Origin of the sequence: Plantibacter sp. LMC-P-059a, from assembly GCF_030209505.1 — a bacterium.
GTDB lineage: Bacteria > Actinomycetota > Actinomycetes > Actinomycetales > Microbacteriaceae > Plantibacter.
In genome coordinates, this window is sequence record NZ_JARVRZ010000007.1 from 114,447 (window position 1) to 172,117 (window position 57,671).

A 57,671-nucleotide genomic window follows, 5' to 3' on the forward strand; every position below is an offset into this window, starting at 1 on the left:
CCTGAACGAGTTGTTCGCCGCCCGCCTACCGGTGGTCGCGTACAACGCCCCGTACGACTTCTCGCTCCTGCATTTCGAGGCGGAACGCCACGGGGTACCGTCGATCACCGAACCGAGCCCCGTCGTGGACCCGTTGATCCTCGATCGTCGCCTCGACACGTTCCGGCGCGGCAAGCGGACGCTCGAGGTCGTCGCCGCGCTTCACGGTGTCCCGCTCGAGGGAGCGCACGACGCCGGTGTCGACGCGGTCGCGGCCGGACGGGTCGCTCAGGCCATCGGTCGTCGGTACGCGGACGCGCTCCCGACGAGCGTGGACGAACTGCACGAGGCGCAGCGCGCCTGGTCCCTCGAACAGGCGGAGAGTTTCCAGTCGTACATGCGCCGCGTGCGCGATCCCGAGTTCGTCGCGGACGGCGCGTGGCCGATCCGCACCGGTCGCGACGTCGCGCCGTCCGAGGCCCCCGTCATCGTCCCAGCGGATCAGCTTCCCCTCGGTATCTGAGTCGCGCGGTCCCGTCGGACGACGAAACGCCCCGATCCGAAGATCGGGGCGTTTCGTGTACAGCGGAGCGGACTACTTGCCGAAGCCCTTGAAGCGCTGGTTGAACTTCTCGACGCGGCCGGCCGAGTCCATGATGCGCTGCTTGCCCGTGTAGAACGGGTGCGACTCGGACGAGATCTCCACGTCGATCACCGGGTAGGTGACGCCGTCGAGGTCGATCGTCTTGCCGGACGAGACCGTCGAGCGCGTGAGGAACGTCGCGCCGGAGGCGAGGTCGCGGAAGACGACGGCTTCGTACGTGGGGTGGATGTCAGATTTCATCAGCAGTCCTTGTTGAGTGGATGGTGTGGGTAGTACCCGCGCTCGGAACTCCAGGCACGAGGCAGAAAGCTCTTGGCTCCGCGAGCCAAAGGTCGACTTTACCAGACTCGGCGCGCGTCTGCTCGCCGAGGGCGATCGACGCGCCGAGGTGTGGTCGTCAGGCCGGGGCGACGGCCGAGCGGCCGGCGCGTGCGGAACGGGCGTGGAAGCGTCCGTCCTCCTCGGTCAGTTCGATCGGGAGGTCGAACGTCTCGCTGAGGTGTTCCGCCGTCAGGGTCTCGGCGATGGGTCCCGCCGCGACGATGCCGCCGTCCCGGACGAGCAGCACATGGGTGAAGCCGACCGGGATCTCCTCGACGTGGTGCGTCACCATGATGATCGCCGGGGAGTCGTCCGCGCTGGCGTAGCCGCCGAGCAGTTCGACGAGTTCCTCGCGGGTGCCGAGGTCGAGGCTCGCCGCCGGCTCGTCCAGGAGGAGCAACTCGGGGTCCGTCATGATCGCGCGGGCGATCTGGACGCGCTTCTGTTCGCCGTCGCTGAGCGTGCCGAAGCGACGGTCGGCGAGGTGGTCGAGCTTCCACTCGGCGAGCACCCGCGACGCACGCTTCACGTCGATGTCCTCGTACTGCTCGACCCAGCGTCCCGTGACCGAGTAGGCGGCCGTCAGGACCACGTCGAGGACGGTCTCCTCCGGCGGCACCCGCTTCGCGAGTGCTGAGGAGGCGAACCCGATCCGGGGACGCAACTCGAAGACATCGACACGACCGAGGGTCTCGTCGAGGACCGACACCGTGCCCTTGGAGGGGTGGATGAGCGTCGCGGCCAGCTGCAGGAGCGTCGTCTTCCCGGCGCCGTTCGGGCCGAGGACGATCCATCGCTGGTCGCCCGTCACCGTCCAGTCGACACCGTCGAGGATGGGGTTGAGATTGCGGACCACGGACACATCGGAGAACTGCAACACGCTCGGCATGGTCCTAGCCTATCCGGACCCGGTCCCCGCACGTCGCCCTCCAGGACGTACCCATGGAGGGCGTCAGACGAGGCTGCGGTACAGCTCCGCCGTCTGGGAGGCGATGCGCGACCAGCTGAAGTCGGACTCCGCACGGCGGCGACCCGCGGCGCCGTACGCCCTCGCCTGCGCCGGATCCTGGACGACCTCCGTGAGGGTGGCGGCGAGGTCGGCGACGAAGCGCTCGGGGTCGAGGGGGGTCCCGGTGCCGTCGGACGCCTGCGCGAGCGGGACGATCCGGCCCGTGACGCCGTCCTGGACGACCTCCGGGATGCCTCCGGTCCCGGTACCGACCACCGCGGCCCCGCAGGCCATGGCCTCGAGGTTCACGATGCCGAGCGGCTCGTAGATCGACGGGCACACGAAGGTGGTGGCGGCGGTGAGCACGGTGCAGAGCTCGTGGCGCGGGAGCAGTCGCTCGATCCAGACGACGCCGGTGCGCTCCTGCTGCAACTCCTCGACGAGCGCCTTGACCTCGGCGAGGATCTCCGGGGTGTCGGGAGCGCCGGCGCACAGGATGAGCTGGACGTCCGGCGGCAGCAGTCGGGCCGCGCGGAGCAGGTACGGCAGACCCTTCTGACGGGTGATCCGGCCGACGAAGACGACGGACGGACGGGACGGGTCGATCCCCAGGGAGCGCAGCAGGTCGTCGTCGACCCGGGGCTGCCAATCGGTGAGGTCGATGCCGTTGTAGATCACCTGGACCTTGGCCGGATCGAGGCTCGGGTAGGACCGCAGGATGTCCCGACGCATGCCGTCACTGACCGCGACGACGGCCGCGGCACCTTCGTAGGCGGACTGCTCGATCCAGCTCGACACGCGGTACCCGCCACCGAGCTGCTCTGCCTTCCACGGCCGCAGCGGCTCCAGGCTGTGCGCCGTGACGACGTGCGGGATGCCGTGCAGCAGGGAGGCGAGATGCCCGGCTCCGTTCGCGTACCAGGTGTGCGAGTGCACGAGGTCGGCCCCCGCGACGTCCTGGGCGATGAGGAGGTCCGTCCCGAGGGTGGTGAGCGCTCCGTTGGCGCCCTGGAGTTCGGCGGGTACACCGTAGGCGACCGTGTCGGCCTCATCGCGAGGGGCGCCGAAGCACCGGACCGTCACGTCGATGTCGCTGCGGAGGGATTTCACCAACTCCGCGACGTGGACACCTGCTCCGCCGTAGATCTCCGGCGGGTACTCCTTTGTCACAAGATCAACTCGCATGTCTAGACGCTAGTACAGGTCTCCTCCGGCATCTATTCTGAAGCCATGGCCGCCTCAAAGAAGATTTTCGGAATCGTCCTCGCTGGTGGGGAAGGGAAGCGGTTGATGCCGCTGACCGCGGACCGCGCGAAACCGGCCGTACCGTTCGGCGGGCAGTACCGTCTGATCGACTTCGCGTTGTCCAACCTCATCAACTCGGGACTCACCCAGATCGTCGTCCTCACCCAGTACAAGTCCCACAGCCTCGACCGCCACGTCTCGCAGACGTGGCGTCTCTCCGGGCTGCTCGACTCCTATGTCGCATCCGTGCCGGCGCAGCAGCGCCTCGGCAAGCGTTGGTTCAGCGGTTCCGCCGACGCGATCCTGCAGAGCCTCAACCTGATCCGCGACGAGAAGCCCGACATCGTCGTGGTCGTCGGCGCGGACCACGTGTACCGCATGGACTTCGCGCAGATGATCGAAGCGCACATCCAGTCCGGGAAAAAGGCCACCGTGGCCGCGATCCGTCAGCCGATCTCCCTCTCGGACCAGTTCGGTGTCATCGACGTGGACGCGGACGACCCCACGACGATCGCGCGCTTCCTCGAGAAGCCCCTCGACGCACCCGGCCTGCCGGACTCCCCCGGCGAAGTCCTCGCCTCCATGGGCAACTACGTGTTCGACGCGGACGCTCTCATGCAGGCGGTCATCGACGACGGCGAGGTGACGAGTTCGAACCACGACATGGGTGGCGACATCGTCCCGTACTTCGTCGACCGTGGAGAAGCCGGCGTGTACGACCTCCAGCGGAACGACGTGCCGGGGTCCACCGATCGCGACCGCTACTACTGGCGCGACGTCGGGACGATCGAGTCGTTCTACGAGGCGCACCAGGACCTCATCTCGACGCTCCCGATCTTCAACCTCTACAACCGCGACTGGCCGATCTTCAGTTCGCAGTTGAACTCGCCGCCGGCCAAGTTCGTGCGGGACGCGAAGGGCAACCTCGGCCAGACCATCGACTCGATCGTCTCGCTCGGGTCACTGCTGTCCGGCGCGCACATCGAGCGCAGTGTCCTCGGGCCCTGGGCGCTCGTGGAGTCGGGCGCCCACGTCTCGGACTCCGTCGTGTTCGACAAGGTCCACATCGAACCGGACGCCGTCGTCAAGCGGGCTATCCTGGACAAGGATGTGGTGGTCACCTCCGGCGCGAGCGTCGGCGTCGACCACGACCGGGACCGCGCTCGCGGATTCACCGTCACCGAGTCCGGTCTCACCGTGGTTGGCAAGGGAGTACGCGTCGTTCCATGAGTACCGAGCGTTCGGCAGTGGCGGATCCCGAGGCAGCACTCCCCCCACAGGCCGGACGAGGCGTCCGGTTCCTCGCGGTCCTGGACGCCGACTCGACGCTCATCGAGAACGAGGTGATCGAACTCCTCGCTGAGGAGGTCGGCAGTCTTCCCGAGGTCGCCGAGATCACGGAGCGGGCGATGCGAGGCGAGCTCGACTTCGCCGACAGCCTTCGGGCGCGGGTGGCGACGCTCGCCGGCCTGCCGGTGGACCGCATTCCGGTGATCGCCCGGCGGATCCGCACCACGCGCGGGCTCGAGCGGCTCATCGACGGGCTGCACGCCCACGGATCGACCATCGGCGTCGTCTCCGGCGGCTTCCACGAACTCCTCGATCCGCTCGCAGCGGCCCTCGGCCTCGACCATGTGCGGGCGAATCGGCTCGAGACGGCAGACGGTCGACTGACCGGCGGGCTCAGTGGGCCGATCATCGACGCAGCGGCCAAGGCGGATGCGTTGCAGGAGTGGGCCGCCCTCGACGACGTGCCGCTGGTTCGGACCATCGCGGTCGGCGACGGCGCCAACGATCTCGCCATGATGGAGGTCGCCGGCCTCTCGGTCGCCTTCAACGCGAAGCCGATCGTGCGTCGGCACGCGGACGTCGTCGCAGGAAGGGTCGACCTCGGCGACGTCCTGCCGCTCCTCGGCCTCGAGAGCGGGCCTCAGCGCCGCTGAGCCGACCCCGGCGCGAACGTGCACTCAGCGGGTCAGTGCCCCATGCCGAGGCCGCCGTCGACCGGGATGACCGCCCCGGAGATGTAGCCGGCGTCATCGCCGGCGATCCACGTGACGACCTTCGCGACCTCGTTCGCACTGGCGAACCGGGCGGCGGGGATGCTCTTCTTGTACTCGGACTGCGTCTCGGCCGGCAGCTCGGCGGTCATGTCCGTCTCGATGAACCCCGGCGCGACGACGTTCGCCGTGATCCCGCGTGCTCCGAGCTCGCGGGTGATCGAACGCGCCATGCCGATGAGGCCGCTCTTCGAGGCGGCGTAGTTGACCTGGCCGGCGGAACCGTAGAGGCCCACGACGCTCGAGATGAGCACGATGCGCCCGAACCGCGCCTTCAGCATGCCTTTCGACGCTCGCTTGACGACCCGGAACGAACCACCCAGGTTCGTGTCGACCACTCGGTCGAAGTCGTCCTCGGTCATCCGCATGAGCAGGGTGTCCTTGGTGATGCCCGCGTTGGCCACGAGCACCTCGACCGGACCGAGCTGGGCTTCGATCTCCGTGAACGCCGCGTCCACCGAGGCGGCGTCCGTGACGTCCGCGCGGACCGTCAGCGTGCCGGCGGGTCCCTCGCCCGACCGCGCGGTCACGGCCACCCGGTGACCCTGCGCGACGAACTCCTCGGCGATGGCGAAGCCGATCCCCCGGTTGCCTCCGGTGACGAGGACGGTGCGTGGTGCGGTCATGGTCGATTCCTCTCCTTCGGCGGGACGGACCGATTCGAGCGGCGGCCGTCGAGGTCCGTGGCGCTCCGGCCGCGGACCCGTACCAGCATATGGCGGTCTCCGGTTCCTCCCGGTCACTTCAGGGCATCGAGCGCCCGTCGAGAGCGTAGGCTGAGAGAGGCATGAAGCAGCAGAGCATCACCTCACTCCCACCGGCGCCCGAACAGGAGCGCCGGCAGCGGCTCATCAAGTACTCGATCACCATGGGTGTCCGGTTGCTTTGCCTCGCCGCGCTCCCGTTCGTGCAGGGCGGTTGGATGTTCGTGGTCGCAGCCGGCGCCATCTTCCTCCCCTACATCGCCGTGATCATCGCGAACGCCGGGTCGCTGCCCTCGCAGGGCGCCATCGAGCGCCCAAGCGGTGTCGTGGTGTCCCAGCGGCCGACCATCGTCGACGACTCCGTCCCTCCCCGCCCGGCCGACCAGGCATGATCGGGTTCGGAGCCGAGCCGGACGGGGTGATCTGTTCTCGTGCCGGGTGCCGTGCCGCGGCGGAATGGCGGATCGAGTGGCGGAATCCGAAGATCCACACCGGAGACCGCGTGAAGACCTGGACCGCCTGCGAGGAGCACGTGGACTTCCTGGAGGCCTTCCTCGAGGCCCGCTCCTTCCCGCTCGAGCGGATGCGTCTCGCCCCGGCGGTGGGGTCATGAGCGCCGGATGGCGGTTCGCCTTCAGCCGTCGTTGGCTCGGGTACCTCGGCGTCGCCATCGTCTTCGCGATCGTCTGCGTCCTCCTCTCCAACTGGCAGCTGGCGCGGGCGAGCGAGAAGGAGGAGGAGGTGCAGCGGATCGCGACCAACTGGGACGCGACCCCGATCCCCCTCGATGAGGCACTCCCATCGCTCGACTCCTTCAGTGTGGCCGACGAATGGCACCCGGTGTCGATGAGCGGCACCTACCTGACGGACGAACAGTTGCTCGTCCGCAACCGTCCCAGGAACAACCAGGCGGGGTTCGACGTCCTCACCCCGCTGCGCTTGGCGAACGGCGACGTCTTCATCGTCGATCGCGGCTGGGTCCCGGCGGGCGACACGCTGGACGCACCGGAGTCGGTCCCCGCTCCTCCATCCGGAGAGGTGTCGGTCGTCGTCCGGATCCGGCCGGGCGAGCCGACGCTCCCGGGCCGCGGCGCCGCCGACGGCCAGGTGGCGACGATCAACCTCCCGCAGATCGCCGAACTCCGCGGGGAGACGGTCTACACGGGCGCCTACGGGATGCTGCTCTCGGAGCGCCCGGCACCTGCGGAGGCTGCGCCTCTCGGCCCGATCAAACCCGAGCCGAACGAGGGCATGCACCTGTCGTATGCGCTGCAGTGGGTGGTGTTCGCGCTGATGGGCTTCCTGTTCCTCGCCTACGCGATCCGCCAGGAGTACCGCATCCTGAACTCCGACGACCCGAAGGAACAGCGGCGGGCGGCTGCACGCGCCGAGCGCCTCGCCAACAAGGCCCGGTCCGACGCCGACATCGAGGACGAGATCCTCGAGTCGCGTCACTGACCCACGCGTCCCGACGGATGCGCCGCAAGGCGGTGCCGGGCCCGTGAGGTACACGGGCCCAGCGCGTCAGGCCAGGCTGACGAGGTCCTGGTAGTCCTTGTTCCAGTGGTCCTCGACGCCGTCGGGGAGGATCAGGACCCGTTCCGGGTTCAGCGCCTCGACTGCGCCCTCGTCGTGGCTGACGAGCACGACCGCTCCCTCGTAGTGGGCGAGCGCGTCGAGGATCTCCAGCCGGCTGGCCGGGTCGAGGTTGTTCGTCGGTTCGTCGAGCAGGAGCATGTTCGCTCCTGAGACGACGATCATCGCGAGGGCGAGTCGCGTCTTCTCGCCACCGGAGAGCACCCCGGCGAGCTTGTTGGAGTCGTCGCCGGTGAACAGGAACGAACCGAGCACCTTGCGGGCTTCCATCTCGGTGATGTTCGGCGAGGAGGAGACCATGTTCTCCAGAACGCTGCGCTTGACGTCGATCGTCTCGTGCTCCTGGGCGTAGTAGCCGATCCGCAGTCCGTGACCGGGCTCGAGCTGACCGGTGTCGGGCTGGTCCACGCCGGCCAGGATCCGCAGCAGCGTGGTCTTGCCCGCACCGTTGAACCCGAGGATGACGACCTTCGACCCGCGGTCGATCGCGAGATCGACAGCCGTGAAGATCTCGAGTGATCCGTAGCTCTTCGACAGGTTGCTCGCCATGAGCGGCGTGCGGCCGCAGGGGGCCGGGGTCGGGAACCGCAGCTTCGCGACGCGATCCTGGGCGCGGACCTCCTCGAGGCCGGAGAGCATCCGCTCAGCGCGTGCGACCATCTGGTGCGCCGCGGCCGCCTTGCTGGCCTTCGCGCCGAACTTGGCCGCCTGGAGCTGGAGCGCGGTCGCCTTCTTCTCGACGTTGGTGCGCTCCTTCTTCCGGCGCTCCTCGTCGGCCTCGCGCTGCCGCTGGTAGTTCTTCCAGTTCATGTTGTAGATGTCGATGACCGTGCGGTTCGCATCGAGGTAGAAGACCCGGTTGACCGTCTCCCCCACGAGCTCGATGTCGTGCGAGATCACGATGAACCCGCCCTTGTACTGCTTGAGGAACTCCCGCAGCCAGACGACCGAGTCGGCGTCGAGGTGGTTGGTCGGCTCGTCGAGGATGAGCGTCTCGGCGTCGGAGAAGAGGATGCGCGCGAGCTCGATGCGGCGACGCTGGCCACCGGAGAGCGTCTTGAGCTGCTGGTCGAGGATTCGGTCGGGCAGGTTCAGGTTCGACGCGATCGACGCCGCTTCGGCCTCGGCGGCGTATCCTCCGAGAGCGTTGAACCGGTCCGTGAGGTTGCCGTACTTCTTCATGGCGGCCTCGGCGACCTTCGGGTCGTCGCTCGCCATGGCCATGCTCGACTCGTGCATGCCGAGCGCAAGCTGGCCGAGGCCGCGGGCGTCGAGGATGCGGGTGCGGGCGAGGTCCTCAGGGTTGCCGGAACGTGGATCCTGCGGGAGGTAGCCGATCTCCCCGCCACGATCGATCTTGCCGTTGGTCGGCAGGGTCTCCCCGGCCAGGGTCTTGGTCAGGGTGGTCTTCCCGGCGCCGTTGCGGCCGACGAGGCCGATCTTGTCGCCGGCGGACACACGGAAGTTCACGTGCTCCATGAGCACGCGTGCCCCCACGCGGATCTCGAGGTCGTGCACACTCAGCACAGGCATGGTCCATTTCTCCAGGTGCGTTTCGACAACGCGAGGGGTGGGGGTCAACTTCTCAGTATAAATCGTGAAATCGATGCTCGGCACCGCGGCTGTCGCGCGAGCGCGTGCGGGCGCCCGTTCGGACTCAGCGCAGTGCCGCGATCCGTCGGACGGCCTCGCTCAACAACTCCGGTGAGCAGGCGAGGTTCAACCGAGCGTGACCGGTGCCGGAGGGACCGAACGGCGCTCCTTCCTGCAGGGCGACCTTCGCCGCCCGCAGGATGTGACGGGCGGGCGGTTCCGACCAGCCGAGGGCGGAGCAGTCGAGCCAGGCCAGGTAGCCGGCGGCGGGCATGCGGTAACCGATCTCCGGGAGCTGGGCGCTCAGGAGGTCACCCAGCAGGCGTCGATTCCCATCGATGAGACCCAGAAGGCCGTCGAGCCACGGTTCCCCGGATTCGAACGCGGCGATCGAGGCCAGCACACCGAACTGTCCGGTCCGCCAGAAGACCTCGACGGGCATGCCGGCGATCACGCTCCGCGGACCGGCACCAGCCGTGACCATGACCGCGCACTTCAGTCCTGCCAGATTCCAGGCCTTGCTCGCCGACAGGACGGCGTATCCGTGCGCAGCGGCCTCCTCGGAGACGCTCAGGTAGGGGACGAACCGCTCGCCGGGTTGCGTGAGTGGCGCGTGGATCTCATCGCTCACCACCACGACCCCGTAGCGGGTGGCGAGTGAGGCGACGGCGCGGAGTTCCTCGACGGTGTGAGGCCGCCCGATCGGGTTGTGCGGATTGCAGAGCAGGAAGGCCTTCACGCCGTCGCGGAACGCGGTCTCCAGCGCGTCGAGATCGAGGCGGAGCCCGCCGGCCGGGTCGTCCGGACGACTCGAACCACGCAACGGTACGTCGGCGACGACCCCACCGGCCTCGGTGACGAGGTCGAAGAAGGGCGGGTAGACCGGGGACGTGACGACGACCCGTTCCCCGGGGGTGATGACGCGACGGAGGATCTCAACGATGCCCATGCTGACGTCGGCGGTCGTGAAGACGGATCCGGGGTCCACCTCCCACCCCCAGCGTCGAGACGCGAAGTCCGCGAACGCCTCGGGAAGTCGCGAGCGGCTCGCCACGTATCCGGCGTCCCCGCGATCGATCGCAGCGTGGAGCGCTGTGCGGATCACCGGCGCGAGCGGGACGTCCATCTCCGCGACGAACATCGGCAGGACGTCGTCCGGGTACTCGGACCACTTCTCGCTCGTCCGGGTGCGCAGCAGGTCGAGGGGGTCGGCGGAAACGGTCTCGGTCATGCCTCGACCCTATCCGCGGCCGGCGGGTCGGGCACAACCAGCGTGAACGACGACGACGGACGACTGGAACACAGCCGTCCGTCGTCGTGGAGGATCGATCAGATCGAGAAGCCGAGGGCTCGCATCATGTCGCGGCCGTCGTCCGTGATCCGCTCGGGACCCCACGGCGGCATCCAGACCCAGTTGATGCGGAACGCGTCGACGATCCCGTCGAGCGCTTGACCGGTCTGTTCCTCCAGCACGTCCGTGAGCGGACAGCCGGCGGAGGTCAGGGTCATGTGGATGATGAGGGCGTCGTTCTCGTCATCCCAACCGAGGTCGTAGATGAGACCGAGGTCGACCACGTTCACCCCGAGCTCGGGGTCCATGACGTCCTTGAGTGCTTCTTCGACCTCGTCGAATCGTTGCGGACTGAGCGTTGTTACCATGTCGTTATCTTAGACCGCCTTCGCGGACTCAGGCGCCTTCCGAGGCCACGACGGCGTCGACGAGGAAGCGGTCGTACCCTTCGTTCTCGAGTCGGTCTGCGAGCTCGGGACCGCCCTGTTCGGCGATCTTCCCGGCGACGAAGACGTGCACGAAGTCCGGCTTGATGTAGCGCAGGATGCGCGTGTAGTGGGTGATGAGCAACACGCCGAGGCCGGTGTTCTCCTTGGCGCGGTTGACGCCCTCGGAGACGATCTTGAGCGCGTCGACGTCGAGACCGGAGTCGGTCTCGTCGAGGACGGCGAACTGCGGCTTGAGCAGCTCGAGCTGCAGGATCTCGTGGCGCTTCTTCTCGCCGCCCGAGAAGCCCTCGTTCACGTTCCGCTCGGCGAAGGCCGGCTCCATACGCAGGTTGCTCATCGACTCGCGGACGTCCTTGATCCAGCCACGGATGGCCGGTGCCTCGCCGTCGACCGCGGTCTTCGCGGTGCGGAGGAAGTTGGTGACCGTGACACCGGGGATCTCGACCGGGTACTGCATGGCCAGGAAGAGTCCGGCGCGGGCACGCTCGTCGACGCTCATCGCGAGGACGTCCTCGCCGTCGAGCGTGATCGAGCCGCTGTCGACGGTGTACTTCGGGTGACCGGCGATCGTGTACGCGAGCGTCGACTTGCCCGAGCCGTTCGGGCCCATGATGGCGTGCGTCTCGCCCTTGCGGATGGTGAGGTCGACACCACGCAGGATCGGCTTCGTGCCCTGTTCGGTTTCGACGCTGACGTGCAGGTCGCGGATTTCGAGGACTGACATGGTGCTAGATCTCTTTCGTTGCGGTCGGGTCGATGTAGATGTCGCCGTCGATGAGCTCGACGGTGTAGACGGGGACCGGCTCGTAGGCCGGGAGGGTCAACGGCTTGCCCGTGGTGAGCGAGAACTGCGAACCGTGCGCCCAGCATTCGAGGTTGCCGTCTTCGACGAAGCCTTCGGACAGCGAGATGTCGCCGTGGGTGCAGACATCCCCGATGGCGAACACGTCGTCAGACGCGTCCCGGACGAGGGCGATCGGCACACCGTCCACCACGACCCGCTTGGCCTGGTTCACGGCGAGCTCGTCGAACGAGCACACCTTCGTCGCCATCAGCGCTGCGCTCCGCCGTCGTCCTGTCCGTCGGCGCCCAACAGCTCTGCTTCGATGGCCGCCGAGAGGCGCTCCTGCAGTTCGGCGTCGCCGATCTGCTGGATGATCTCGACGAGGAACCCGCGGACGACGAGTCGCCGTGCTTCGTCCTCGGGGATGCCTCGCGCCTGCAGGTAGAAGAGCTGCTCGTCGTCGAAGCGTCCGGTCGCGCTCGCGTGGCCGGCTCCGGCGATGTCACCGGTCTCGATCTCGAGGTTCGGAACGGAGTCGGCACGAGTGCCGTCCGAGAGGACCAGGTTGCGGTTCTGCTCGTAGCTGTCCGTTGCGACGGCACGGTTGCTGATGAGGACGTCGCCGATCCAGACGGACCGGGCACCCTCACCCTGCAAGGCACCCTTGTAGGTCACGCGGCCCCGGGTGTTCGGAGCGTCGTGGTGCATGTACACCTGCTGCTCGAGGTGCTGGCCGGCGTCCGAGAAGTAGACGCCCAGTGAGTCGAGATCGGAGCCCTGACCGGAGAGGTGCAGCGTGGGGTTCACCCGGACGACCTTGCCGCCGAGCGACACGACGACGTGCTTGAGGTGCGCGTCGCGGCCGATGGAGGCGAAGTGGCTCGCCAGGTGCACGGCTTCGTCGTCCCACCACTGCACCGAGACGACGGTCACGTCCGCCTGCTCGCCGACGACGATCTCCACGTTCTCGGTGAGGCGTGCGTCGCCGGAGTTCTCGATGATGATCAGGCCGCGGCTGAACGGTGCTGCCGTGATGACCGTGTGCGCGGCGCGAGGGCCACCGCCGAGCGCGCTGCGCTCGATGCGGAGGGTCTTGGGTTCCTCACCGGTGACCGAGATCGCGAGCGCCTGCTCGAAACTCGACCAGGCGTTCGCCGATGCGCGCTCCTCCGGGACGCCCGCCGATCCGACGCGTGCGTCGTCACGGCCGATCCACTCGATGCCGAAGCCGTCGACGTCGTCGTGCTGGACCGGGGTGGGCGAGCCGTCGAGCTCCCCCGCGGTGAGGTCGGTGAACGTCGCGACCGGGCTGAGCTTCCAGACCGCCTCGCGTCCCGTCACCGCTGGGAAGTCGGCCACATCGTAGGAGCTGAAGCGCTCCGATCGGGTCTGCACCGGGATGACGCGTCCTGCGCCGTCGCTGTGTGCCGTGATGCCGTGCTGTCCTTCGGTCTGAGTCGGTGCTGCAGTCGTCATTAACCGACGGATCCTTCCATGCCCATCTCGATGAGCTTGTTGAGTTCGAGTGCGTACTCCATGGGCAGCTCGCGGGCGATCGGCTCGATGAAGCCGCGGACGATCATGGCCATGGCCTCGTCCTCCGGCATGCCGCGGCTCATCAGGTAGAAGAGCTGCTCTTCACTGACCTTCGACACCGTCGCCTCGTGTCCGAGCTGGACGTCGTCCACGCGGATGTCGATCGCCGGGTAGGTGTCGCTCCGGGAGATGGTGTCGACGAGGAGCGCGTCGCAACGCACGGTGTTGGCCGAGTGGTGGGCGTTGGCGTCGACCCGGACCTCGCCGCGGTAGCCGGCGCGGCCGCCACCACGGGCGATCGACTTCGAGACGATCGACGACTGCGTGTACGGAGCCATGTGGATCATCTTGGCGCCCGCGTCCTGGTGCTGGCCGGGGCCGGCGAACGCGACGGAGAGGGTCTCGCCCTTGGCGTGCTCACCCATGAGGTAGATGGACGGGTACTTCATCGTGACCTTGGATCCGATGTTGCCGTCGATCCACTCCATGGTCGCGCCCTCGGCGGCCGTGGCGCGCTTCGTGACCAGGTTGTAGACGTTGTTCGACCAGTTCTGGATGGTCGTGTACCGGACGCGCGCGTTCTTCTTGACGATGATCTCGACGACCGCGGAGTGCAGCGAGTCCGACTTGTAGATCGGCGCGGTGCATCCTTCGATGTAGTGCACGTAGCTGCCCTCGTCGGCGATGATCAGCGTCCGCTCGAACTGGCCCATGTTCTCCGTGTTGATGCGGAAGTAGGCCTGCAGCGGGATCTCGACGTGCACGCCGGGCGGCACGTAGACGAAGGAGCCACCGGACCACACGGCCGTGTTCAGCGCCGCGAACTTGTTGTCGCCCGACGGGATGACCGTGCCGAAGTACTCCTCGAAGAACTCGGGGTGCTCGCGCAACGCGGTGTCGGTGTCCATGAAGATCACACCCTGCGCTTCGAGTTCCTCGTTGATCTGGTGGTAGACCACCTCGGACTCGTACTGTGCTGCGACGCCGGAGACGAGGCGCTGGCGCTCGGCCTCGGGGATGCCGAGCTTTTCGTAGGTGTTCTTGATGTCGTCCGGCAGGTCTTCCCAGGTCTGGGCCTGCTTCTCGGTCGAGCGGACGAAGTACTTGATGTTCTCGAAGTCGATCTCGGAGAGGTCGGCGCCCCACGTCGGCATGGGCTTGCGCTCGAACAGCTGCAGGGCCTTGAGGCGCCGCTGCAGCATCCACTCCGGTTCGCTCTTCAACGCGGAGATGTCGGCCACGACCTCGGTGGAGATGCCGCGGCGCGCTGAGGCGCCGGCGACGTCGCCGTCGTGCCATCCGAACTCGTATTGGCCGAGTCCGGCGAGCTCCGGGCGATCGATCAGGATGTCTGACATGTGTCCCTCTTTCCTCCCTGGAGACAACCACCGGATGGAGGTCGTCATTCCCTCCCGTGGGACGCGCCTGATCGGAGCGGGTTGGGGAGGGGATGTGCGGGCGGCTTCTTCGCGAACCTACAATGTTCTTGAACCATGGCGCTTCTCGCGCGCACCGTGAACCTCATAATCCTACAGCTTCCTGTGGGTTGTGGGTGAGGACGGTGCATACCGTCGCCGTGGCCACCGCGAACCGAAGGACCGACCCGTGTCAGACCACTCCAAGACCGCCAGTCGCGCGACGCCGCCGCGCAGCCTCCCTGAGCGGGTGCGCGCCACGCGGTTCTGGCAGTGGTTGCCGACGACGATCGACAAACGGGTCCGGGTCGTCGCCTGGCTCTCGTTCGCCTTCCAGCTCGTCCTCATCGCCACCGGCGGTGCCGTCCGGTTGACCGCCTCCGGCCTCGGTTGCCCCACCTGGCCGCGCTGCACGGACGACTCGTTCGTGAACACGCCGGAGATGGGGATCCACGGGATCATCGAGTTCGGCAACCGTCTGCTGACCTTCGTCCTGGCGATCATCGTGATCGCCGCGTTCCTCGCGGTCCTCCGCATGCGTCGGCAGCGGCCGGACCTCTTCCGCCTGACCCTGCTCCAGGGGCTGTCCATCCCGGCACAGGCCGTCCTCGGCGGTATCACCGTGCTCACCGGCCTGAACCCGTACGTGGTGGGGTTGCACTTCGTCATCTCGATCGTCCTGGTCGCCCTCGCGACGATGCTCGTCCACCGGGTCTACCGCGGGCCCCGTGGCGCGGTGAAGGTCATGCCCGGTTGGTACCTCGGCGTCGTCCACCTCACGAGCCTGTTCGTGGCCGTCACCGTCGTCTTCGGCATCCTCACCACGGGCTCCGGCCCCCACGCCGGCGACAACTCCAAGGAGGTGCCTGCTCCCCGCAACGGCTTCGACCCCGAGTTCCTGCAGCACCTCCACAGCTGGCCCGCCTACGCGACGCTCGCGGGCACCATCGTGCTCCTCGTCGGGGCGATCGTGCTCGGTGCTCGCCGAGGTTCGCGCGGCGTGCGCACCGCCGTCTCCGCACTCCTCGCGGTCGAGGTCGTGCAGATCGTCGTCGGGCTCACTCAGGCGCGCCTCGGACTTCCCGAGGTGCTGGTCGGTCTCCACATGGTGCTCGCGGGACTCCTCGTGGCGGCGATGACCTGGGTCGTCCTGCAGCAGCGGATCCCGGTGCGGACGGCGTCGAGCGACGAGCGCCCGGTCTCCCTCAGCGCGACTCGCTGACGGCGCCGCGCCCCTGGCGTCGGCTCAGCGCGAACCTGTGACGGTTCAGAGCATCCCGACGGCGGTCACCCGGACCACGGCCGTGCCGGTCTCGTCGGAGGCGTCGAGGTCGATGACGGCGCTGATCCCCCAGTCGTGGTCACCCGCCGGGTCGGCGAACACCTGGCGCACGCGCCAGACTCCCCCGGCATCGCCGACCGGGCGTTCGTCCTCGTCGTCGACGACGAGGAGGGCAGGGCTCCGCGCCGCGGCTCCGGTCGGCAACTCGCCGTGCTCCTCGAAGTACGGGTCCATGGCGTCTGCCCAGGCATCCGCGTCGAACCCCGCTGAGGCGTCGAGCTCGCCGAGCGCGTCGTAGTGCTCGAGTGAGGCGAGCTGGACCCGGCGGAAGAGTTCGTTCCGGACCAGGACGGTGAACGCACGCCGGTTCGCGAGGACGCTGCGCGGTGTCGGCGGGAGTGCGTGGACGGTCTCGGCATGTCGTGCCGGATCCGGGTGGGACAGTTCCTCCCACTCGTCGAGCAGGCTCGAGTCGACCTGCCGGACGAGTTCACCGAGCCACTCGATGAGGTCTTGGAGCTCTTCGTCCTTGAACTCGTCGGGGACGCTCTGGCGGATCGCCCGGAAGGCGTCGGACAGGTAGCGCAGGACGAGTCCCTCGGACCTCGACAGGCTGTAGAACGACACGAACTCGCTGAAGTTGAGCGCCCGCTCGATGAAGTCACGGACGACCGCCTTCGGCCGGAGCTCGAGGTCGAGTGCCCAGGGCTGGGCGGCGGTGTAGCTCGTGAACGCCGCCTCGAGGAGCTCCGCGAGTGGTCTCGGGTGCGTGACCTGTTCGAGGAGCTCCATGCGCTGGTCGTACTCGATCCCCTCGGCCTTCATCGCCTGCACCGCCTCGCCTCTCGCGAGGTGCTGCTGGGCCATCACGATCTGACGGGGATCGTCGAGGGTCGACTCGACGACCGAGATGACGTCGAGTGCGAAGCCGGGTTCCGCCGGGTCGAGGAGCTCGAACGCGGCGAGGGCGAAGGGCGACAGAGGGGCGTTGAGGGCGAAGTTGGGTTGCAGCTCGACCGTGAGACCGATGACGACCTCACCCGTGTCGGGATCGGTGGTCTGGGTGATCACCCCGGCGGTGCGCAGCGTGCGATAGATCTCGAGCGCTCGTCTGGCGAGGGCGAATCGTCTGGCGCGCGGTTCGTGGTTGTCGAACACGAGCGAGCGGATGGTACCGAAGCTGTCGCCGCCACGGGCGATGACGCTCAGCATCATCGCGTGGGTGAGCTGCATGTGGCTCGTCAGCGTCTCCGGTTCGGCCGAGACCAGCCGCTGGAAACTGGGCTCCCCCCACGACACGAAGCCTTCGGGCGCCTTCTTGCGGATGATCTTGCGGCGCTTCTTCGGGTCGTCGCCGGCCTTCTCGATCAGTTTGAGGTTCTCGGTCTCGTGCTCGGGTGCCTGCACCACCACGGTGCCCGCGGTGTCGTACCCCGCTCGACCGGCTCTCCCGGCGATCTGGTGGAACTCCCTCGCGTTCACCTGCCGCATCTTCGTGCCGTCGTACTTCGTGAGTGCCGTGAACAGCACGGTGCGGATCGGGACGTTGATCCCGACCCCGAGCGTGTCGGTCCCGCAGATGACGCGGAGGAGCCCACGTTGCGCCAGCTGCTCCACGAGACGCCGGTACTTCGGCAGCATGCCGGCATGGTGCACGCCGATCCCGCTGCGGACGAGCCGGGACAGGGTCGTGCCGAACGCGGTGCTGAACCGGAAGTCACCGATGGCCGCGGCGATCTCGTCGCGCTGCTCTCGCGTAACGACCTTGAGGCTCGTCAGCGCCTGCGCCCGCTCGAGCGCGGCCGCCTGGGCGAAGTGCACGATGTAGACGGGCGCCTGGCCCGTGTGGAGGAGATCCTCCACCGTCTCGTGGATCGGCGTCGTCGCGTAAGAGAAGTGCAATGGCACGGGGCGTTCGACGCCCGTCACGACGGCGGTCTCGCGGCCGGTGCGGCGCTCGAGGTCGGCCGCGAGTTCGCCGACGTCTCCGAGGGTCGCGGACATCAGGATGAACTGGGTGTCCGGCAACGTGAGCAGCGGGACCTGCCAGGCCCAACCCCGATCCGGGTCGGCGTAGAAGTGGAACTCGTCCATCACGACCTGGTCGATGCCCGCATCGGTGCCATGTCGCAACGCGAGGTTGGCCACGATCTCCGCGGTGCAGCAGACGATCGGCGCGTCGGCGTTCACCGAGGAGTCACCGGTGACCATCCCGACGTTCTCCGCACCGAACATCTCGACGAGGGCGAAGAACTTCTCGCTGACGAGTGCCTTGATGGGGGCCGTGTAGTAGCTGCGTCGGCCTGAGCTCAACGCCGCGAAGTGCGCGCCGGCGGCGACGAGGCTCTTCCCGGTCCCCGTCGGCGTGGACAGGATGACGTTGGCGCCGTCGACGATGCCGATGAGCGCCTCTTCCTGGGCCGGGTAGAGGCTGAGACCGCCTGCCTCGGCCCAGGAGACGAACCGGTCGAAGACGATGTCGGGGCTCTCCCCCGTCGCAGCGATCAGCCGGCCACGTTCCGCTGCGTCAGCCACCGGGTCAGAACGGGAGCAGCGGGTCGATGCCGACGGCGAGGAACAGCAGGGTCAGGTAGGTGATCGACCCGTGGAACACGCGCATGGGCGAGACGTGCTCGTGGCGGATCGCCAGGTTGTAGAGGCGATGGGTCTCGTAGACGAACCAGCCGCCGGACAGCAGGGCGACCGCGCTGTAGAGCAAGCCCATGTCCGCTACGGGGATGAGCAGGAGCGAGCAGGCGACCGTGGCCCAGGCGTAGAGGATGACCTGCAGACCGACCTGCGCCCGTCCGCGGACGACGGCCAGCATCGGTACGCCGACCGCCTGGTAGTCGCTCCGGTACTTCATCGACAGCGGCCAGTAGTGCGGAGGCGTCCACAGGAACACGACGGCGAACAGGATGATCGGTGCCCAGGTGAGCGAACCGGTGACGGCGGCCCAACCGATGACGACGGGGAAGCAGCCGGCGATCCCGCCCCAGATGATGTTCTGCTGGGTGCGTCGCTTGAGCCACAGGGTGTAGACGAACACGTAGAAGAGGATCGCGCCGACCGACAGCGAGGCGGCCAGCCAGTTGGTGGTGGCGAGGAGCCACACCGTCGACACGACGCCGAGCGTCCAGGCGAACACGAGGGCCTCGCGCGGCGTGACCTCGCCGGTCACGAGGGGGCGCTTCTTCGTGCGGTCCATCACCGCGTCGATGTCGCGGTCGATGTAGCAGTTGAACGCTGCGGCGGAGCCGGCGCTGAGCGCGCCGCCGATCACCGTCGCGATGACGAGCCACCAGTCCGGCAGTCCGCCCTTCGCGAGGATCATGACCGGGATCGTCGTCACCAGCAGCAGTTCCATGACCCGGGGCTTGGTGAGGGCGATGTACGCCTTCGCCTTGCGTCGGAAACCGAGCCTGGGGCTCGACACACGTTCTGCTACAGCGACGTCCATTGCTCCTCTAACGTTCGGTTCACCGTGCACTGCTCGCCCGGTGCGCGGTCCGCAGACGATTCTACGACACGGGCGAGGCGCACCGTACTCCACGAGGGCGCTGCGCGCGGCTCACCGCCGACGGGCTCGTCCGCAAGCTCTATGACGCCGGAAGTCCACCCGTGTTCGCGCTGGTCGAACATCGACCGACAGCTGCGGTCTGTCGCTATGCTGGGAAGTGCTCGCCAGCCACTGCGCACGCGTGCGCCCCCTTCACCCAGTTCGAAGAGCGGTGTCGTGTGCTCGGACGCCGAAGACGACGTGGGCCGCGAACGTACAGAAGAAGGCTCGACCGCTCGTCGGCCTCCTGTTCCGATGAGAAGGGTCAGTATTCAGTGGCAGATCTGCAGTGGGAAAGCATTGACAGCAAAGCGGTCGACACGGCGCGCATCCTCGCCGCCGACGCGGTCGAGAAGGTCGGCAACGGCCACCCGGGGACGGCGATGAGTCTCGCCCCCGCCGCATACCTCCTGTTCCAGAAGGTCATGCGCCGCGACCCGAAGGACCAGGACTGGCTCGGGCGCGACCGCTTCGTGCTGTCGGTCGGGCACAGCTCGCTGACGCAGTACGTCCAGCTCTACCTCGGTGGCTACGGCCTCGAACTCTCCGACCTCGAGGCGCTCCGCACCTGGGGTTCGCTGACGCCCGGCCACCCGGAGTACGGGCACACCAAGGGTGTCGAGATCACCACCGGTCCGCTCGGCCAGGGCCTCGCGTCCGCCGTCGGCTTCGCGTACGCGTCCCGCTTCGAGCGCGGCCTGTTCGACCCCGAAGCAGACGCCGGCACGAGCCCCTTCGACCACTTCGTCTACGTCATCGCGGGTGACGGCGACCTGCAGGAGGGTGTGACGAGCGAGGCCTCCTCGCTCGCCGGCCACCAGCAGCTCGGCAACCTCATCGCGATCTACGACTCCAACCAGATCTCGATCGAGGACGACACCAACATCGCCTTCACGGAGGACGTCAAGGCCCGCTACGAGGCGTACCACTGGCACGTCCAGGTCGTCGACTGGAAGCAGACCGGCGAGTACGTCGAAGACGTCCACGCGCTGAACGATGCCATCGAGGCAGCCAAGGCCGAGACCGAGAAGCCGTCGCTGATCATCCTCAAGACGATCATCGGCTGGCCGGCCCCCAAGAAGCAGAACACGGGCAAGATCCACGGCTCCGCACTGGGTGCCGAGGAACTCGCCGCCGTCAAGGAGGTCCTCGGGTTCGACCCCGAGCAGAGCTTCGTCGTCGCCGACGAGGTCATCGAGCACACCCGCAAGGCGATCGATCGCGGTGCTGAGGCCCGTGCCGAGTGGCAGCAGGCGTTCGACGCCTGGGCCGCTGCCAACCCCGAGCGTGCTGCGCTGCTCTCGCGTCTCGAGACCGGCGAACTCCCCGAGGGCGTCGAGTCCGCACTGCCCGTCTTCGAGGCAGGCAAGGACGTCTCGACGCGCGCCGCTTCCGGCAAGGTGCTCAACGCCCTCGGCCCGGTCATCCCCGAACTCTGGGGCGGCTCTGCCGACCTCGCCGAGTCGAACAACACCACGATCGAGGGCGGTGCGTCGTTCATCCCGAGCGAGCACTCCACCCACGAGTGGAGCGGGAACCCGTACGGACGCGTCCTGCACTTCGGTATCCGTGAGCACGCGATGGCCGCCATCCTCAACGGCATCGTCCTCCACGGACCGACGCGCGCGTTCGGTGGCACCTTCCTCATCTTCAGCGACTACATGCGTCCGGCCGTCCGTCTGGCCGCGCTCATGAACGTGCCGTCCATCTTCGTGTGGACCCACGACTCCGTCGCCCTGGGTGAGGACGGCCCGACGCACCAGCCGATCGAGCAGCTCGCCTCGCTCCGTGCCATCCCGAACCTCGCCGTCGTGCGACCGGGTGACGCGAACGAGGTCGCCTACGCCTGGCTGGAGATCCTCAAGCGCCGCGGCGGCCCCACCGGCATCGCGCTGACCCGTCAGAACATCCCGGTGTTCGAGCGAGGCACGGGCGACGCGTCCGGCGAGACCTTCGCCGCCGCGTCCAACGTCTCGAAGGGCGCTTACGTGCTCGCCGAGGCGCCGAACGGCACGCCCGACGTCATCCTCATCGCGACGGGTTCCGAGCTCCAGCTCGCCGTCGAGGCCCGCGAGGTCCTCCGCGGCGAGGGCGTCAACGCCCGCGTCGTCTCGGTCCCCGCGCTCGAGTGGTTCGAGGAGCAGTCCGCCGAGTACCGCGAGTCCGTCCTGCCGAAGGCCGTCACCGCACGTGTCTCCGTCGAGGCCGGCCTGGGCCTGACCTGGAAGAGCATCGTCGGCGACGCCGGCCGCACCGTGTCGATCGAGCACTTCGGTGCGTCCGCCGACTACAAGACGCTGTTCCGTGAGTTCGGCATCACCACGGAGGCAGTCGTCTCCGCAGCACACGAGACGCTCGGCAAGTAGCCCGGGCGAAGGAGACAGAAGAACATGACTGAAACCCCAACCGCCCAGCTGTCCGCCGCCGGCGTCAGCATCTGGCTCGACGACCTCTCCCGCGGACGCATCCAGTCCGGTGGCCTCGAGCAGCTCATCGCCGACCGCAACGTCGTCGGTGTCACCACGAACCCGACCATCTTCGCCTCGGCGCTCAGCAACGGCGACGTCTACGCCGAGCAGGTCGCCCAGCTGGCCGAAGCAGGTAAGGACGTCACCGAGGCGGTCTTCGAGATCACCACTGACGATGTCGCGTCCGCCTCGAAGATCTTCCGTGGCGTCTACGACGCCTCCGGTGGGTACGACGGCCGGGTCTCGATCGAGGTCGAGCCGGGCTTCGCCCACGACGCCGCTGCCACGATCGAGCAGGCCAAGGCCCTCTGGACCAAGGTCAACCAGCCCAACGCGATGATCAAGATCCCCGCGACCGTGGAAGGCCTCGAGGCCATCACCGCGGTCATCGGCGCCGGCATCAGCGTCAACGTCACCCTGATCTTCAGCCTCACGCGCTACCGCGAGGTGATCAACGCCTTCCTGACCGGTCTCGAGCAGGCCAAGGCGGCTGGGCACGACCTCTCGACGATCCACTCGGTCGCCTCCTTCTTCGTGTCGCGCGTCGACACGGAGATCGACAAGCGTCTCGAGGCCGTCGGCACCCCCGAAGCGATCGCGCTGAAGAGCAAGGCCGGCGTCGCCAACGCCCAGCTCGCCTACCAGGTCTTCGAGCAGGAGTTCGCGAGCGAGCGGGCCACCGCCCTCCTCGAGGCCGGCGCCAACAAGCAGCGTCCGCTCTGGGCATCGACGGGCGTCAAGTCCGCCGACCTCCCCGACACGCTCTACGTGACCGAGCTCGTCGCCGACGATGTCGTCAACACCATGCCGGAGAAGACGCTCGAGGCGACCTTCGACCACGGCGTCATCACCGGTGACACCGTCACCGGCTCCTACGCAGCGGCCAACGAGGTCCTCGACGCGATCGCCGCGCAGGGTGTGTCCTACGACGAGGTCACCGAGCTCCTCGAACGCGAAGGCGTCGAGAAGTTCATCGTCTCTTGGAACGAGTTGCTCGAGACGGTGAAGACGGCGCTGGAGGCCTCCAAGTGAGCTTCAAGATCCACGTGAGCGGTGCGGCCGAGGCCGCCGTCGCGTCGGTCGTCCCGACGCTCGTCAGCGACCTCGTCGCATCGCGGATCACCGACCAGGACCCCACCCTGTGGGGTCCTGCCGCCGAGGCCGAGGCGTCCAAGCGCCTCGGCTGGGTGCAGGCGGTCTCCATCTCCCGCCCGCTGGTGGAGCCGATCCTCGCTCTGCGCGAGCAGTTCAACGACCAGGGTGTCGACCACATCGTCCTCGCGGGCATGGGCGGATCCTCGCTCGCACCCGAGGTCATCACGGGCACCCTCGGGGGCCACTTGACGGTGCTCGATTCGACCGCACCCGGTCAGGTCCTCTCGGCCCTCGCGGACCGCCTCGAGACCTCCGTGCTCGTCGTCTCCTCGAAGTCCGGCTCCACGGTGGAGACCGACAGCCAGCGACGTGCCTACGAGGCTGCGTTCACGGCCGCCGGCATCGACCCTGCCGGCCGGATCGTCATCGTCACCGACCCGGGCTCGCCGCTCGAGGCGGCGGCGAACGAAGCCGGGTACCGCGTCTTCAACGCCGACCCGAACGTGGGCGGCCGCTACAGCGCGCTCACCGCGTTCGGCCTCGTTCCCTCCGGTCTCGCCGGGGTCGACATCGGTGCGCTCCTCGACGAAGCCGACGCCGTGCTCGGCGAGCTGGCCATCGACGACGCGTCGAACCCGGGGCTCATCCTCGGTGCGGCGCTCGGCGGTACCGTCCCGCTGCGCGACAAGGTCGGGCTCATCACCGACGGCACGCACATCGTCGGGTTCCCCGACTGGGCCGAGCAGCTCATCGCCGAATCCACCGGCAAGTCCGGTCGCGGACTCCTGCCGGTCGTGCTCAACCCGCTCGCACCAGAGCTGGAGTCGAAGCCGGCCGATCTGCAGATCGTGCGGATCGTCGACGACGCCCACGAGTTCCACCTGCTCCCCCGCGACCGTCACGAGGGCGAGATCCTCGTGAGCGGCAGCCTGGGCGCGATGATGCTCGTGTGGGAGTACGCCACCGTGATCGCTGGTCGGCTCATCGGCATCGACCCGTTCGACCAGCCAGACGTCGAGTCGGCGAAGGTCGCCACGCGCGGCCTGCTCGACAACCGCCCGGAGCCTGAGGCACCCGCCTTCGTCGCCGACGGTATCGAGGTCCGCGGGACCACCGACCTCCTGGACGGCGTGACCACGTTGTCCGGCGCCGTCGAGGCACTGCTCGCGAGGCTCCCGGAGGACGGCTACGTCGCCATCCAGGGTTACGTCGACCGCCTCGCCTCGCCCCAGCTCGAGAGCATCCGCGACCTCGTCGCGGCCAAGGCCGGCCGCCCCACCACCTTCGGTTGGGGTCCGCGCTTCCTGCACTCGACGGGTCAGTACCACAAGGGCGGCCCCGCGAACGGCGTGTTCCTGCAGATCACCGAGACGGCCCCCGTCGACCTGGAGATCCCGGAACGACCGTTCACCTTCGGCCAGCTCATCGAGGCTCAGGCGGGTGGCGACGCCCGCGTCCTCGCCGAGCACGGTCGCCCGGTCCTCACGCTGACCCTCACGTCACCGGACCAGAACATCGTCACCCTCTTCGACGCCGTCAACGACTAACGCGTCACTGCACAAGGAGCTTCATGTCCCCGGTGGAAATCACCCCGGAGTCCAACCCGCTGCGGGTTGACTCCGATCGGCGCCTCAATCGGATCGCCGGTCCGAGCGGCCTCATCATCTTCGGCGTGACAGGTGACCTGTCCCGCAAGAAGTTGATGCCGGCCGTGTACGACCTCGCGAACCGGGGGCTGCTGCCTCCAGGGTTCTCGCTCGTCGGGTTCGCCCGACGGGACTGGGAGGACCAGGACTTTATGGAGGTCGTCCACGACTCGGTGAAGCAGTACGCCCGCACGGAGTTCCGTGAGGACGTCTGGAACCAGCTCGCGCAAGGCATCCGCTTCGTCCCCGGCGAGTTCGGGGACGACGCGGCCTTCGAGAAGCTGAAGGCCACCATCGAGGAGCTGGACGCGGATCGCGGAACGATGGGCAACCACGCGTTCTACCTGTCGATCCCCCCGAAGGCCTTCCCGCAGGTGACCGAGCAGTTGCGCCGCTCCGGGCTCGCGGAGCCCGCGGACGGACAGTGGCGTCGTGTCGTCATCGAGAAGCCCTTCGGGAGCGACCTGAAGACGGCTCGCGAGCTGAACGACATCGTGCAGTCCGTGTTCCCGTCGGACTCGATCTTCCGGATCGACCACTACCTCGGCAAGGAGACCGTCCAGAACATCCTGGCGCTCCGGTTCGCGAACCAGTTGTACGAACCCATCTGGAACGCCAACTACGTCGACCACGTCCAGATCACCATGGCCGAGGACATCGGCGTCGGCGGTCGTGCCGGGTACTACGACGGCATCGGCGCGGCGCGCGACGTCATCCAGAACCACCTGCTGCAGCTGCTTGCGCTCACGGCCATGGAGGAGCCCATCTCCTTCAACGCCTCGGATCTCCGTGCCGAGAAGGAGAAGGTCCTCGCGGCCGTCCGCCTGCCGGACGACCTCGGTGCGGCGACCGCCCGCGGGCAGTACGCCGGCGGCTGGCAGGGCGGTGAGCATGTCCTCGGCTTCCTCGACGAGGACGGGATGGATCCCGCCTCGACGACGGAGACCTACGCGGCCATGCGTCTCGACATCAACACGCGGCGGTGGGCCGGCGTGCCGTTCTACCTCCGTGCAGGCAAGCGCCTCGGCCGTCGAGTCACGGAGATCGCCGTCGTGTTCAAGCGCGCTCCGCAGTACCTGTTCGCCGAGAGCCAGACCTCGGCGCTCGGGCAGAACGCGCTCGTCATCCGGGTCCAGCCCGACGAGGGCGTCACGATCCGATTCGGCTCCAAGGTTCCCGGAGCCGGGACCCAGGTCCGCGACGTGACCATGGACTTCGGTTACGGACACGCCTTCACTGAGGCGAGCCCCGAGGCGTACGAACGCCTCATCCTCGACGTCCTCCTGGGCGACCCGCCGCTCTTCCCCCGTCACGAGGAGGTCGAGCTCTCCTGGAAGATCCTCGACCCCATCGAGGAGTACTGGGCGGCACAGGACGAGCCGCTCGAGCAGTACGCTCCCGGCACCTGGGGGCCGTCCTCCGCCGACGACCTCATGACCCGCGACGGACGCACCTGGAGACGACCATGATCGTAGACCTGCCAGACACCACCACCAGCAAGCTGTCGAAGGCGCTCGTCACCATCCGCGAGGATGGCGGCGCGGTCGCCCTCGGTCGCGTGCTCACCCTGGTCATCTCCACGCGCCTCGGTGCGGAGGAGGAGGCCATCGAGGCCGCGAACGAAGCCTCCCGCGAGCACCCGATGCGCGTGATCGTCCTCTCCACGGAGCACGATGACAACGACTCCACGATCGGAGACCGGCTCGACGCCCAGATCCGCGTCGGCGGCGACGCCGGTGCGAGCGAGGTCGTCATCCTCCGCGCCTATGGTGCGGTGGCCGAGAACGAGGAGAGCCTCGTCACCGGTCTGCTGCTTCCCGACGCCCCCGTCGTGGCCTGGTGGCCGGGCGAGGCACCCGAGCGCGTCTCGACCTCCCCCATCGGGCGGATCGCCCAGCGTCGCATCACCGACGCCTCGGCTGCCGCGGACACCCACGCCGCCCTGCGCGGCCGTGCGGCCAACTACGCACCGGGCGACACCGACTTCGCCTGGACCCGACTCACCCTGTGGCGCGCGCAGCTCGCCGCCGTGTTGGACCAGCCGCCGTACGAGCCGGTCACGGCCATCGAGGTGTCCGGTGCCTCCGACTCGCCGTCGACCGAACTCCTGGCAGCGTGGCTGCAGCTCCAGCTGCAGGTCGACGTCACCCACGAGCTCAGCATGGCCCACGGCTCCAGCGGCATCCACGGAGTCCGACTGACGCGCGCCTCCGGCAACGTGGTGCTCGAGCGCCCCGTGCCCGACATCGCGACGCTCATCCAGCCCGGGCAGCCGACGCACGACCTGTCGCTCCCCCGCCGCAGCCTGCGCGACTGCCTCGCGGAGGAGCTGCGGACGCTCGACCCGGACGTGCTGTACGGCCAGGTGATCACCGTCGGCCTCCCCGGACTCGGCGAGCCGGTCACGCTGCGCGCTCGGACGAGCTGATGCCGACCGAGCGACGCGTCCTCGTCTACCAGGACCGCGACCAGCTGACGAATTCGGTCGCCAAGCGGTTCCTGTCCCGGACCCGCGAACTCCTCGAGTCCCAGGACACCGTGCACGTGGTCCTCACCGGCGGAACGGTCGGTACCGGCACGCTCGCCGCGGTCGCCGTGTCGAAGGATCGCGACCGGGTCGACTGGTCCCGGGTGCACCTGTGGTGGGGAGACGAACGGTGGGTCACGCGCGACGACGCCGATCGGAACGAGCTCCAGGCTCGGGAAGCGCTCCTCGACAGCCTGCTGGCCCTCCCCGAACGCGCTCTCGTCGCGGAGCACGTGCACGGCTACCCGGCACCGGAGGACGGGATCGACCTCGACGCTGCCGCGGTCCGGTACGCGGAGGAGCTCCGACGGTTCGCGAAGCCGGGAGAATCCCACCCGCGGTTCGACATCACCTTCCTCGGAGTCGGCCCGGACGGCCACATCGCGTCGCTCTTCCCGGAACGTGCGGAGGTCTCGGTGACGGACACCTCGGTCGTCCCGGTGCGTAACTCCCCCAAGCCACCGGCCGAGCGGCTGAGCCTCACGCGTCCGGCGATCAACTCGTCGGTCCGGGTCTGGCTCGTGCTCGCCGGGACGGACAAGGCCTCGGCGTTGGGCCTCGCCCTCGCCGGTGCGAGCTACAACGAGGTCCCCGCCGCCGGGGCGAAGGGTCGGAAGCGGACGGTGTTCTTCGTCGACCAGGACGCTGCCGCCGAGGTCCCCGACTCACTGATCCTGCCGGAGTACTAGGCAGCACAGCGGGCGCGCCGACAGGACGCCGGATGCGAGAAAGGCCGTTCCCCGAAGGGAACGGCCTTTCTGCATGGTGCTGGTGGTCGAAGCTACTTCGACACCGTGCCGCGTCGCGCGCGAAGCTGCTGCAGCGCTTCTTCGAGCAGCTCCTCGGCCTCGGCCTCGGTGCGACGCTCCTTCACGTACGCGAGGTGGGTCTTGTACGGCTCGAGCTTCGCGACCTCGGGCGGGTTCGCCTTGTCGCGTCCGGCGGGGAGGCCGGAGGTCGGGCAGTCGATCGTCTCCGGGATCTCCTCGTCGGGGACGTTCGCCGCGAAGTGACGGACCGTCTCGTTGCCGAGGGCGTCCCAGTAGGAGATGGCGATGCGGTCCGCGTGGTAGCCGTGGTCCTGTTCGCCCATGGGACCAGCGCCGACGCGTGATCCCCTGATGGCGCTTCCGCCTGATGCCATGGTGTGTTCTCTTTCTCGTGCTGTCGAGAGCGTTCGGATGTGTGGTGGAGTGGGCCCGGTGTCGGGCAATGCGGCCGGCTAGGCGGCGGCGAACTTCGTCAGCAGCCCGATCACGACGATGCAGGCTCCCCAGGTCAGGCCGAGGATGACGGTGAAGCGGTTCAGGTTGCGTTCGGCGACGCCCGAGGAGCCGAGGTTGCTCGAGGAGCCACCGCCGAACATGTCGGAGAGTCCGCCGCCGCGGCCCTTGTGCAGCAGGATCAGGAAGGTGAGCAGGAGGCTGGTGATGCCGAGCAGCACCTGCAGGATGACCTGGAGAATCTCCACGTGAGACCTTTCGCATTCGCGTTCAGAGGGGCTGAACCGCCGTCCAGTATACCTCGACGATGAAACGGACACGGCTCGGCCCGCGGCTGGCGCCGCGGCCCGAGCCGTCCTGGTGTGTCAGGTGTCGGAGTCCGTCAGAGACCGACGTGCTGCGAGAAGCGGGCGATGCCGGCGAACTCCTCCGCGAGCAGACTCGCGCCGCCGACGAGCGCGCCGTCGACGTCGGGTTCGCGCATGAACCCGGCGATGTTCGACGCCTTCACGGAGCCGCCGTACAGGATGCGCGTGCGCTGTGCGGCCTCGTCTCCGAGGACCTCGGCGAGCGTGCTGCGCAGTGCTGCCGCGACCTGCTGCGCCTGGTCGGGCGTCGCAGCCTGGCCGGACCCGATGGCCCACACCGGCTCGTAGGCCACGACGATGTCGGCGTCGCGACCGAGGCCGTCGATCGCCGCACGGAGCTGCGCGACGGGGACCGCGGAGGGACCGTGCTGTTCGAGGTCCTCTGCCGTCTCACCGATGCAGATGACGGGGACGAGACCGTGTCGCACGGCGGCAGCCGTCTTGGCCTGGACGACCTCGTCGGTCTCATTGTGGAGCGTCCGACGCTCGGAGTGACCGACGAGGACGTAGGCGCAATCGAGCTTCGCGAGGAACGCCCCGGAGATCTCGCCGGTGTAGGCGCCCGAGTCGTGCTGGGACAGGTCCTGAGCACCATAGGCGAGCTTGAGCTTGTCGGCGGCGACGATCGTCTGGACGGAGCGGAGGTCGGTGAACGGCGGGAAGATCGCCACCTCGGCGTCGGCGTAGTCGTGCTTGCCGTCCTTCAGCGTCCAGTCGAGCTTCTGGACGAGGGCGATGGCCTGGAGGTGATCCAGGTTGAGCTTCCAGTTGCCGGCGATGAGGGGCACACGCGTGCGCCCGGGGGTTACTGCTGCCATCCGAGGACCTCCAGTCCAGGCAGACGCTTGCCCTCGAGGAACTCGAGGCTGGCGCCGCCACCAGTTGAGATGTGACCGAACTGGTCATCATCGAAGCCGAGCGCGCGGACCGCTGCGGCCGAGTCACCGCCACCGACGACGCTGAGGCCGTCCGTGCGGGTGAGTGCTTCCGCGACCGCGCGAGTACCGGCGGCGAAGGGGGCCAGCTCGAACACGCCCATCGGACCGTTCCAGAACACCGTCTTCGATCCGGCCACGATCTCGGCGAACGCCTTGGCGGTGTCGGGTCCGATGTCGAGTCCCAGACCCTTCGCGCCGAACGGGGTGTCCTCGATGCGGTCGGCCGGGCGGACGACGTGCTCGGCGTCGGCGCTGAACCCGGCCGCGACGACGACGTCCGTCGGCAGCACGATGGTGACGCCGAGTTCCTCCGCCTTCGCGAGGTAGCCGCGGACCGTGTCGATCTGGTCGGCCTCGAGCAGGCTCGATCCGACCGAGTGGCCCTGTGCCGCCAGGAAGGTGAAGAGCATGCCGCCGCCGATGAGCAAGGAGTCGACGCGAGGGAGCAGGTGGCCGATGACGCCCAGCTTGTCGGACACCTTCGAGCCGCCGAGGACGACCGTGTACGGCCGCTCGGGGGTCTCGGTCAGGCGATCGAGGACTTCGAGTTCGGTGGAGATGAGCAGACCCGCAGCGCTCGGGAGGAGCTTCGCGAGTTCGTACACGCTCGCCTGCTTGCGGTGCACGACGCCGAAGCCGTCGGAGACGACCACATCGCCGAACGCGGCGAGCTTGGCGGCGAACGCTTCGCGCTCACCAGCGTCCTTGCTGGTCTCGGCGGAGTTGAACCGCAGGTTCTCGAGGAGTACGACGTCGCCGTCGGTCTGAGCGGCGACGGCGTCGCTCGCGGCGCTTCCGACGGTGTCGGCTGCGAAGGTCACCGGCTTGCCGAGCAGCTCCGACAGGCGCTGCGCGACGGGGGCGAGGCTGTACTTCGCGTCCGGCGATCCGTCGGGGCGCCCGAGGTGCGAGACGATGACGACGCGTGCGCCCTGGTTGATGAGTGCGTTGAGGGTGGGGAGAGCCGCGCGGATGCGTCCGTCGTCGGTGATGACGCCGTCCTTCAGCGGGACGTTCAGGTCGAGACGGACGACAGCACGACGGCCACCGAGGGCTCCGAGCGAGTCGAGGGTGCGAAGGGTCATGGAGAAGGTCTTTCTTGCACTGAGCCGACGGCCGCCGAGGAAGCCGAACGGGCGCCCTGAAGCTGGTTCAGGACGCCCGTTCGGACCATGCGGTGTCTGGCTGCTCTGGTGAGGAGGTGGTCAGACAGCCGTTGGTTAGAGGCGGTCCGCGACGTACTCGGTGAGGTCGACGAGGCGGTTGGAGTAACCCCACTCGTTGTCGTACCAGGAGGCGACCTTGGCCTGCGTGCCGATGACCTTGGTGAGGCCGGCGTCGAAGATCGAGGAGTGCGGGTCGGTCACGATGTCGCTCGAGACGATCGGGTCCTCGGTGTACTTGAGGATGCCCTTGAGCGGACCCTCAGCGGCGGTCTTGTAGGCCGCGTTGATCTCCTCGACCGTGGCCGGGTTGGTCAGCTCGACCGTGAGGTCGGTGATGGAACCGGTCGGGACCGGAACGCGCAGCGCGTAGCCGTCGAGCTTGCCGACGAGCTCAGGGATGACGAGGCCGAGTGCCTTGGCTGCACCGGTCGACGTCGGGATGATGTTGACGGCCGCAGCGCGTGCACGACGGAGGTCGCTGTGCGGGCCGTCCTGCAGGTTCTGGTCGGCGGTGTAGGCGTGGACCGTGGTCATGAGGCCACGCTCGATGCCGAAGTTGTCGAGCAGCACCTTGGCGAGCGGCGCGAGGCAGTTCGTGGTGCAGGACGCGTTGGAGATGATGTCGTGCGTCGCGGCGTCGTAGGTGCCCTCGTTCACGCCGAGGACGATGGTCGCGACGTCGCTGCCGGTGGCGGGAGCGGAGACGAGGACCTTCTTGGCGCCGGCGGTGATGTGCTTGCGCGCGTCGTCGGACTTCGTGAAGCGACCGGTCGACTCGATGACGATGTCGACACCGAGCTCGCCCCAGGGGAGGTCGGCGGGGTCGCGCTCGGCGAGGACGATGATGGGCTTGCCGTTGACGATGATCTTGTCGCCGTCGAGCTCGACCGTGGCGTCCAGACGACCCGTGATGGAGTCGTACTTCAGGAGGTGGGCGAGCGCCTTGTTGTCGGTGAGGTCGTTGACTGCGACGATCTCGAGGTCGCTGCCCTTGGCGAGGGCGGCGCGGAAGAAGTTGCGGCCGATGCGGCCGAAGCCGTTGATGCCGATCTTGACGGACACAGATGACTCCTGATACTGAGGCGCCAGACGGCGCGATTGTACGGTCTGCTCGGAGTGAGCGCCTCCTCGACTGAGGAGGAAGTGGTCCGTCCCGGCCCCAGGGACCGGGACGGACCGGTCTACTACGACAGTACCAGCAGGCCGTTGGTCTGCTGGCGCGCGACCTCGAAGCGTGCCTGGACGTCTGCCCAGTTGACGATGTTCCAGAACGCCTTCACGTAGTCGGCGCGGACGTTCTTGTAGTCCAGGTAGTAGGCGTGCTCCCAGACGTCGAGCAGCAGCAGCGGGACGGTGCCGGCCGGGAAGTTGCCCTGCTGGTCGAAGAACTGCTGGATGTTGATGCGCTGACCGAGGGTGTCCCAGGTGAGCGCAGCCCAACCGGAGCCCTGGACGCCGAGCGCGGCCGCGGTGAAGTGGGCCTGGAACTTGTCGAAGCTGCCGAAGTACTCGTCGATCGCAGACTCGAGCTCACCCGTCGGCTTGTCGCCGCCGTCCGGGGAGAGGTTGTTCCACCAGATGGTGTGGTTGACGTGGCCGCCGAGGTTGAACGCGAGGTCCTTCTCCAGCTTGTTGACGTTCGTGAAGTCGTTGGCGTCGCGCGCCTCTTCGAGCTTCTCGAGGGCCGTGTTCGCACCGGCCACGTAGGTGGCGTGGTGCTTGTCGTGGTGGAGCTCCGTGATGGTCGCACTGATGTGCGGCTCGAGCGCGGTGTAGTCGTACGGCAATTCGGGCAGTGAGTAAACAGCCATGTTCTGTGTGATCTCCTCGTGTTGTCCCGTGCGCTGTCTGCACACGGCTCTGAGCGTCACGGCCCAGTCTAGCGAGCGGCAACCACGGTGAGACGGGGCTTGTTCCCAGGATGACGAACCGCGACGATACGTGGTCGGCGTCGAACGACGGGCGGGATCAGTCCTCGTAGTCCGCCGGCAGGTTGGCATCGGTCCCGGGGATGCCGAGATCGCTCGCGTGCTTGTCGGCCATGGCGAGCAGCCGACGGATGCGACCCGCGATGGCGTCCTTCGTCATCGGCGGATCGGCGAAGTGTCCCAGCTCGTCCAGGCTGGCCTCGCGGTGGTCGAGGCGGAGCGCACCGGCGTACTGCAGGTGTTCGGGGACCTCGTCGCCGAGGATCTCGAGCGCTCGTTCGACCCGCGCGCACGCGGCGACAGCGGCCTGCGCCGAGCGGCGGAGGTTGGCGTCGTCGAAGTTGACGAGGCGGTTCGCGGTCGCGCGGACCTCCTTGCGTTGACGCATCTCCTCCCAGGAGGTGACGGTGCCGGTGGCGCCCATGAGCGAGAGCATGCCGCTGATCGCGTCGCCCTCACGGATCACGACCCGGTGGATGCCGCGGACCTCCCTGGCCTTCGCCGGGACGCCGATCCGACCCGCGGCGCCGACGAGGGCCATGGCCGACTCGTTCCCCGGGCACACGACGTCGAGCGAGGCGGAGCGGCCCGGATCGGTGAGCGAACCCGTCGCCAGGAACGCACCGCGCCACACGGCGGAGAGCTCATCGCGCGAGCCCGTGGTCAGTCGGTTGGGGAGCCCGCGCACCGCGCGACGGCGGGCGTCCAGGAGGCCCGTCTGGCGCGCCAGGGTCTCGCCACCCTCGATGACCCGCACCACGAAGAGGGTCGGCTTACCGGAGCTGCCGGGGTTCTGCACGAGGATCTCGCTGCGGATCCCGTACAGCTCGCCGATGTCGCGTCGCACGCGTTGCGCGAGGGTCGGGCTGTCGAGTTCGGCCTCGATGGCCACGCGCCCGGAGATCGTGTGCAGTCCGCCGGAGAATCGGAGGAGCGAGGCGAGTTCGGCCGCACGGACCGAGTTGCGGGTCTCGCGGACGAGCGCCAGTTCGTTCTTGACGTCGGCGGTGAGGGCCACGGTGGTTCCTATCTGTCGTGATCGCGCCGTCGGAGTGCGGCGGCGATCCTGCATGTTCTCGATCCGGAGGCGTGGTGCACCCGGATCGCATGGGCTCGGACGCGGATGCGCCCGGCCCGATGGGCGTCATTCGCGCCCGAGGTCCCGATGCCGGACGTGCACGGCGACGCCGGACTGGCTCCGCAGCCGGTCGGCGAGTTCGAGCGCGACGGCGACCGAACGGTGCTTCCCGCCGGTGCATCCGACGGCGATGGTGACGTGCCGCTTGTTCTCGCGCTGGTAGCCGGCCAGCACCGGCTCGAGGGCGTGCGCGTAGCTCTCGAGGAACTCCGACGCGCCCGGCTGGGAGAGGACGTACTCGCTGACCTCGGTGTCCTGGCCGCTCAGCGCACGCAGCTCCGGGACCCAGAACGGGTTCGGAAGGAACCGCATGTCGGCGACGAGGTCCGCGTCGGGCGGGAGCCCGTACTTGAAGCCGAAGCTCAACACGGTCACTTGGACGCCGGGCGTCTCTGCGCCGGCGAAGAGCTCACGGGTGGTGGTGGCGAGTTGGTGGATGTTGAGGTCGCTCGTGTCGATGATGACGTCGCTCGACTCCCGGATCTCGCTCAGGCGATGACGCTCGGCGACGATGCCGTCCAGGATGGTCCCCTCGCCCTGCAGGGGATGTGGTCGGCGGACGGCTTCGAACCGACGCACGAGTGCCGCATCCGTCGCTTCGAGGAAGATCATGCGGAGGTGGGTGCCGCCTCGGAGCGCCGGGACGATCTCCTGCAGGTCGCTGAAGAAGTCGCGGCCGCGAACGTCGACGACGGCCGCGATCCGCGGGAGACGCGAACTCGCGCGCTCGGCGAGGTCGACCAGGGGCCTGAGCATCTGCGGCGGTAGGTTGTCGACGACGTACCAACCGAGATCCTCGAGAGCGTTCGCGACCGTGGAGCGGCCGGCGCCGGACATCCCGGTGACGATGAGCACTTCCTGCTGATGCTGCGGCTGGCCCGGGGTCATCGACACGCTTTCCTCGAAGGTTTGAAGTCCCAGCCTACCCATTCCTGGGGCCGGCCGAGGGCCCCGCGGAACCCGAGGCCAGGGCCTCGTACACGGTCGCCGCCAGTTTGCCGCCGATGCCCTTCACCTCCTCGATCTCCGCCGGTGTGGCGGTCTTCAGCCGTGCGACGGAGCCGAAGTGGCGCAGGAGCTCACGCACCTTCGCCGGGCCGAGCCCCGGGATCTCGCCGAGGACGGTCGAGATGTCGCGCTTGCGCTTCTGACGCTGGAAGCTGATCGCGAACCGGTGCGCCTCGTCGCGCACCCGCTGGAGGAGGAACAGGGACTCGCTCCCCCGCGGCAGGATCACCGGGTACGGATCGTCCGGGAGCCAGATCTCCTCCAGCCGCTTCGCCAAGCCGCACAGGGTGATCCCGGTCAGACCGGACTCCTCGAGCGCCCGGGCGGCGGCCGCGACCTGCGGTTGCCCGCCGTCGACGATGAGCAACTGCGGTGGATAGGTGAACTTCCGCCGCTTGCGCTCCCCTGTCGTCTCGTCGACCGTCTCGACCGGTTCGCTCGACGTGAGATGGGCGAGGCGACGGGACACGACCTGGTAGATCGAGTCGGTGTCGTCGGTGGACTCGGCGACACCGAAGCGACGGTATTCGTCCTTCCGGGAGAGCCCGTCCTCGAACACCACCATGGAGGCGACGATGTTGGTGCCGCTCAGGTGCGAGACGTCGAAGCACTCGATCCGGAGCGGTGCCTCGGTCATGCCGAGGGCGTCCCGGATGTCCTCGAGTGCCTGGGTCCTGGCCACGAAGTCGGAGCTGCGACGGGTCTTGTAGAGCATGAGGGCCTGTTTGGCGTTGACGACGGCGGTCTCCATGAGCGTCGCCTTCTCACCGCGCTGGGCGACCCGCACGGCGACCTTGGAACCGCGGCGTTCAGCGAGCCAGTCCTCGAGGCTCGCAGCGTCGTCGGGCAACTCGGGGACGAGGACCTCGCGCGGGACGTCGGGCCCGCTCGCAGCGGCGTAGACCCGCTGGACGACGCTGTCGACGAGCTCCGCCGTCGACATGTCGAGTTCCTTGTCGACGGTCCAGGAACGGACACCGCGGATGCGTCCGCCGCGTACGATGAACTGCTGGACGGATGCCGCGAGCTCGTCGTGGTCGATGCCGAAGAGGTCGGCGTCGACGGCGTCGCGGAGTACCACGGCGCTCTTCGCGAGCACCTGGTCGAGCGCCTGGAGCTGATCCCGGTACACCGCGGCGGACTCGTAGTCCTGGCGAGCCGCTGCGGCCTTCATGTCGGCCGTGATCCGCGTCGTGAACCGGCGGTCGTTCCCCACCATGAACGAGACGAAGTCGTCGACGATGGCGCGATGTTCCTGGATGGACACCTTCCCGGAGCAGGGTCCGCCGCAGCGCCCGATCTGGCCCGGGAAGCACGGCTTCCCCGACGTCATGGCGCGTTTGTACGCCGAGTCCGAGCAGGTGCGGATCGGGAAGACCTTGATCATGAGGTCGACGGTGTCGTGGACGGCCCAGATCTTCGGATACGGACCGAAGTACTTGGCTCCGGGGATCCGGGTGTTCCGGGTCACCATCACGCGCGGTGCCTCGTCGCCGAGGGTCACGGCGAGATAGGGGTAGGACTTGTCGTCGCGGAACTTGACGTTGAAGGGCGGGTCGTACTCCTTGATCCAGGTGTATTCCAACTGCAACGCCTCGACGTCGCTTCCGACCGTCGTCCAGGTCACGCCCGTCGCGGTCGTGACCATCCGCCGGGTGCGCTCGTGCAGGGTGTGCAGCGGTGCGAAGTAGTTGCTCAACCTCGCGCGGAGGTTCATCGCCTTGCCGACGTAGAGGACCCTCCCCGAGTCGTCACTGAAGCGGTAGACGCCGGGCAGGGTGGGGATCTCCCCTGCCTTCGGCCGGTACGCCAGGCCGCTCCCCCCGCGGGCAGCAGCCACGTCAGCCCGCCTTGCGGCTGCCGCCGGCCTCTGCCTCGAACAGTTCGTTCAGGAAGAAACCCGTGTGGCTGCCGGGGACCGTCGCCAGGTGCTCGGGGGTGCCCGTGGCGAGGACCGTCCCGCCGCCGGCGCCGCCCTCGGGACCCATGTCGATGAGCCAGTCCGACGACTTGATGACGTCGAGGTTGTGCTCGATCACGATGACCGTGTTGCCCTTGTCGACGAGTCCGTTGAGGACGAGGAGCAGCTTGCGGACGTCCTCGAAGTGCAGGCCGGTGGTCGGCTCGTCGAGCACGTAGACGCTCCGGCCGTTGCTCCGGCGCTGCAGTTCGGTCGCCAGCTTGACCCGCTGAGCCTCGCCACCCGAGAGCGTCGTCGCGCTCTGTCCGAGCCGGACGTACCCGAGTCCGACCTCGACGAGCGTCTTGAGGAAGCGGTGGATGGAGGAGATCGGCTCGAAGAAGTCGGCCGCCTCGGCGATCGGCATGTCGAGTACCTCGGCGATGTTCTTGCCCTTGTAGTGGATGGTCAGGGTGTCGCGGTTGTACCGCGCTCCCCCGCACACCTCACAAGCGACGTAGACGTCGGGGAGGAAGTTCATCTCGATCTTGATCGTGCCGTCACCCGAGCACGCCTCGCACCGGCCGCCCTTGACGTTGAAGCTGAACCGCCCGGCCAGGTAGCCGCGGACCTTCGCCTCCTGGGTCTCGGCGAAGAGGTTCCTGATCTTGTCGAACACGCCCGTGTAGGTGGCCGGGTTCGACCGTGGCGTGCGACCGATGGGGGCCTGGTCGACATGGATGACCTTGTCGAGGTGCTCGAGTCCCGTGACGCGGGTGTGCTTGCCGGGCAACTTGCGCGCACCGTTCAACTTGTTCGCGAGCACGCGGTACAGGACGTCGTTGACGAGGGAGGACTTGCCGGATCCGCTCACGCCGGTGACCGCCGTCAGGACACCGAGCGGGAAGTCCGCGCTGACCTTCTTCAGGTTGTTCGCCTGCGCTCCGATCACCTGGATCTGGCGCTTCGTGTCGATCGGGCGGCGCTTGGCCGGGATCTCGATGGCCTTCCGACCGGACAGGTAGTCGCCGGTGAGCGACTCGGTGTTCGCCTCGAGTGCTTCGTAGGAGCCGGAGTGCACGACCTTCCCGCCGTTGACCCCGGCGCCGGGGCCGATGTCGACGATCCAGTCCGCGGTGCGGATGGTGTCCTCGTCGTGCTCGACGACGATGAGCGTGTTGCCGAGGTCGCGGAGCGCCACGAGGGTCTCGATGAGCCGGCGGTTGTCGCGCTGATGCAGGCCGATGCTCGGCTCGTCGAGGACGTAGAGGACACCGGTCAGGCCGGAACCGATCTGCGTCGCGAGGCGGATGCGCTGTGCCTCACCACCGGACAGCGAGCCCGCGGTGCGAGCGAGATCGAGGTAGTTGAGACCGACCTGGATGAGGAAGTCGAGCCGCACCTTGATCTCGCGGAGGACCTGCGCGGCGATGTGTGCCTCGCGATCGCTCAGCTCGAGGCGGTCCATGAAGGCTCGGGCGTCCGACAGGCTCAGCTCGGCGACCTCGGCGATGCTGTGCTCGTGGATGAGGACCGACAGGACCTCGGGCTTCAGGCGGCGTCCGCCGCACACCTGGCACGGGACCTCTCGGAGGTACTCGGACCAGCGCACACGCTGGCTGTCCGTGTCGGCCTGCAGATACTGGCGCTCGATGTACGGGATGACACCCTCGAAGCCCGATGAGTAGCTCATCTCGCGCCCGAAGCGGTTCTTCCACTTCACCTTCACCTTGAAGTTGTCGCCGCGGAGCACCGCCTCCTGGACGGATGCCGGCAGGTCTCGCCACGGGGTGTCGAGCGAGAAGTCGAGGTCGCGTGCGAGACCGTCGAGCAGCTTCTCGTAGTACTGGTACAGCCCCTTGCCCTGCGTCGTCCACGGGACGATGACGCCCTCGTTGATGCTGAGCTCCTCGTCGCCGAGGAGGAGCTCGGCGTCGACGGACATGCGCGTGCCGAGGCCGGAGCACTCGGGGCACGCACCGAACGGTGCGTTGAAGGAGAACGTCCGTGGCTCGATCTCGGTCAGCTGCAGGGGGTGGTTGTTCGGGCAGGACAGTTTCTCGGAGAACGTCCGCCACGCGTCGTCGCCCTCTTCGTCGACGAAGTTGATCGTGACGAGGCCGTCGGTGAGCTGGAGGGCGGTCTCGAGCGAGTCGGTGAGACGACCGAGGATCTCGGGGCCGGCCACGAGGCGGTCGACGACGACGGCGATGTCGTGCTTGACCTGCTTCTTCAGGGTCGGGGGCTCGGCGAGCTGGATCGCCTCGCCGTCGACGATCGCGCGGGCGAAGCCCTTGGCCGAGAGCTCCTTGAAGAGGTCGACGAACTCGCCCTTCTTCTGGCTGACCACCGGGGCGACGATCTGGTACCGGCGGCGCTCCTCGAGCTCCATCAGCTGGTCGGCGATCTGCTGCACCGTCTGGCGCTGGATGACCTCGCCGCAGACGGGGCAGTGCGGGACACCGATGCGCGCCCACAGCAGACGCATGTAGTCGTAGACCTCGGTGATCGTGCCGACGGTCGACCGCGGGTTGCGGTTGGTCGACTTCTGGTCGATGGAGACGGCCGGGCTCAGGCCCTCGATGAAGTCGACGTCCGGGCGGTCGACCTGACCGAGGAACTGCCGCGCGTACGCCGAGAGCGACTCGACGTAGCGTCGTTGCCCTTCCGCGAAGATCGTGTCGAAGGCGAGGGAGGACTTCCCGGAGCCCGACAGACCGGTGAAGACGACCAGCGAGTCGCGCGGGATCTCGAGGTCCACGTTCTGGAGGTTGTGCACGCGGGCACCGCGGACACTGAGCGTTGAGTGGTGATCTACCTTGGCAATTGACACCCTTCGAGTCTACGCAGCACCACCGACACCGGACTCCCGAGCGGTGTCTGTGGTACTGCGCTCTCAGCGAAGCCCTCGGCTAGATGTGTCCGGCCTTCGCCATCTGCCGCAACTCCTGCTTGAGCTCGGAGACCTCGTCCCGGAGCCGGCCGGCCAGTTCGAACTTGAGTTCCGCTGCGGCCGCGAGCATCTGGGCGTTGAGGTCGGCGATGATCGACTCGAGATCGTTCGCACCCTCGGCGGCGATGCCCTCGCGTCGGAGGTTCGGCGTCGGGCTCTTCTTCTTCCCGTTGTCGCGTCCCGCCAGCAGCGCCGCGGTGTCGGCGCCTTCGCGCGCGAGTGCCTCGGTGATGTCGGCGATCCGCTTGCGCAGTGGCTGCGGATCGATCCCGCGTTCCTCGTTGTAGGCCACCTGCTTCTCGCGGCGGCGATCGGTCTCCTCGATCGCGCGCTTCATCGAGTCGGTCAGGACGTCGGCGTACATGTGGACCTCGCCGGACACGTTGCGGGCTGCGCGACCGATGGTCTGGATGAGCGACGTCGAGGACCGCAGGAAGCCCTCCTTGTCGGCGTCGAGGATGGCCACGAGCGAGACCTCGGGGAGGTCCAGCCCCTCGCGGAGGAGGTTGATGCCGATGAGGACGTCGTAGACGCCCTGCCGGAGTTCGCTCAGCAGCTCGACCCGGCGCAGGGTGTCGACGTCGGAGTGCAGGTACCTGACGCGGACGCCCGCCTCGGTGAGGAAGTCGGTGAGCTCCTCGGCCATCTTCTTCGTGAGCGTGGTGACGAGGACGCGTTCGTCGCGCTCGGCCCGGACGCGGATCTCCTCGAGGAGGTCGTCGATCTGCCCGTTCGACGGCTTGACGATGATGGCCGGGTCGACCAGACCGGTCGGGCGGATGATCTGCTCGACGATGCCGTCGGCGATGCCCATCTCGTACTTGCCGGGCGTGGCCGAGAGGTAGACCGTCTGACCGACCCGGTTCTTGAACTCGTCCCATCGGAGCGGACGGTTGTCCATCGCGCTCGGGAGCCGGAAGCCGTGCTCGACGAGCGTCCGCTTCCGCGACGCGTCGCCCTCGAACATCGCGCCGATCTGCGGGACGGTGACGTGTGACTCGTCGATGACGGTGAGGAAGTCGTCGGGGAAGTAGTCGAGGAGGCAGTTCGGTGCTTCGCCGGCCGAGCGGCCGTCGATGTGGCGGGAGTAGTTCTCGATTCCCGAGCAGAACCCGATCTGCTGCATCATCTCGAGGTCGAAGGTCGTCCGCATCCGGAGCCGCTGCGCTTCCAGGAGCTTGCCCTCACGTTCCAGGGACTGCAGCCGCTCGGCGAGCTCCTCCTGGATGGTGCCGATGGCGCGCTGGATCGTCTGCGGGCTGGCCGCGTAGTGCGAGGCCGGGAAGACCGAGACCGCGTCGAGCTTCTTGACGACATCTCCGGTGAGCGGGTGGAGGGCGTACAGCGCCTCGATCTCATCGCCGAAGAACTCGATGCGGATCGCCAGCTCCTCGTAGACCGGGATGATCTCGATGGTGTCGCCGCGCACGCGGAAGTTGCCGCGGGAGAAGTCGACGTCGTTGCGGTTGTACTGCATACCCACGAACTTGCGGATCAGCCGGTCGCGCCCGATGTTCTGGCCGACCTGCAGCGCCGCCATCGCCTCCAGGTACTCCTCCGCCGCCCCGAGACCATAGATGCACGAGACGGTCGACACCACGATGACGTCACGGCGGCTCAGCAGCGAGTTGGTGGTCGAGTGGCGCAACCGCTCGACCTCGGCGTTGATGGACGAGTCCTTCTCGATGAAGGTGTCTGTCTGCGGGACGTAGGCCTCAGGCTGGTAGTAGTCGTAGTAGGAGACGAAGTACTCGACCGCGTTGTTCGGCATGAGCTCGCGGAACTCGTTCGCGAGCTGCGCCGCGAGCGTCTTGTTGTGCGCGAGCACGAGGGTCGGACGTTGGACCGCCTCGATCAGCCACGCGGTGGTCGCCGACTTGCCGGTACCGGTCGCGCCGAGGAGCACGACGTCGGTCTCGCCGGCGTTGATACGCCCGGACAGCTGCTCGATGGCGGCGGGCTGGTCGCCGCTCGGCTCGTAGTCGCTGATCACCTCGAAGGGGCGGACGGCGCGTGTTGGTTCCATACTCCGAGTCTACGGAGGACCACCGACAGCACTCCCCCGCTTCGCCCACAGCGGAGCGAGGCGTCCGGCTCAGGCGTCGGCGTCGCGAGCGGCGTCCGGTGCGGCGTCCGACAACGCGCGGCCCCACACCGCGTCGACCTGCTCGAGCGTCTGCGCGAGGGTGCCCGCGGTGTCGATCACGACGTCGGCGACGGACGTGCGTTGCGCCTCCGTCGCCTGCGCGGCGATCCGACGTTCCGCCTCGCCGCGGTCGAGTCCGCGCAGCTCGACGAGACGATCGGCACGCACCGATTCGGGTGCCGAAGCGACGACCACCAGGTCGAACTCGTCGGCACGGCCGGTCTCCACGAGCAACGGGACGTCGTAGACGACGATCGCCGCCGGGTCTGCCGACGCGTCGGCGATCCTGGCCTGTGAGCGACGCTTGACCTCGGGGTGGACGATCGCGTTGAGATCGGCCCTGGCCTGGTCGTCGGAGAAGACGACGGCGCCGAGAGCCGGACGGTCGAGCGCGCCGTCGGGACCGATCACGTCCGGCCCGAACCGCGCGGCGATGGCCGCCAGCCCAGGAGTGCCCGGTTCGACGACCTCGCGCGAGAGCACGTCCGCGTCGATGACGACGGCTCCGTGCTCGGCGAGCCGGGTCGCGATGGTCGATTTGCCGGAGGCGATACCGCCGGTGAGGCCGATGAGGTACATGCCTGCCAGCGTACCCGCGGCGTCATCGAGTTTTCGGGTGTGCCCCGGACAACGCAGCAGGGGGCCGCCCGAAGGCGACCCCCTGCTGGACACCGACCGAGGTCGGTGCGATGGTGACTAGTTGCTCGAGAGCTTCTCGCGGAGTGCCGCGAGGGACTCGTCGTCGGCGAGCGTTCCGCCACCGGCGGAGTCGCTCGAGAACGAGGAACCGGCCGACGAGGAAGCGGTCGACGAGGAGGCCTGGTTTGCCTCTTCGACGGCTGCAGCCGCGACCTGCTTCTTGTGCGCTTCCCAGCGAGCCTGGGCGGCAGCGTAGTCCTGCTCCCACTTCTCGCGCTCGGCGTCGAAGCCTTCCTTCCACTCCTGCGTCTCGGCGTCGAAGCCCTCGGGGTACTTGTAGTTCCCGAGCTCGTCGTACTCCGTGAGCATGCCGTAGAGGGCCGGGTCGAACTCGGTGCCCTCGGGGTCGACACCCTCGTTGGCCTGCTTGAGGCTCAGCGAGATGCGGCGACGCTCGAGGTCGATGTCGATGACCTTGACGAAGACCTCTTCGCCGACCGACACGACCTGCTCGGCGAGCTCGACGTGCTTGCCGGAGAGCTCCGAGATGTGCACGAGGCCCTCGATGCCGTCTGCCACGCGGACGAACGCACCGAACGGAACCAGCTTGGTGACCTTACCCGGTGCAACCTGGCCGATGGCGTGGGTGCGGGCGAAGACCTGCCACGGGTCCTCCTGGGTCGCCTTGAGCGACAGCGAGACGCGCTCGCGGTCCAGGTCGACCTCGAGGATCTCGACGGTGACTTCCTGACCGACCTCGACGACCTCGCTGGCGTGCTCGATGTGCTTCCAGCTGAGCTCGGAGACGTGGACGAGACCGTCGACGCCGCCGAGGTCGACGAACGCGCCGAAGTTGACGATCGAGGAGACGACGCCCTTGCGGACCTGTCCCTTCTGGAGGTTGTTGAGGAAGGTGGTGCGGCTCTCGGACTGCGTCTGCTCGAGGAGCGCACGGCGCGACAGGACCACGTTGTTGCGGTTCTTGTCGAGCTCGAGGATCTTCGCCTCGATCTCCTGGCCGAGGTACGGCGTGAGGTCGCGGACGCGGCGCAGCTCGATGAGCGAAGCCGGGAGGAAGCCACGGAGGCCGATGTCGACGATGAGGCCGCCCTTGACGACCTCGATGACCGAACCGGTGACGACGCCGTCGGATTCCTTGATCTTCTCCACGTCGCCCCAAGCGCGCTCGTACTGCGCGCGCTTCTTCGACAGGATCAGACGGCCTTCCTTGTCCTCCTTCTGGAGAACGAGAGCCTCGATCGTGTCGCCGACATTGACGACCTCGGAGGGGTCGACGTCGTGCTTGATGGAGAGTTCACGCGAGGGGATGACACCCTCGGTCTTGTAGCCGACGTCGAGGAGGACCTCGTCGCGGTCGATCTTCACCACGGTGCCCTCGATGAGGTCGCCGTCGTTGAAGAACTTCAGAGTCTTTTCGACCGCTGCGAGGAAGTCCTCAGCAGATCCGATGTCGTTGATTGCGACCTGCTTGGGGGCGGTCGTTGCGCTTGTCATGTAGTAATTGCTCCAGGTGGACAATGATTCAGGCCGCGGCTCGCGCACTGCTCCGGACCCGTGGATGACCACGGACGTTGATCGGGGCGATGCTGTTGTGTGAACCGATCCGGGGATCGGGATCGCTCTGCGAGACGGGCAGGCGGATAGGACGTCACAATTGTGACAGTGCAGTCTAGCGAGATCGAGGGCCTGCAGGCAAGCCGCGCGCCTGGACGATGTCGCGCAGCGCCGGGTCCAGGGTCGGGTGCTCGAACCGGTACCCTGCCTGCAGCAACCGCTCTGGCAGCGCCCAGCGACTCTTCAGGACGAGTTCGCTCTCGGTGCGGAGGAGGAACATCCCGATCTCGAGGAGCCAGCGGGGCGCCGGGAGGCCGATCGGCATCCCGAGCACGTGGCGCAAGGTCCGCATGAAGCCACGGTTGTCCGTCGGGCTCGGCGAGGTCACGTTGACGGCGCCGTCCAGTTCCGGGTGGTCGCGGAGGAACCGGACGATGCCGATGACGTCGTCCAGGTGGATCCAACTGAACCGTTGCCGGCCATGGGGTGTCGTGAACCGGTGACCCGTCCCGGCGGCCCGGCGTGATCGCGAGCGGGGCCAGCGGCCGTCCAGCTGCGGTCCTCCGAGGCCGAGGCGCGCCAGCCACAGCAATGGGGTGAGCGCTCCCCCGTCGCCGAGCACGATGGCGATCCGGAGAGCCACCCTCCGCGTGTCCGGCAGATCGTCGGCGAACAACGCCCGTTCCCACGCCGTCGCGACGTCCACGGAGAACCCCGATCCGATCTCACCGTCGGCTTCCGTCATGGCGCGGTCGTCCGCGTCACGGTAGATGGTCGCCGTCGACGCGTTGATCCAGAGCGGAGGAGGCGAGGCCGCTTCGCGGACCGCTCGCGACAGCTCCGTCGTCGTGTCGACGCGCGATCGGAGGATCGCGGCACGGTTCGCTGCGGTGTACCGGCAGTTCACGCTCTTGCCCGCCAGGTTGACCAGGAGGTCCGCCCCGTCGACCAGTCGCGCGATACCCGCTCGATCACCCCACCGGGCGTCGGCCGCACCCCGACCGATGACGGAGACCGTTGCGCCGTCGGCTCGGAAGGACTCGACCAGCCGACGCCCGATGAAGCCGGACGCTCCGGCGACGACGATCCGATCGGACGTCATTCGAGCATCGCCGACCGCAGCGTGTCGAGCCCGACGCCCCCGAGGTCGAGCGCTCGACGGTGGAAGTCCTTGATGTCGAAGGCGTCTCCCGCCCGGCGGGCCGCATCGTCGCGGAGCTGCTCCCAGATGCGCTGCCCGATCTTGTAGGACGGTGCCTGTCCGGGCCAACCGAGGTACCGGTTCACCTCGAAGCGGACGAACTCCGGAGACATGTTCACATTCCGGCCCATGAAGTCGAAGGCGTACTCGGCGGTCCAGGTGCCGCTCCCGTCGGGGAGCCGCTTGCCGAGGTGCACGCCGATGTCGAGGACGACGCGGGCAGCACGCATCCGCTGACCGTCGAGCATGCCCAGCCGGTCGGCAGGGTCGTCGAGATAGCCGAGCTGCTCCATCAAGCGCTCCGCATACAGCGCCCAACCCTCTGCGTGTCCGGAGGTGCCGGCGAGCTGTCGGCGCCAGAGGTTGAGGGTCTTGCGGTTGACGACCGCCTGACCGATCTGCAGGTGGTGCCCGGGAACGCCCTCGTGGTACACCGTCGTCAGCTCGCGCCAGGTGTCGAACTCGGTGACGCCGACGGGGACCGACCACCACATGCGGCCGGGACGCGAGAAGTCGTCGGTCGGGCCCGTGTAGTAGATCCCGCCCTCCTGCGTGGGGGCGATCATGCACTCGAGCGCGCGGATCTCCTGCGGGATGTCGAACTGGGTGCGGCCGAGTTCTTCGACCGCCCGGTCGCTCGTCTCCTGCATCCAACGCTGCAGGGCCTCCGTGCCGTGCAGTTTGCGCGCAGGATCCTGTTCGAGGAAGGCGACCGCCTCCTCCACCGAGGCTCCGGGCAGGATCTCGTTCGCGATCGACTCCTGCTCGGAGACCATGCGCGCCAGCTCCTCGATCCCCCACTCGTAGCTCTCGTCGAGGTCGACCGTCGCGCCGAGGAACCGTCGAGACTGCAGGGCGTACAGCTCGCGGCCGATCGCGTCCTCCTCGGTCGCGGCCGGCATGAGTTCGTGGGCGAGGAAGTCGGCGAGGCGGTTGTAGGCGACGGCAGCGGCGCCGGCACCGGTCGACAGCTCTCCGGCGAGCGAGGCCGGGAGCTGGCCGTCCTCCGGTCCGGCTTCCGCCGCGAAGCCGATGAAGAAGCCGTCGTCGGCGCCGGTGCGGAGCACCTGGTCGTAGACCTCCTTCACCTGGCGTCGTGCTGGGGTGATGCCCTTCGCGATCCCTTCGCGGAGCGTCTCGATGTAGCCGTCCACCGCTTCCGGCAACGCACCCAGACGGGTGCTGATCGTGCTCCAGTCGTCGACCGTGGCCGTCGGCATGAGGTCGAAGACGTCGCGGAGCTCCTGCGACGGCGACGCGATCACATTCAGATCCCGGTACTGCAGGCCGGCTTCGGACGAGGCGAGGTCGAGCTCCAGCTCCGCGGTGAGGTCGGTCTGGGTGACGCGATCGACGGCGTCGACGGGTGAGGCCGATCGAAGCGTGTTCAGCGTGCGCGAGACGGCCTCGATGTACGCTTCGTGCCCGGCCGGCGATGTGTCACCGTAGCGTCCGCCGACGTCTGTCCGGCCGATGTAGGTGCCGACCTCGGGCCGCAGCTGGACGAGCGTCTCCACCCAGCTTTCGGCGATGGCGTCGATCGGTGTGCTCTGGCGAGGTTCTTCGTGAGACATGCCGACGAGCCTAGTCCGCGCCTCGGACGCGCACGCGGCGGATCCGTCCTCGGGTGCGTGGGACGGGGACGCACCGAACCGTCAGTGCGCGGCGGAGTCCCAGTCGTGGCCGTGCCCGATCTGGACGTCGAGGGGCACCGACAGCTCGGCGGCACCCGCCATCTGCGTTCGGACGATCGCTTCGAGGGCGTCCCACTCCCCCTCGGCGACCTCGAAGATCAATTCATCGTGCACCTGCAGCATCATCTGGGAGCGGAGCGACTGCGACCGGAGGTCCGACTCGATGCCGATCATGGCCCGCTTCATGATGTCCGCTGCGGAACCCTGGATCGGAGCGTTCAGCGCCTGCCGTTCGGCGTTCTCGCGGACGAGTCGGTTCGGGCTCGCGAGCTCGCGGAACAGCCGACGACGACCGAAGATGGTCTCGGTGTACCCGTCGAGCTTCGCCTGCTCGACGACGTTCCGCAGATAGTCGCGCACGGCTCCGAACCGCTCGAAGTAGTCGACCATGAGCTGCTTCGCCTCGGCGCTGGAGATCCGGAGCTGCTTCGAGAGGCCGAAGGCGCTGAGCCCGTAGGCGAGACCGTAGGACATGGCCTTCACCTTGTTGCGCATCGCGGGCGTGACGTCTTCCGCGGCCACGCCGAAGATGCGTGCGCCCACGAAGCGGTGGAGGTCCTCGCCGGACTTGAACGCCTCGATGAGGCCGGCATCGCCCGAGAGGTGGGCCATGATCCGCATCTCGATCTGCGAGTAGTCGGCCGTCAACAGGGTCTCGTACCCGGTCCCGGCCTGGAAAGCGGCGCGGATGCGTCGTCCCTCCTCGGTGCGCACGGGGATGTTCTGCAGGTTCGGGTCGGTCGAGGAGATCCGGCCCGTGCTCGTCCCGATCTGGACGTACGTGGTGTGGATACGACCGTCGTCGGTGATCGCCTTGTCGAGCGTCTCCACGATCTGACGGAGCTTCGTCGCGTCGCGGTGTTCGAGGAGCAGGCCGAGGAACGGGTGCGGGCTCTTCTCCTGGAGGTCGGCGAGGGCACCGGCGTCGGTGGAGAACCCGGTCTTGTTGGCCCGCGTCTTGGGCATGGCCAGCTGGTCGAAGAGCACCTCCTGGAGCTGCTTCGGCGAGCCGAGATTGACCTCACGTCCGATCTCGGCGTAGGCGTTGCTCGCCAACTCCGCGGACCGGTTCCCGAGCTGCTCCGAGAGTCCGCTCAGGATGCCGTGGTCGACGGTCACCCCCGTGAGTTCCATGTGCGCGAGCACCTGCAGGACCGGCAGTTCCATCTCGAGGAGGACGCCGAGCGACCCCGGGTCGAGGGCGGCGCGGGTGGCCTCTGCGACGCGGAGCGCGTACCAGGCGGTCCCTCCGACACCGACCGGGTCGGTCTCCGGAACCAGCTGGTTCGGGTCGGCCACGGGCATCGTCTCGTCGAGGTACCGTGTGGCGAGGTCGCCGAGGGTCTTGTCGCCGCCACTCGGGCGGAGCAGCCAGCCGGCGACAGCCGTGTCGTACGCCAGGCCTTCGAGCGCGAGGCCGGCCCGGGTGACCGCCTTCACCTGCGGTTTCGCGTCGTGCATGATCTTCGGGGCGTCGCTCGCGAGCCAGGCTTCGAGCGGCGCGTAGTCGGCCTCCCCGGGACGCCAGGCGAGGGACACGATCTCCGTGGGGGTGGCCAGACCGGCCGCGACCGGCAGATCGCCGTCCAGGTCGAGGTGGAGTCCGATGCCGCCCGGGTGGGCCGCGACCGCGCGCGCAAGCCAGGCCTCGAGCTCTTCGTCGAGCAGTTCCTTGCGAGGCGGCATCACCACACCGACCGCGTGCGAGGCCGAGACGTCGGTGTTCGCCTCGAGACCGTCGAGCTTCAAGACCCGGTCGAGGAGTGTGCGGAACTCCAGTCGGCCGAACACGGCGGCCACGGCGTCGGCGTCGATCTGACGTCGTTCGAGGTCCTTCGGGCCGACCGGCAGTTCGACGTCGGTGAGGAGGCGGTTGAGTCGCCGATTGCGGACGGCGTTCTCCTTGTGTTCGCGGAGGCTCTCCCCCACCTTGCCGGTGATCTCGTCTGCGCGTTCCAGGATCTGCTCGAGCGAGCCGAACTGGTTGAGCCACTTGACGGCGGTCTTCTCGCCCACCTTCGGGATGCCGGGGAGGTTGTCGCTCGTCTCGCCGACGAGCGCGGCGATCTCCGGGTACTGCTCGGGCCGGATGCCGTAGCGCTCGAATACCTTGGCACCGTCGTATCGCGTCAGTGCCGAGACGCCCTGACTGGACGGATAGAGCAGCGTCACGTCGTCGGTCACCAACTGGATGGTGTCGCGGTCGCCCGAGACGACGAGGACGCGGAAGCCCTCCTCGGCGCCCTGCTTGGCGAGGGTGGCGAGGATGTCGTCGGCCTCGTAGTCCTCTTTGCTGATCGTGGTGATGTTCATCGCCTTGAGCGCCTCTTCCAAGAGCGGCACCTGACCCTTGAACTCGGGCGGGGTCTCGCCGCGCGTCCCCTTGTACTCGGGGTACTCACGGGTCCGGAACGAGCGGCGCGAGATGTCGAAGGCCACGGCGAGGTGGCTCGGGTTCTCGTTCTTCAGCAGGCTGATCAGCATCGAGATGAAGCCGTGGATGGCGTTCGTGTGCTGGCCGTCGCGGGTTTGGAAGCTGTCGACCGGCAGGGCGTAGAACGCCCGGAAGGCGAGCGAGTGGCCGTCGACGACGAGGAGGGTAGGCTTTTCTGATTCCGACACGCGCCCAGCCTACAAGCCGGTGCCGACACGGCTCAGGACCGATCCGAAGGTGGACATGACGAACGAGACCGACGAAGCCCTCGAGTTCCTGCGGACGAGAGGCAGCGGCGCACTCGCCGCCAAGATGGGCATCGAGTTCACGGAGTTCACGGTCCAACGGTCCGTCGCCACCATGCCGGTCGAGGGCAATACGCAACCGGCGATGCTGCTGCACGGCGGCGCCTACGTCGTCCTCGGCGAATCCCTCGGGTCGATGGCCGCCAACCTCTTCGCAGGCCCCGGCAAGCTCGCCGTCGGCATCGACATCAACGCCACGCACACCCGTTCGGCAACCGAGGGGATCGTGACCGGGGTCTGCACGCCGATCCACCTCGGGCGGTCGCTCACCGTCCACGAGATCGCGGTCAGCGACGAGCAGGGCCGACGCTGCTCGACCATCCGCATCACGAACCTCATCAAGGACGCACCGGGGAGCTGACCCGAACTGCTCCCGGACAACGCAGAGCGGCCCGCCCCCGCAGGGACGGGCCGCTCTTGCGACGAGGTGGGAGAGCGCTACTTCTTGGCGCTCAGCTGCTCGATGATCGCCTGCGCGACATCGTGCATGGTGAGGCGGCGGTCCATGGACGCCTTCTGGATCCAACGGAAGGCCTCGGGCTCGGTGAGCCCCATCTTCTCGTTGAGGAGGCCCTTCGCGCGGTCGACGAGCTTCCGCGTCTCGAAGCGCTCGACCATGTCGGCGACCTCGGCCTCGAGCGTGATGATCTGCTGGTACCGCGAGAGGGCGATCTCGATCGCGGGCAGGAGGTCGTTCGGGGTGAACGGCTTCACGACGTACGCCAGGGCACCGGCCTCGCTCGCCCGCTCGACCAGTTCCTTCTGGCTGAACGCGGTGAGGAGCACCACCGGTGCGATGTGCGCCTTGCCGATGCGCTCGGCGGCGGAGATGCCGTCGAGCTGGGGCATCTTCACATCCATGATCACGAGGTCCGGGCGGAGCTCGGTCGCGAGCGCGACGGCGGTCTCGCCATCGCCGGCCTCGCCGACGACCTCGAAACCGTTGTCGCGAAGGATCTCGACGATGTCGAGGCGGATGAGGGATTCGTCCTCAGCGACGACGACGCGCCGCGGGGCTACGGGAGGGGTCTCTTGCTCGGTCACCCTCAAATCCTACGGTACTCTGATGCAGGTTGCTGTTCGCCGTGCGGCGGACGCGCCGGTGTGGCGGAATGGCAGACGCGGAGCACTCAAAATGCTTTGTCGAAAGACGTGTGGGTTCGAGTCCCACCACCGGTACCACAAAGGTGGGGAATTCCCGTCGGGCGCACTCAACATGCTTTGTCGAAAGACGTGTGGGTTCGAGTCCCACCACCGGTACGACGAAGGTGGGGAATCCCCGTCGGGAGCACTCAACATGCTGTGTCGAAAGACGTGTGGGTTCGAGTCCCACCACCGGTACCACGAAGCTCTCCTGACTGAACAGGGACGAGGCGGTCAAGCCCTTCGGGCGGGGTCGGCGGACGCCGTAGCGTAACGTCGAAGACACGACGTGCAGGACGTCGTTCGACACGATGGGACCCGACTCCATGACTGCAGAGCAGAACGACCCCCGCCAGGACGTCCACGACGCCAGCACCGACGACCGGCTCCAGGGCATCCTCGTGCAGGTCGCAGCCGACCGGTCCCTTACCCCCGACCTCGACGTCCGGGCAGCGCTGGCGGACCGTCTCAGCGACCAGGGCATCGATGCCGACGCTGCCGAGCTCGACCGACTCGTCGGTTCACTCCCGGGTCAGCCCGGCGACGAGCCCGGACCGTTCCTCACGGACGGCGCGACCTCGGCCGACGACACCAACTGATCAGAAGCCGCGCTCGACGGCGGCGGCCGGACCGTCGGCCTCCGTCGTCAGCTCCGGTCCGCCGACGGCATCGCCCGTCCACGTGTCGACCCGCCAACCGGTCGTCGTGTCTCCGTCGACGATGATGACGCCCGTGTTCGTGATGGGATGCGTGCCGATGAAGTGTCCGTCGACGTTCGTCGAGCGCAGCCCGAGCCATGACCGGAGCATGGCTCCGTGGCTCACGACCACGACGCTCTCCAGTCCGGAGCCCTCGACTTCCTCGATCACCGCGTCGAAGCGCGCGAACACCTCGTGGCCGTTCTCGCCGCCCGGCATCCGGGTGTCGAGGTCACCCATGGCCCAGGCGACGATGGTGTCGATGTAGACCTGGACGGCCCCGGGCGACCCGTGCATCTCGTTGTCGCCGGCGCTGATCTCCCGGAGGCCGTCGCGGACGGTCACGGGGACTCCTCGAACCTCGGCGATCGGAGCGGCGGTCTGCTGCGCCCGGATCGCGGTCGACGCGTAGACGGCGTCGATCTGCTCCCCCACGAGCGCTTTGGGCAGCGCGGCAGCCTGCGTCTCGCCGAGTTCGGTGAGGACCGCCCCGGGGATCGCGGTGTCGAGCAGGCCGGCGACGTTGGACGAGGTCTGACCATGTCTGATGAGGATAAGGCGCATACCTCCAGGGTAGGCGAACGACGACGGCGCCGCGTCTGGCGCGTCCGGGGTCACGACGATCAGCGGCGTGTCCGCCATCGCGGTTCGGCACTCCCCAGGCGCCGTGCCGGGAACGGGTAATCCTCGAACCCGCTGAGCGCGGGGCGCGCGGTTCGCACGGCGCCGTGATCGACCAGGCAGCGCTCGCCAGGAATCGCGACGGCCGCGTCGTGGGTCGCCCGCGGCAGTCCCCGGAGTGCAGCACCGACCCTGGCCAACGACACGTGGACGTCGCCGACAGAGCGCCCCTCGACCCCGCCCGCCACCTCGTCGATGAGCGACGCCGCCAACAGGTACCCGCTCGTGTGATCGAGCGCCTGCGCCGGAAGCGCGCCAGGACCCCCGTCGGCACCCTCGATCAGGGCGATGCCGGTCGCCGCCTGGACCAGGCTGTCGAAGCCACGACGATCGCCCCACGGTCCGGTCGTCCCCCACGCGTCGACGGAACCGGTGACGAGCCCTGCTCCTGGCACCAGGCCGAGGCGCTCGATGGCGTGCGGTCGGTACCCCGTGACCAGGATGTGCGCCTCGTCAGCCAGCGACTGCAGGGTCGCGAGGCCGGACGTGGTCGAGGCGTCCAGGGTGGCCGTGCGCTTCCCCTGCCCGGTGTCGGCATGCTGCCATGGGATCTCGGGAAGCTGCGGCGGGTCGACACGGAGGACCTCTGCTCCGAGCAGCGCAAGCGTCCTGGTCGCCACCGGACCGGCGATGACGCGGGTGAGATCGAGGACGCGGAGTCCACGCAAGGGGTGCAGCCTCGTTGGCCGCACGGCAGAGGCGATCCTCGATCCGGTGGAGCCGCCGTGACGGGCGACGAGCGGCCCGTCACCGACGATGGCCTGTGGGGTGGACGACCATGCGGCGGCAGTCCGGACGGCGACGAGGAGGGCGCCGACTCCGGCAGCCTCCGATTCCAGGTCGACGGCCGATCGGGAGGCGATCGCCGAGGCGAGCGCTGCGCGGGTGGCGTCGTCGCCGATCCCGAGCATGGCGCTCAGGCGGCGACGATGGTGGGGGTAGTTCGCATGCGTCCGCACCCAACCGTCCGCGGCCGGGAAGAATTCGGACAACGGCGCGAACGCATCGACCGCTGCTCCATCGATCCGGAGCAGTCGGTCGCTCTGGTAGGCCGCGGCGATGCGCTCGAGGTCCAGGACCGCGTGCACCGGCTCGTATCCGAGCGCGACTCGGAGCCGGTCCGCGGCGTTCTCCACGGCGCCGACCGCGACCGCGGCGAGCTCGAGGACGGCGAATCGTGAGGCCAGGAGCCCCGTCGGCCCGATCGCCTCACGGTCGACACCTGGCAGGCTCAGCCCCACGGCATGGCGCAGGGCGTCGTCGACGAGGAAGGAGCTGGCCATGGGCATCAGGCTAGACCCACAGCGGGCGGTGTCGGTGTGACCGTCGCGCTGGACGACGAAGGCCGTGGTCCCCGTACGGGAGGACCACGGCCTTCGGCTACCACATCCGACTAGAGGACGTCGCCCACCTTGTGGACGCGGATGTCGTTCGTCGTTCCGGGGATCCCGGGAGGGGAACCGGAGATGATGATGACGGGCTCGCCGACCGCGGCCTTACCGGTGGCGACGAGGACCTCGTCCACCTGGGCGACCATCTGGTCGGTGTGCGTGACGCGCTCCACCACGAAGGACTCGACACCCCAGTTGAGCGCCATGCGACGACGGATCGCCGGGTCGGGCGTGAACGCAAGGATCGGGATCCGGTTGCGCAGGCGCGCCATCCGGCGCACCGACTCCCCAGACTCCGTGAAGACGCAGAGGAACTTCGCCTCGACGAAGTCGGCGACCTCGACCGCCGCAAGGGTGATCGCACCCGCCTGCGTGCGTGGCTTCGTGCCAAGCGGCGGGACACGGTCGAGACCGTGGATCTCGGTCGACTCCACGATGCGGGCCATGGTCTGGACCGTGATCACCGGGTAGGCGCCGACGCTGGTCTCGCCACTCAGCATGACCGCGTCCGCGCCGTCGAGCACCGCGTTGGCGACGTCGGAGGTCTCAGCGCGCGTCGGGATCGGGCTGGAGATCATCGACTCGAGCATCTGCGTCGCGACGATGACCGGCTTCGCCATGCGGCGGGCCAGCTCGACCGCGCGCTTCTGCACGATCGGGACGGCCTCGAGCGGGAGCTCGACACCCAGGTCGCCGCGGGCGACCATGATGGCGTCGAACGCTTCGACGATGCTCTCGAGGTTCTCGACGGCCTGCGGCTTCTCGATCTTGGCGATCACGGGGACCTTGCGGCCCTCCTCCGCCATGATCTCGTGCACGCGGTCGATGTCCGCTGCGTCACGGACGAACGACAGGGCGATGAGGTCGGCGCCGAGACGCAGTCCCCAACGGAGGTCCGCCTCGTCCTTCTCGCTGAGCGCTGGGACGTTGACGGCGACACCCGGGAGGTTGATGCCCTTGTTGTTCGACACCGGACCGGCGACGATCACGCGCGTGGTCACGACGGTGTCGTCCGCTTCAACGACCTCGACCTTGACCTTGCCGTCGTCGATCAGCAGGAAGTCGCCCGGCTTGACGTCCTGGGGCAGGCCCTTGAAGGTCGTCGAGGAGATCTCCTTCGTGCCGAGGATGTCCTCGATGGTGATCTTGAAGATGTCGCCGACGGCGAGGTCGTACGGGCCGCCCTCGAACTTGCCGAGGCGGATCTTGGGGCCCTGGAGGTCGACGAGGACGGCGACCGCGCGGCCGGAGTCCTCCGTCGCCTTCCGCACGTTGGCGTAGATGGCCTCGTGCACGTCATAGCTGCCGTGGCTCAGGTTCATCCGGGTGACATCGACCCCCGCATCGATGATGGCCCGGATGTTCTCATAGCTGGAGACCGCAGGGCCCAGCGTTGCGACGATCTTGGCTCGTCTCATGTGTGTGTGTTCTCCATGGTTTCTGCGCACAAGGCGCTTCGGTACTCACTGCTCGGCATGATGCGTCCGACGCTTGTCGTCCGCCTGAAAGCCTAGAGGGAGATGGGCTGGTCCGTGGGACGGACCGGGGAGGGAAGCTGGGTGGCACCTTCGAGGTACTCGTCGACCGCCGCTGCGGCTGCACGACCCTCGGCGATCGCCCACACGATGAGCGACTGACCGCGACCGGCGTCGCCGGCCACGAACACACCGGGCTGGTTCGTCTGGTAGTCCTGCTCCCTGGCCACGTTGCCGCGGCCCGTGAACGGGAGCTGGAACTGCGACTCGAGAGCCGCCTCCTCCGGGCCGGTGAAGCCGAGGGCGAGCAGCACGAGGTCCGCCGGGATCTCCCGTTCGGTCCCGCTCTTCGGGACACGGCGGCCGTCGACGAACTCCGTCTCCGCGACGCGGATGGCTCGGACCTCTCCGGCATCGTTCGCGAGGAACTCGACGGTGGACACCAGGAACTCGCGGTCACCGCCCTCCTCGTGCGCGCTCGCGACCTCGAACAGGGTCGGCATCATGGGCCACGGCTGGTGCTCGGGTCGCTCCCCCGCCGGCTGGGTGCCGATCGCGAGGTTCGTGACGGACGCGGCACCCTGACGGTGGGCCGTGCCGATGCAGTCGGCGCCGGTGTCGCCGCCGCCGAGGACGACGACGTGCTTGTCCTCGGCCGTGATCTGGTCCGAGACCGTGTCTCCCGCGCCGACCCGGTTCGCCTGGACGAGGTACTCCATCGCGAAGTGCACGCCCGAGAGGTCGCGACCCGGGATCGGGAGGTCGCGCGGCACCATCGCGCCGGTGGCGATCACGACGGCGTCGTACCGGGCGCGGAGCTCGTCCCAGGTGATGTCGACGCCGATGTTCACGCCGGCCCGGAAGCGGGTCCCCTCGTCCTGCATCTGCTTCAGCCGGATGTCGAGGTGCTTCTTCTCCATCTTGAAGTCCGGGATGCCGTACCGCAGCAGACCACCGATGCGGTCGTCGCGCTCGTAGACGGCTACGGTGTGGCCCGCCCGGGTGAGCTGCTGGGCTGCCGCGAGACCGGCAGGTCCCGATCCGACGACGGCGACCGTCTTCCCCGTCAACCGCTCCGGCGGGTGCGACTCGACCCAACCGTTGGCGAAGGCCTGGTCGATGATCGACACCTCGACCTGCTTGATGGTGACCGCGGGCTGGTTGATCCCGAGGACGCACGAGCTCTCGCAGGGGGCCGGGCACAGACGTCCCGTGAACTCGGGGAAGTTGTTGGTGGCGTGCAGGCGCTCGATGGCCGAGCGCCCCTCGCCACGCCACATCAGGTCGTTCCACTCGGGGATGAGGTTGCCGAGCGGGCAGCCCTGGTGACAGAACGGGATGCCGCAGTCCATGCAGCGCCCGGCCTGCTTCCGCACGGTCGCCGGGTCGCTCTGTTCGTAGACCTCTTTCCAGTCCATGATGCGGACCGGAACGGGTCGACGCTTCGGGAGCTCCCGCTCCGGTACCTTCAGGAATCCCTTGGGATCAGCCACCGGTCACCTCCAAGATTCGGTTCCAAACGATGTCGCCGTCGGGGTCGAGCCCCTCGTCGAGCGCGGTCTGTCGGGTCGCCAGGACCGCTGCGTAGTCGCGCGGCAGGACCTTGACGAATCGGGCGACCGTGTCGTCGAAGTCCGCAAGCAGGCGGCCGGCGAGCGGCGAGCCCGTCTCGAGGACGTGTCGCTCGAGGAGGTCGTGGACGATCTCGACGTCGGCGCTGTCGAGCTCCGACAGGGTCAGCTCACCGGAAGCGAGCGAGTCGCGGTTCACCTGGTCGCGCTGCAGGTCGAACACGTAGGCGGTCCCGCCCGACATGCCGGCACCCAGGTTCCTGCCCGTCTGCCCGAGGATGAGCGCGAGCCCACCGGTCATGTACTCCAGGGCGTGGTCGCCGACGCCCTCGACGACCGCCGTGGCACCGGAGTTGCGCACCAGGAAGCGCTCGCCGACGATACCGCCGAGGAACATCGTGCCCTGGGTCGCACCGTAACCGATGACGTTGCCGGCGATGACGTTGTCCTCAGGGAGGAACGCGGCGCTCTCGGGAGGCCTGACGACGATCTGCCCACCGGACAGGCCCTTGCCGACGTAGTCGTTCGAGTCGCCGACCAGGCGCAGCGAGATGCCGCCGGGGAGGAACGCGCCGAACGACTGCCCGGCCGAGCCGCGCAGGGTGACGTCGATGCTGCCGGCCGGAAGGCCGTTCTCGCCATGACGGCGGGTGACCTCGTGGCCCAGCATGGTGCCGACGGCGCGCTCAGTGTTGCGGATGGGCAGGTCGACCGAGAAGTGACCGCCGTGCTCCAACACCTCCGCTGCTGCGGCGATGAGCTGCTGGTCGAAGTGCTTGTCGAGTTCGTGCTCCTGCGCCCGACGGTTGATCCGCGGTTCGTCATCGGCGAAGACGGGGCCGACGAGGACGGGCGACAGATCGAGACCGGACGCCTTCCAATGGCTGATCGCGCGATCCGCGTCGATCAGCTCGTTGTGGCCGATGGCCTCCTCGAGCGTGCGGAACCCGAGCTCGGCGAGGTACTCGCGAACCTCCTGAGCGATGAACTCGA

General features: G+C 68.1%; 50 protein-coding genes and 2 tRNA genes (2 of these 52 cut by a window edge). 17 read left to right on the forward strand and 35 right to left on the reverse strand.

Going from position 1 to position 57,671, the window contains the following annotated elements:
- Window positions 1-502 carry the 3' portion of a 3'-5' exonuclease gene (locus QRN27_RS16705; RefSeq protein WP_285043209.1) on the forward strand. The gene continues 272 nt to the left of window position 1, outside the view, so the window shows 502 of its 774 coding nt (coding positions 273-774); the start codon falls outside the window, past its left edge; its stop codon occupies window positions 500-502.
- Window positions 503-574: 72 nt separating this feature from the next.
- Here QRN27_RS16705 and QRN27_RS16710 read toward each other — a convergent pair whose 3' ends face one another.
- The 3 genes from QRN27_RS16710 to glgA all read right to left on the reverse strand — a co-directional run bounded on the left by QRN27_RS16710 (window position 575) and on the right by glgA (window position 3,038).
- Window positions 575-823 (reverse strand): type B 50S ribosomal protein L31, encoded by a 249-nt coding sequence (locus QRN27_RS16710; protein ID WP_056005588.1) that lies wholly within the window; start codon window positions 821-823, stop codon window positions 575-577.
- Window positions 824-980: 157 nt separating this feature from the next.
- On the reverse strand, window positions 981-1,793 hold the full coding sequence (locus tag QRN27_RS16715; protein ID WP_285043210.1) for an ABC transporter ATP-binding protein: 813 nt from the start codon (window positions 1,791-1,793) through the stop codon (window positions 981-983).
- Between the two features lie 63 nt (window positions 1,794-1,856).
- Entirely contained in the window at window positions 1,857-3,038 is a 1,182-nt protein-coding gene (gene glgA, locus QRN27_RS16720) for a glycogen synthase (RefSeq protein ID WP_285043211.1), read from the reverse strand.
- Between the two features lie 45 nt (window positions 3,039-3,083).
- On the opposite strand from glgA, the gene QRN27_RS16725 reads away from it, so the two are divergent.
- A complete protein-coding gene (locus QRN27_RS16725) occupies window positions 3,084-4,328 on the forward strand; it encodes a glucose-1-phosphate adenylyltransferase (RefSeq protein WP_056005597.1) in 1,245 nt (414 codons plus the stop codon).
- Entirely contained in the window at window positions 4,325-5,041 is a 717-nt protein-coding gene (gene serB / locus QRN27_RS16730) for a phosphoserine phosphatase SerB (protein ID WP_285043212.1), read from the forward strand. Before QRN27_RS16725 ends, serB begins: the two co-directional genes overlap by 4 nt.
- 32 nt (window positions 5,042-5,073) lie before the next feature.
- Here serB and fabG read toward each other — a convergent pair whose 3' ends face one another.
- On the reverse strand, window positions 5,074-5,784 hold the full coding sequence (fabG, locus tag QRN27_RS16735; protein ID WP_285043213.1) for a 3-oxoacyl-ACP reductase FabG: 711 nt from the start codon (window positions 5,782-5,784) through the stop codon (window positions 5,074-5,076).
- 161 nt (window positions 5,785-5,945) lie between these two features.
- On the opposite strand from fabG, the gene QRN27_RS16740 reads away from it, so the two are divergent.
- The 3 genes from QRN27_RS16740 to QRN27_RS16750 are packed head-to-tail and all read left to right on the forward strand — an operon-like array spanning window position 5,946 to window position 7,320.
- On the forward strand, window positions 5,946-6,254 hold the full coding sequence (locus QRN27_RS16740; RefSeq protein WP_194670064.1) for a DUF3099 domain-containing protein: 309 nt from the start codon (window positions 5,946-5,948) through the stop codon (window positions 6,252-6,254).
- Window positions 6,251-6,475: a hypothetical protein gene (locus QRN27_RS16745; protein WP_285043214.1), complete on the forward strand. Its 225-nt coding sequence runs from the start codon at window positions 6,251-6,253 to the stop codon at window positions 6,473-6,475. Before QRN27_RS16740 ends, QRN27_RS16745 begins: the two co-directional genes overlap by 4 nt.
- Window positions 6,472-7,320 (forward strand): SURF1 family cytochrome oxidase biogenesis protein, encoded by an 849-nt coding sequence (locus tag QRN27_RS16750; RefSeq protein ID WP_285043215.1) that lies wholly within the window; start codon window positions 6,472-6,474, stop codon window positions 7,318-7,320. Before QRN27_RS16745 ends, QRN27_RS16750 begins: the two co-directional genes overlap by 4 nt.
- A gap of 66 nt (window positions 7,321-7,386) precedes the next feature.
- On the opposite strand, the gene abc-f is transcribed toward QRN27_RS16750, so the two are convergent.
- The 7 genes from abc-f to sufB all read right to left on the reverse strand — a co-directional run bounded on the left by abc-f (window position 7,387) and on the right by sufB (window position 14,469).
- Window positions 7,387-8,985 (reverse strand): ribosomal protection-like ABC-F family protein, encoded by a 1,599-nt coding sequence (abc-f, locus tag QRN27_RS16755; RefSeq protein ID WP_056005615.1) that lies wholly within the window; start codon window positions 8,983-8,985, stop codon window positions 7,387-7,389.
- A 130-nt stretch (window positions 8,986-9,115) separates the two neighbouring features.
- Window positions 9,116-10,282, reverse strand: a complete 1,167-nt coding sequence (locus QRN27_RS16760; protein ID WP_285043216.1) for a MalY/PatB family protein — start codon at window positions 10,280-10,282, stop codon at window positions 9,116-9,118.
- Between the two features lie 98 nt (window positions 10,283-10,380).
- Complete coding sequence (locus QRN27_RS16765; RefSeq protein WP_056005622.1) at window positions 10,381-10,710, reverse strand: metal-sulfur cluster assembly factor; 330 nt, start codon at window positions 10,708-10,710, stop codon at window positions 10,381-10,383.
- 28 nt (window positions 10,711-10,738) lie between these two features.
- Window positions 10,739-11,515 (reverse strand): Fe-S cluster assembly ATPase SufC, encoded by a 777-nt coding sequence (gene sufC / locus QRN27_RS16770; RefSeq protein ID WP_194670060.1) that lies wholly within the window; start codon window positions 11,513-11,515, stop codon window positions 10,739-10,741.
- Window positions 11,516-11,519: 4 nt separating this feature from the next.
- Entirely contained in the window at window positions 11,520-11,843 is a 324-nt protein-coding gene (locus QRN27_RS16775; protein WP_056005628.1) for a non-heme iron oxygenase ferredoxin subunit, read from the reverse strand.
- On the reverse strand, window positions 11,843-13,051 hold the full coding sequence (sufD, locus tag QRN27_RS16780; protein WP_285043217.1) for a Fe-S cluster assembly protein SufD: 1,209 nt from the start codon (window positions 13,049-13,051) through the stop codon (window positions 11,843-11,845). Before sufD ends, QRN27_RS16775 begins: the two co-directional genes overlap by 1 nt.
- Entirely contained in the window at window positions 13,051-14,469 is a 1,419-nt protein-coding gene (gene sufB, locus QRN27_RS16785; protein WP_064296935.1) for a Fe-S cluster assembly protein SufB, read from the reverse strand. The genes sufD and sufB overlap by 1 nt, the downstream gene beginning before the upstream one ends.
- Before the next feature lie 307 nt (window positions 14,470-14,776).
- Here sufB and QRN27_RS16790 point away from each other — a divergent pair, with 307 nt between their 5' ends.
- Entirely contained in the window at window positions 14,777-15,748 is a 972-nt protein-coding gene (locus QRN27_RS16790) for a COX15/CtaA family protein (protein WP_502929544.1), read from the forward strand.
- A gap of 45 nt (window positions 15,749-15,793) precedes the next feature.
- Here QRN27_RS16790 and QRN27_RS16795 read toward each other — a convergent pair whose 3' ends face one another.
- Both QRN27_RS16795 and QRN27_RS16800 read right to left on the reverse strand, forming a co-directional pair.
- Window positions 15,794-18,343 (reverse strand): DEAD/DEAH box helicase, encoded by a 2,550-nt coding sequence (locus tag QRN27_RS16795; protein WP_285043218.1) that lies wholly within the window; start codon window positions 18,341-18,343, stop codon window positions 15,794-15,796.
- A 4-nt stretch (window positions 18,344-18,347) separates the two neighbouring features.
- Window positions 18,348-19,268: a heme o synthase gene (locus tag QRN27_RS16800; protein ID WP_056005639.1), complete on the reverse strand. Its 921-nt coding sequence runs from the start codon at window positions 19,266-19,268 to the stop codon at window positions 18,348-18,350.
- A gap of 374 nt (window positions 19,269-19,642) precedes the next feature.
- Between QRN27_RS16800 and tkt the strand changes: the two genes are divergently transcribed.
- The 6 genes from tkt to pgl are packed head-to-tail and all read left to right on the forward strand — an operon-like array spanning window position 19,643 to window position 27,792.
- Window positions 19,643-21,733 carry a transketolase gene (tkt, locus tag QRN27_RS16805; protein ID WP_285043219.1) on the forward strand — a complete coding sequence of 697 codons (2,091 nt, stop codon included), beginning with the start codon at window positions 19,643-19,645 and terminating at the stop codon, window positions 21,731-21,733.
- A gap of 24 nt (window positions 21,734-21,757) precedes the next feature.
- Window positions 21,758-22,867, forward strand: coding sequence for a transaldolase (gene tal / locus QRN27_RS16810; protein WP_285043220.1), 1,110 nt, complete (start codon window positions 21,758-21,760; stop codon window positions 22,865-22,867).
- Window positions 22,864-24,477 (forward strand): glucose-6-phosphate isomerase, encoded by a 1,614-nt coding sequence (locus tag QRN27_RS16815; protein ID WP_285043221.1) that lies wholly within the window; start codon window positions 22,864-22,866, stop codon window positions 24,475-24,477. Before tal ends, QRN27_RS16815 begins: the two co-directional genes overlap by 4 nt.
- A gap of 23 nt (window positions 24,478-24,500) precedes the next feature.
- Window positions 24,501-26,045: a glucose-6-phosphate dehydrogenase gene (zwf, locus tag QRN27_RS16820; RefSeq protein ID WP_194670055.1), complete on the forward strand. Its 1,545-nt coding sequence runs from the start codon at window positions 24,501-24,503 to the stop codon at window positions 26,043-26,045.
- Window positions 26,042-27,004 carry a glucose-6-phosphate dehydrogenase assembly protein OpcA gene (locus QRN27_RS16825; protein WP_056777412.1) on the forward strand — a complete coding sequence of 321 codons (963 nt, stop codon included), beginning with the start codon at window positions 26,042-26,044 and terminating at the stop codon, window positions 27,002-27,004. The genes zwf and QRN27_RS16825 overlap by 4 nt, the downstream gene beginning before the upstream one ends.
- On the forward strand, window positions 27,004-27,792 hold the full coding sequence (pgl, locus tag QRN27_RS16830) for a 6-phosphogluconolactonase (RefSeq protein ID WP_285043222.1): 789 nt from the start codon (window positions 27,004-27,006) through the stop codon (window positions 27,790-27,792). Before QRN27_RS16825 ends, pgl begins: the two co-directional genes overlap by 1 nt.
- Window positions 27,793-27,884: 92 nt before the next feature.
- Here the strand turns inward: pgl and QRN27_RS16835 are convergent, their stop codons facing one another.
- From QRN27_RS16835 to polA, 16 genes are all read right to left on the reverse strand, one after another.
- Window positions 27,885-28,247 (reverse strand): RNA polymerase-binding protein RbpA, encoded by a 363-nt coding sequence (locus tag QRN27_RS16835; protein WP_194670052.1) that lies wholly within the window; start codon window positions 28,245-28,247, stop codon window positions 27,885-27,887.
- Between the two features lie 78 nt (window positions 28,248-28,325).
- Window positions 28,326-28,574 (reverse strand): preprotein translocase subunit SecG, encoded by a 249-nt coding sequence (gene secG / locus QRN27_RS16840; RefSeq protein WP_056005661.1) that lies wholly within the window; start codon window positions 28,572-28,574, stop codon window positions 28,326-28,328.
- 134 nt (window positions 28,575-28,708) lie between these two features.
- Window positions 28,709-29,512, reverse strand: a complete 804-nt coding sequence (tpiA, locus tag QRN27_RS16845; protein WP_194670051.1) for a triose-phosphate isomerase — start codon at window positions 29,510-29,512, stop codon at window positions 28,709-28,711.
- Window positions 29,500-30,717, reverse strand: a complete 1,218-nt coding sequence (locus QRN27_RS16850; protein WP_056005666.1) for a phosphoglycerate kinase — start codon at window positions 30,715-30,717, stop codon at window positions 29,500-29,502. The genes tpiA and QRN27_RS16850 overlap by 13 nt, the downstream gene beginning before the upstream one ends.
- A 135-nt stretch (window positions 30,718-30,852) precedes the next feature.
- Window positions 30,853-31,860: a type I glyceraldehyde-3-phosphate dehydrogenase gene (gap, locus tag QRN27_RS16855; RefSeq protein ID WP_285043223.1), complete on the reverse strand. Its 1,008-nt coding sequence runs from the start codon at window positions 31,858-31,860 to the stop codon at window positions 30,853-30,855.
- A gap of 122 nt (window positions 31,861-31,982) precedes the next feature.
- Complete coding sequence (locus QRN27_RS16860; protein WP_285043224.1) at window positions 31,983-32,609, reverse strand: superoxide dismutase; 627 nt, start codon at window positions 32,607-32,609, stop codon at window positions 31,983-31,985.
- 157 nt (window positions 32,610-32,766) lie between these two features.
- Window positions 32,767-33,744: a DNA-binding protein WhiA gene (gene whiA, locus QRN27_RS16865; RefSeq protein WP_056005675.1), complete on the reverse strand. Its 978-nt coding sequence runs from the start codon at window positions 33,742-33,744 to the stop codon at window positions 32,767-32,769.
- 126 nt (window positions 33,745-33,870) lie between these two features.
- On the reverse strand, window positions 33,871-34,752 hold the full coding sequence (gene rapZ, locus QRN27_RS16870) for an RNase adapter RapZ (protein ID WP_285043225.1): 882 nt from the start codon (window positions 34,750-34,752) through the stop codon (window positions 33,871-33,873).
- Between the two features lie 34 nt (window positions 34,753-34,786).
- Window positions 34,787-36,712, reverse strand: coding sequence for an excinuclease ABC subunit UvrC (gene uvrC / locus QRN27_RS16875; RefSeq protein WP_285043226.1), 1,926 nt, complete (start codon window positions 36,710-36,712; stop codon window positions 34,787-34,789).
- A 1-nt stretch (window position 36,713) separates the two neighbouring features.
- On the reverse strand, window positions 36,714-39,605 hold the full coding sequence (gene uvrA / locus QRN27_RS16880; RefSeq protein WP_194670047.1) for an excinuclease ABC subunit UvrA: 2,892 nt from the start codon (window positions 39,603-39,605) through the stop codon (window positions 36,714-36,716).
- 79 nt (window positions 39,606-39,684) lie between these two features.
- On the reverse strand, window positions 39,685-41,751 hold the full coding sequence (gene uvrB / locus QRN27_RS16885) for an excinuclease ABC subunit UvrB (protein ID WP_194670046.1): 2,067 nt from the start codon (window positions 41,749-41,751) through the stop codon (window positions 39,685-39,687).
- A 69-nt stretch (window positions 41,752-41,820) separates the two neighbouring features.
- Window positions 41,821-42,450: a dephospho-CoA kinase gene (gene coaE, locus QRN27_RS16890; protein ID WP_285043227.1), complete on the reverse strand. Its 630-nt coding sequence runs from the start codon at window positions 42,448-42,450 to the stop codon at window positions 41,821-41,823.
- A 117-nt stretch (window positions 42,451-42,567) separates the two neighbouring features.
- A complete protein-coding gene (gene rpsA / locus QRN27_RS16895; protein ID WP_056005690.1) occupies window positions 42,568-44,025 on the reverse strand; it encodes a 30S ribosomal protein S1 in 1,458 nt (485 codons plus the stop codon).
- A gap of 175 nt (window positions 44,026-44,200) precedes the next feature.
- Window positions 44,201-45,187, reverse strand: a complete 987-nt coding sequence (locus tag QRN27_RS16900) for an epimerase (RefSeq protein ID WP_285043228.1) — start codon at window positions 45,185-45,187, stop codon at window positions 44,201-44,203.
- Window positions 45,184-46,860, reverse strand: coding sequence for a DUF885 domain-containing protein (locus QRN27_RS16905; RefSeq protein WP_285043229.1), 1,677 nt, complete (start codon window positions 46,858-46,860; stop codon window positions 45,184-45,186). The genes QRN27_RS16900 and QRN27_RS16905 overlap by 4 nt, the downstream gene beginning before the upstream one ends.
- Window positions 46,861-46,941: 81 nt before the next feature.
- Window positions 46,942-49,602 carry a DNA polymerase I gene (polA, locus tag QRN27_RS16910; RefSeq protein ID WP_285043230.1) on the reverse strand — a complete coding sequence of 887 codons (2,661 nt, stop codon included), beginning with the start codon at window positions 49,600-49,602 and terminating at the stop codon, window positions 46,942-46,944.
- A gap of 55 nt (window positions 49,603-49,657) precedes the next feature.
- Between polA and QRN27_RS16915 the strand changes: the two genes are divergently transcribed.
- A complete protein-coding gene (locus tag QRN27_RS16915; RefSeq protein WP_194670041.1) occupies window positions 49,658-50,080 on the forward strand; it encodes a hotdog fold thioesterase in 423 nt (140 codons plus the stop codon).
- A 77-nt stretch (window positions 50,081-50,157) separates the two neighbouring features.
- Here QRN27_RS16915 and QRN27_RS16920 read toward each other — a convergent pair whose 3' ends face one another.
- Window positions 50,158-50,763, reverse strand: a complete 606-nt coding sequence (locus QRN27_RS16920; protein ID WP_056005705.1) for an ANTAR domain-containing response regulator — start codon at window positions 50,761-50,763, stop codon at window positions 50,158-50,160.
- 54 nt (window positions 50,764-50,817) lie between these two features.
- Between QRN27_RS16920 and QRN27_RS16925 the strand changes: the two genes are divergently transcribed.
- The 3 genes from QRN27_RS16925 (at window position 50,818) to QRN27_RS16935 (ending at window position 51,461) form a co-directional block, all read left to right on the forward strand.
- Window positions 50,818-50,901, forward strand: a tRNA-Leu gene (locus tag QRN27_RS16925).
- 71 nt (window positions 50,902-50,972) lie between these two features.
- Window positions 50,973-51,063 (forward strand) — tRNA-Leu (locus QRN27_RS16930).
- 125 nt (window positions 51,064-51,188) lie between these two features.
- Window positions 51,189-51,461, forward strand: coding sequence for a hypothetical protein (locus tag QRN27_RS16935; RefSeq protein WP_285043231.1), 273 nt, complete (start codon window positions 51,189-51,191; stop codon window positions 51,459-51,461).
- Here QRN27_RS16935 and QRN27_RS16940 read toward each other — a convergent pair whose 3' ends face one another.
- From QRN27_RS16940 to gltB, 5 genes are all read right to left on the reverse strand, one after another.
- A complete protein-coding gene (locus QRN27_RS16940; protein WP_285043232.1) occupies window positions 51,462-52,124 on the reverse strand; it encodes a histidine phosphatase family protein in 663 nt (220 codons plus the stop codon).
- Between the two features lie 59 nt (window positions 52,125-52,183).
- On the reverse strand, window positions 52,184-53,524 hold the full coding sequence (locus tag QRN27_RS16945) for a CoA transferase (RefSeq protein WP_285043233.1): 1,341 nt from the start codon (window positions 53,522-53,524) through the stop codon (window positions 52,184-52,186).
- Between the two features lie 110 nt (window positions 53,525-53,634).
- Window positions 53,635-55,050, reverse strand: a complete 1,416-nt coding sequence (pyk, locus tag QRN27_RS16950; RefSeq protein WP_079705946.1) for a pyruvate kinase — start codon at window positions 55,048-55,050, stop codon at window positions 53,635-53,637.
- A gap of 92 nt (window positions 55,051-55,142) precedes the next feature.
- A complete protein-coding gene (locus tag QRN27_RS16955) occupies window positions 55,143-56,600 on the reverse strand; it encodes a glutamate synthase subunit beta (protein ID WP_194670037.1) in 1,458 nt (485 codons plus the stop codon).
- Window positions 56,593-57,671 carry the 3' portion of a glutamate synthase large subunit gene (gene gltB / locus QRN27_RS16960; protein WP_285043234.1) on the reverse strand. The gene runs 3,484 nt beyond the window's last position, so the window shows 1,079 of its 4,563 coding nt (coding positions 3,485-4,563); the start codon falls outside the window, past its right edge — the gene reads right to left on this strand; it ends in the stop codon at window positions 56,593-56,595. Before gltB ends, QRN27_RS16955 begins: the two co-directional genes overlap by 8 nt.

Bases quoted from the DNA above. Each gene is read 5' to 3' on its own strand.
- tal (WP_285043220.1), top strand. From the start codon at position 21,758: ATGACTGAAACCCCAACCGCCCAGCTGTCCGCCGCCGGCGTCAGCATC.
- QRN27_RS16905 (WP_285043229.1), bottom strand. From the start codon at position 46,860: ATGTCTCACGAAGAACCTCGCCAGAGCACACCGATCGACGCCATCGCC.
- sufC (WP_194670060.1), bottom strand. From the start codon at position 11,515: ATGTCAGTCCTCGAAATCCGCGACCTGCACGTCAGCGTCGAAACCGAA.
- QRN27_RS16945 (WP_285043233.1), bottom strand. From the start codon at position 53,524: ATGGCCAGCTCCTTCCTCGTCGACGACGCCCTGCGCCATGCCGTGGGG.
- QRN27_RS16800 (WP_056005639.1), bottom strand. From the start codon at position 19,268: ATGGACGTCGCTGTAGCAGAACGTGTGTCGAGCCCCAGGCTCGGTTTC.
- pyk (WP_079705946.1), bottom strand. From the start codon at position 55,050: ATGAGACGAGCCAAGATCGTCGCAACGCTGGGCCCTGCGGTCTCCAGC.
- QRN27_RS16710 (WP_056005588.1), bottom strand. From the start codon at position 823: ATGAAATCTGACATCCACCCCACGTACGAAGCCGTCGTCTTCCGCGAC.
- rapZ (WP_285043225.1), bottom strand. From the start codon at position 34,752: ATGACCCCGGGCCAGCCGCAGCATCAGCAGGAAGTGCTCATCGTCACC.
- sufD (WP_285043217.1), bottom strand. From the start codon at position 13,051: ATGACGACTGCAGCACCGACTCAGACCGAAGGACAGCACGGCATCACG.
- QRN27_RS16900 (WP_285043228.1), bottom strand. From the start codon at position 45,187: ATGACGTCCGATCGGATCGTCGTCGCCGGAGCGTCCGGCTTCATCGGG.
- QRN27_RS16825 (WP_056777412.1), top strand. From the start codon at position 26,042: ATGATCGTAGACCTGCCAGACACCACCACCAGCAAGCTGTCGAAGGCG.
- serB (WP_285043212.1), top strand. From the start codon at position 4,325: ATGAGTACCGAGCGTTCGGCAGTGGCGGATCCCGAGGCAGCACTCCCC.
- uvrB (WP_194670046.1), bottom strand. From the start codon at position 41,751: ATGGAACCAACACGCGCCGTCCGCCCCTTCGAGGTGATCAGCGACTAC.
- QRN27_RS16760 (WP_285043216.1), bottom strand. From the start codon at position 10,282: ATGACCGAGACCGTTTCCGCCGACCCCCTCGACCTGCTGCGCACCCGG.
- QRN27_RS16915 (WP_194670041.1), top strand. From the start codon at position 49,658: ATGACGAACGAGACCGACGAAGCCCTCGAGTTCCTGCGGACGAGAGGC.
- glgA (WP_285043211.1), bottom strand. From the start codon at position 3,038: ATGCGAGTTGATCTTGTGACAAAGGAGTACCCGCCGGAGATCTACGGC.
- zwf (WP_194670055.1), top strand. From the start codon at position 24,501: ATGTCCCCGGTGGAAATCACCCCGGAGTCCAACCCGCTGCGGGTTGAC.
- QRN27_RS16940 (WP_285043232.1), bottom strand. From the start codon at position 52,124: ATGCGCCTTATCCTCATCAGACATGGTCAGACCTCGTCCAACGTCGCC.
- QRN27_RS16775 (WP_056005628.1), bottom strand. From the start codon at position 11,843: ATGGCGACGAAGGTGTGCTCGTTCGACGAGCTCGCCGTGAACCAGGCC.
- QRN27_RS16740 (WP_194670064.1), top strand. From the start codon at position 5,946: ATGAAGCAGCAGAGCATCACCTCACTCCCACCGGCGCCCGAACAGGAG.
- QRN27_RS16935 (WP_285043231.1), top strand. From the start codon at position 51,189: ATGACTGCAGAGCAGAACGACCCCCGCCAGGACGTCCACGACGCCAGC.
- QRN27_RS16745 (WP_285043214.1), top strand. From the start codon at position 6,251: ATGATCGGGTTCGGAGCCGAGCCGGACGGGGTGATCTGTTCTCGTGCC.
- pgl (WP_285043222.1), top strand. From the start codon at position 27,004: ATGCCGACCGAGCGACGCGTCCTCGTCTACCAGGACCGCGACCAGCTG.
- tpiA (WP_194670051.1), bottom strand. From the start codon at position 29,512: ATGGCAGCAGTAACCCCCGGGCGCACGCGTGTGCCCCTCATCGCCGGC.
- coaE (WP_285043227.1), bottom strand. From the start codon at position 42,450: ATGTACCTCATCGGCCTCACCGGCGGTATCGCCTCCGGCAAATCGACC.
- QRN27_RS16850 (WP_056005666.1), bottom strand. From the start codon at position 30,717: ATGACCCTTCGCACCCTCGACTCGCTCGGAGCCCTCGGTGGCCGTCGT.
- fabG (WP_285043213.1), bottom strand. From the start codon at position 5,784: ATGACCGCACCACGCACCGTCCTCGTCACCGGAGGCAACCGGGGGATC.
- QRN27_RS16715 (WP_285043210.1), bottom strand. From the start codon at position 1,793: ATGCCGAGCGTGTTGCAGTTCTCCGATGTGTCCGTGGTCCGCAATCTC.
- QRN27_RS16765 (WP_056005622.1), bottom strand. From the start codon at position 10,710: ATGGTAACAACGCTCAGTCCGCAACGATTCGACGAGGTCGAAGAAGCA.
- QRN27_RS16860 (WP_285043224.1), bottom strand. From the start codon at position 32,609: ATGGCTGTTTACTCACTGCCCGAATTGCCGTACGACTACACCGCGCTC.
- QRN27_RS16750 (WP_285043215.1), top strand. From the start codon at position 6,472: ATGAGCGCCGGATGGCGGTTCGCCTTCAGCCGTCGTTGGCTCGGGTAC.
- rpsA (WP_056005690.1), bottom strand. From the start codon at position 44,025: ATGACAAGCGCAACGACCGCCCCCAAGCAGGTCGCAATCAACGACATC.
- QRN27_RS16835 (WP_194670052.1), bottom strand. From the start codon at position 28,247: ATGGCATCAGGCGGAAGCGCCATCAGGGGATCACGCGTCGGCGCTGGT.
- QRN27_RS16725 (WP_056005597.1), top strand. From the start codon at position 3,084: ATGGCCGCCTCAAAGAAGATTTTCGGAATCGTCCTCGCTGGTGGGGAA.
- sufB (WP_064296935.1), bottom strand. From the start codon at position 14,469: ATGTCAGACATCCTGATCGATCGCCCGGAGCTCGCCGGACTCGGCCAA.